This window comes from Blautia difficilis, from assembly GCF_014297245.1.
GTDB classification, from domain to species: domain Bacteria; phylum Bacillota; class Clostridia; order Lachnospirales; family Lachnospiraceae; genus Blautia_A; species Blautia_A difficilis.
Window position 1 is genome coordinate 1 of the sequence record NZ_JACOQG010000019.1, and the last position, 57671, is coordinate 57671.

At 41.8% G+C, this 57671-nt stretch carries 58 protein-coding genes, 4 tRNA genes and 1 rRNA gene (2 of these 63 only partly in view); 51 read left to right on the plus strand and 12 right to left on the minus strand.

From position 1 onward, the window contains the following. From H8Z82_RS17150 to H8Z82_RS11400, 4 genes are all read left to right on the plus strand, one after another. Nucleotides 1-93: ribosomal RNA gene (locus tag H8Z82_RS17150) — 23S ribosomal RNA — on the plus strand; the annotation flags it as partial. Between the two features lie 67 nt (nucleotides 94-160). Further along, nucleotides 161-233: transfer RNA gene (locus H8Z82_RS11390), tRNA-Asn, on the plus strand. 39 nt (nucleotides 234-272) lie between these two features. Next, a tRNA-Glu gene (locus H8Z82_RS11395) sits at nucleotides 273-344 on the plus strand. Between the two features lie 38 nt (nucleotides 345-382). Continuing rightward, nucleotides 383-453 (plus strand) — tRNA-Cys (locus H8Z82_RS11400). A 123-nt stretch (nucleotides 454-576) separates the two neighbouring features. On the opposite strand, the gene H8Z82_RS17590 is transcribed toward H8Z82_RS11400, so the two are convergent. The 3 genes from H8Z82_RS17590 to H8Z82_RS11415 form a co-directional block, all read right to left on the minus strand. Next, nucleotides 577-1179 carry a collagen-like domain-containing protein gene (locus H8Z82_RS17590; protein ID WP_019160860.1) on the minus strand — a complete coding sequence of 201 codons (603 nt, stop codon included), beginning with the start codon at nucleotides 1177-1179 and terminating at the stop codon, nucleotides 577-579. 118 nt (nucleotides 1180-1297) lie between these two features. Beyond that, the gene (locus tag H8Z82_RS11410) at nucleotides 1298-2377 is read right to left on the minus strand and encodes a tetratricopeptide repeat-containing glycosyltransferase (protein ID WP_279289724.1); all 1080 of its coding nucleotides are present in this window, start codon (nucleotides 2375-2377) and stop codon (nucleotides 1298-1300) included. 110 nt (nucleotides 2378-2487) lie between these two features. Beyond that, complete coding sequence (locus H8Z82_RS11415) at nucleotides 2488-2718, minus strand: hypothetical protein (protein ID WP_019160862.1); 231 nt, start codon at nucleotides 2716-2718, stop codon at nucleotides 2488-2490. 299 nt (nucleotides 2719-3017) lie between these two features. Here H8Z82_RS11415 and H8Z82_RS11420 point away from each other — a divergent pair, with 299 nt between their 5' ends. Further along, nucleotides 3018-3731: a LytR/AlgR family response regulator transcription factor gene (locus tag H8Z82_RS11420; protein ID WP_186995189.1), complete on the plus strand. Its 714-nt coding sequence runs from the start codon at nucleotides 3018-3020 to the stop codon at nucleotides 3729-3731. Nucleotides 3732-3981: 250 nt separating this feature from the next. On the opposite strand, the gene H8Z82_RS11425 is transcribed toward H8Z82_RS11420, so the two are convergent. From H8Z82_RS11425 to H8Z82_RS11440, 4 genes are read right to left on the minus strand one after another with little or no spacing between them, the layout of a single operon-like run. After that, nucleotides 3982-5133, minus strand: a complete 1152-nt coding sequence (locus H8Z82_RS11425; protein ID WP_186995190.1) for a DHHW family protein — start codon at nucleotides 5131-5133, stop codon at nucleotides 3982-3984. Between the two features lie 14 nt (nucleotides 5134-5147). Next, on the minus strand, nucleotides 5148-6536 hold the full coding sequence (locus H8Z82_RS11430) for an MBOAT family O-acyltransferase (protein WP_186995191.1): 1389 nt from the start codon (nucleotides 6534-6536) through the stop codon (nucleotides 5148-5150). A 22-nt stretch (nucleotides 6537-6558) separates the two neighbouring features. Continuing rightward, nucleotides 6559-7035, minus strand: coding sequence for a DUF4358 domain-containing protein (locus tag H8Z82_RS11435; RefSeq protein WP_186995192.1), 477 nt, complete (start codon nucleotides 7033-7035; stop codon nucleotides 6559-6561). Then, entirely contained in the window at nucleotides 7032-7820 is a 789-nt protein-coding gene (locus H8Z82_RS11440) for a GDSL-type esterase/lipase family protein (RefSeq protein ID WP_186995193.1), read from the minus strand. The genes H8Z82_RS11435 and H8Z82_RS11440 overlap by 4 nt, the downstream gene beginning before the upstream one ends. 259 nt (nucleotides 7821-8079) lie before the next feature. Between H8Z82_RS11440 and H8Z82_RS11445 the strand changes: the two genes are divergently transcribed. From H8Z82_RS11445 to H8Z82_RS11470, 6 genes are all read left to right on the plus strand, one after another. After that, entirely contained in the window at nucleotides 8080-8943 is an 864-nt protein-coding gene (locus H8Z82_RS11445; protein WP_186995194.1) for an HdeD family acid-resistance protein, read from the plus strand. Between the two features lie 39 nt (nucleotides 8944-8982). Further along, nucleotides 8983-9747, plus strand: a complete 765-nt coding sequence (locus H8Z82_RS11450) for an arginase family protein (RefSeq protein WP_019160867.1) — start codon at nucleotides 8983-8985, stop codon at nucleotides 9745-9747. A gap of 75 nt (nucleotides 9748-9822) precedes the next feature. After that, nucleotides 9823-10575: a prolipoprotein diacylglyceryl transferase gene (locus tag H8Z82_RS11455; protein WP_019160868.1), complete on the plus strand. Its 753-nt coding sequence runs from the start codon at nucleotides 9823-9825 to the stop codon at nucleotides 10573-10575. 112 nt (nucleotides 10576-10687) lie between these two features. Next, complete coding sequence (locus H8Z82_RS11460; protein ID WP_243176458.1) at nucleotides 10688-12391, plus strand: S8 family peptidase; 1704 nt, start codon at nucleotides 10688-10690, stop codon at nucleotides 12389-12391. Between the two features lie 78 nt (nucleotides 12392-12469). Beyond that, nucleotides 12470-12952: a CinA family protein gene (locus H8Z82_RS11465; protein WP_186995196.1), complete on the plus strand. Its 483-nt coding sequence runs from the start codon at nucleotides 12470-12472 to the stop codon at nucleotides 12950-12952. A gap of 51 nt (nucleotides 12953-13003) precedes the next feature. After that, the gene (locus tag H8Z82_RS11470) at nucleotides 13004-13504 is read left to right on the plus strand and encodes an NUDIX hydrolase (protein ID WP_186995197.1); all 501 of its coding nucleotides are present in this window, start codon (nucleotides 13004-13006) and stop codon (nucleotides 13502-13504) included. A 44-nt stretch (nucleotides 13505-13548) separates the two neighbouring features. On the opposite strand, the gene H8Z82_RS11475 is transcribed toward H8Z82_RS11470, so the two are convergent. Then, on the minus strand, nucleotides 13549-14781 hold the full coding sequence (locus tag H8Z82_RS11475) for a 6-phosphofructokinase (protein WP_186995198.1): 1233 nt from the start codon (nucleotides 14779-14781) through the stop codon (nucleotides 13549-13551). 153 nt (nucleotides 14782-14934) lie between these two features. Here H8Z82_RS11475 and H8Z82_RS11480 point away from each other — a divergent pair, with 153 nt between their 5' ends. The 13 genes from H8Z82_RS11480 to H8Z82_RS11540 all read left to right on the plus strand — a co-directional run bounded on the left by H8Z82_RS11480 (nucleotide 14935) and on the right by H8Z82_RS11540 (nucleotide 25749). Then, nucleotides 14935-15243: a hypothetical protein gene (locus tag H8Z82_RS11480; protein WP_186995199.1), complete on the plus strand. Its 309-nt coding sequence runs from the start codon at nucleotides 14935-14937 to the stop codon at nucleotides 15241-15243. 43 nt (nucleotides 15244-15286) lie between these two features. Further along, a complete protein-coding gene (locus tag H8Z82_RS11485; protein WP_186995200.1) occupies nucleotides 15287-16507 on the plus strand; it encodes a vWA domain-containing protein in 1221 nt (406 codons plus the stop codon). Further along, nucleotides 16504-18030 carry an AAA family ATPase gene (locus tag H8Z82_RS11490; RefSeq protein ID WP_186995201.1) on the plus strand — a complete coding sequence of 509 codons (1527 nt, stop codon included), beginning with the start codon at nucleotides 16504-16506 and terminating at the stop codon, nucleotides 18028-18030. Before H8Z82_RS11485 ends, H8Z82_RS11490 begins: the two co-directional genes overlap by 4 nt. A gap of 34 nt (nucleotides 18031-18064) precedes the next feature. Next, entirely contained in the window at nucleotides 18065-18874 is an 810-nt protein-coding gene (gene srtB / locus H8Z82_RS11495; protein ID WP_186995202.1) for a class B sortase, read from the plus strand. 23 nt (nucleotides 18875-18897) lie between these two features. Next, nucleotides 18898-19620, plus strand: coding sequence for an NAD-dependent protein deacylase (locus H8Z82_RS11500; RefSeq protein ID WP_186995203.1), 723 nt, complete (start codon nucleotides 18898-18900; stop codon nucleotides 19618-19620). Nucleotides 19621-19674: 54 nt separating this feature from the next. Further along, nucleotides 19675-19866 carry a DUF951 domain-containing protein gene (locus H8Z82_RS11505; RefSeq protein WP_019160878.1) on the plus strand — a complete coding sequence of 64 codons (192 nt, stop codon included), beginning with the start codon at nucleotides 19675-19677 and terminating at the stop codon, nucleotides 19864-19866. A 110-nt stretch (nucleotides 19867-19976) separates the two neighbouring features. After that, complete coding sequence (rpsF, locus tag H8Z82_RS11510; RefSeq protein ID WP_019160879.1) at nucleotides 19977-20264, plus strand: 30S ribosomal protein S6; 288 nt, start codon at nucleotides 19977-19979, stop codon at nucleotides 20262-20264. Between the two features lie 72 nt (nucleotides 20265-20336). Then, nucleotides 20337-20792, plus strand: coding sequence for a single-stranded DNA-binding protein (locus tag H8Z82_RS11515; RefSeq protein WP_019160880.1), 456 nt, complete (start codon nucleotides 20337-20339; stop codon nucleotides 20790-20792). Nucleotides 20793-20827: 35 nt separating this feature from the next. Then, nucleotides 20828-21091, plus strand: coding sequence for a 30S ribosomal protein S18 (rpsR, locus tag H8Z82_RS11520; protein ID WP_019160881.1), 264 nt, complete (start codon nucleotides 20828-20830; stop codon nucleotides 21089-21091). Nucleotides 21092-21328: 237 nt separating this feature from the next. Continuing rightward, nucleotides 21329-23380, plus strand: a complete 2052-nt coding sequence (locus tag H8Z82_RS11525; protein ID WP_026076895.1) for a DHH family phosphoesterase — start codon at nucleotides 21329-21331, stop codon at nucleotides 23378-23380. Then, the gene (gene rplI / locus H8Z82_RS11530) at nucleotides 23377-23823 is read left to right on the plus strand and encodes a 50S ribosomal protein L9 (protein WP_019160884.1); all 447 of its coding nucleotides are present in this window, start codon (nucleotides 23377-23379) and stop codon (nucleotides 23821-23823) included. The genes H8Z82_RS11525 and rplI overlap by 4 nt, the downstream gene beginning before the upstream one ends. 21 nt (nucleotides 23824-23844) lie before the next feature. Next, complete coding sequence (gene dnaB / locus H8Z82_RS11535) at nucleotides 23845-25173, plus strand: replicative DNA helicase (protein ID WP_019160885.1); 1329 nt, start codon at nucleotides 23845-23847, stop codon at nucleotides 25171-25173. Nucleotides 25174-25281: 108 nt separating this feature from the next. Then, nucleotides 25282-25749, plus strand: a complete 468-nt coding sequence (locus H8Z82_RS11540) for a helix-turn-helix domain-containing protein (protein WP_019160886.1) — start codon at nucleotides 25282-25284, stop codon at nucleotides 25747-25749. A gap of 83 nt (nucleotides 25750-25832) precedes the next feature. Here H8Z82_RS11540 and H8Z82_RS11545 read toward each other — a convergent pair whose 3' ends face one another. Further along, the gene (locus H8Z82_RS11545; RefSeq protein ID WP_008707918.1) at nucleotides 25833-26006 is read right to left on the minus strand and encodes a DUF362 domain-containing protein; all 174 of its coding nucleotides are present in this window, start codon (nucleotides 26004-26006) and stop codon (nucleotides 25833-25835) included. Between the two features lie 245 nt (nucleotides 26007-26251). Between H8Z82_RS11545 and H8Z82_RS11550 the strand changes: the two genes are divergently transcribed. Continuing rightward, complete coding sequence (locus H8Z82_RS11550; RefSeq protein WP_019160887.1) at nucleotides 26252-26452, plus strand: DUF1858 domain-containing protein; 201 nt, start codon at nucleotides 26252-26254, stop codon at nucleotides 26450-26452. Nucleotides 26453-26557: 105 nt separating this feature from the next. On the opposite strand, the gene H8Z82_RS11555 is transcribed toward H8Z82_RS11550, so the two are convergent. Continuing rightward, complete coding sequence (locus H8Z82_RS11555; RefSeq protein WP_186995204.1) at nucleotides 26558-27307, minus strand: adaptor protein MecA; 750 nt, start codon at nucleotides 27305-27307, stop codon at nucleotides 26558-26560. A 235-nt stretch (nucleotides 27308-27542) separates the two neighbouring features. After that, nucleotides 27543-27737 carry a hypothetical protein gene (locus tag H8Z82_RS17155; protein ID WP_019160889.1) on the minus strand — a complete coding sequence of 65 codons (195 nt, stop codon included), beginning with the start codon at nucleotides 27735-27737 and terminating at the stop codon, nucleotides 27543-27545. A gap of 654 nt (nucleotides 27738-28391) precedes the next feature. Between H8Z82_RS17155 and H8Z82_RS11560 the strand changes: the two genes are divergently transcribed. From H8Z82_RS11560 to H8Z82_RS11655, 20 genes are all read left to right on the plus strand, one after another. Next, nucleotides 28392-30038, plus strand: a complete 1647-nt coding sequence (locus tag H8Z82_RS11560; RefSeq protein WP_186995205.1) for a glycosyl hydrolase family 18 protein — start codon at nucleotides 28392-28394, stop codon at nucleotides 30036-30038. An 85-nt stretch (nucleotides 30039-30123) separates the two neighbouring features. Further along, a complete protein-coding gene (locus H8Z82_RS11565) occupies nucleotides 30124-30813 on the plus strand; it encodes an N-acetylmuramoyl-L-alanine amidase (protein WP_186995206.1) in 690 nt (229 codons plus the stop codon). Nucleotides 30814-30957: 144 nt separating this feature from the next. Then, on the plus strand, nucleotides 30958-32946 hold the full coding sequence (locus H8Z82_RS11570) for a hypothetical protein (RefSeq protein WP_186995207.1): 1989 nt from the start codon (nucleotides 30958-30960) through the stop codon (nucleotides 32944-32946). 32 nt (nucleotides 32947-32978) lie between these two features. Beyond that, nucleotides 32979-35219: a DUF2298 domain-containing protein gene (locus H8Z82_RS11575; protein ID WP_186995208.1), complete on the plus strand. Its 2241-nt coding sequence runs from the start codon at nucleotides 32979-32981 to the stop codon at nucleotides 35217-35219. Between the two features lie 98 nt (nucleotides 35220-35317). After that, the gene (locus tag H8Z82_RS11580; RefSeq protein ID WP_186995209.1) at nucleotides 35318-36373 is read left to right on the plus strand and encodes an L-threonylcarbamoyladenylate synthase; all 1056 of its coding nucleotides are present in this window, start codon (nucleotides 35318-35320) and stop codon (nucleotides 36371-36373) included. Nucleotides 36374-36403: 30 nt separating this feature from the next. Beyond that, nucleotides 36404-36835, plus strand: coding sequence for a ribose 5-phosphate isomerase B (gene rpiB, locus H8Z82_RS11585; RefSeq protein ID WP_173743803.1), 432 nt, complete (start codon nucleotides 36404-36406; stop codon nucleotides 36833-36835). A gap of 41 nt (nucleotides 36836-36876) precedes the next feature. Beyond that, nucleotides 36877-37368 carry a deoxycytidylate deaminase gene (locus tag H8Z82_RS11590; protein WP_186995210.1) on the plus strand — a complete coding sequence of 164 codons (492 nt, stop codon included), beginning with the start codon at nucleotides 36877-36879 and terminating at the stop codon, nucleotides 37366-37368. 415 nt (nucleotides 37369-37783) lie between these two features. After that, a complete protein-coding gene (gene proS / locus H8Z82_RS11595) occupies nucleotides 37784-39223 on the plus strand; it encodes a proline--tRNA ligase (protein ID WP_186995211.1) in 1440 nt (479 codons plus the stop codon). A 160-nt stretch (nucleotides 39224-39383) separates the two neighbouring features. After that, nucleotides 39384-40727 (plus strand): CCA tRNA nucleotidyltransferase, encoded by a 1344-nt coding sequence (locus H8Z82_RS11600; protein WP_186995212.1) that lies wholly within the window; start codon nucleotides 39384-39386, stop codon nucleotides 40725-40727. Between the two features lie 49 nt (nucleotides 40728-40776). Next, nucleotides 40777-41805, plus strand: a complete 1029-nt coding sequence (locus H8Z82_RS11605; RefSeq protein ID WP_243176459.1) for a protein kinase family protein — start codon at nucleotides 40777-40779, stop codon at nucleotides 41803-41805. A 97-nt stretch (nucleotides 41806-41902) separates the two neighbouring features. Then, nucleotides 41903-42181 (plus strand): HU family DNA-binding protein, encoded by a 279-nt coding sequence (locus tag H8Z82_RS11610; RefSeq protein WP_019160901.1) that lies wholly within the window; start codon nucleotides 41903-41905, stop codon nucleotides 42179-42181. 66 nt (nucleotides 42182-42247) lie between these two features. Continuing rightward, on the plus strand, nucleotides 42248-42487 hold the full coding sequence (locus H8Z82_RS11615) for an RNA-binding S4 domain-containing protein (protein WP_019160902.1): 240 nt from the start codon (nucleotides 42248-42250) through the stop codon (nucleotides 42485-42487). Nucleotides 42488-42565: 78 nt separating this feature from the next. Then, nucleotides 42566-42847: a sporulation protein YabP gene (gene yabP, locus H8Z82_RS11620; RefSeq protein WP_019160903.1), complete on the plus strand. Its 282-nt coding sequence runs from the start codon at nucleotides 42566-42568 to the stop codon at nucleotides 42845-42847. Nucleotides 42848-42856: 9 nt separating this feature from the next. Beyond that, on the plus strand, nucleotides 42857-43309 hold the full coding sequence (yabQ, locus tag H8Z82_RS18050) for a spore cortex biosynthesis protein YabQ (RefSeq protein ID WP_243176464.1): 453 nt from the start codon (nucleotides 42857-42859) through the stop codon (nucleotides 43307-43309). Further along, nucleotides 43261-43584 (plus strand): FtsB family cell division protein, encoded by a 324-nt coding sequence (locus H8Z82_RS11630; RefSeq protein WP_243176460.1) that lies wholly within the window; start codon nucleotides 43261-43263, stop codon nucleotides 43582-43584. The genes yabQ and H8Z82_RS11630 overlap by 49 nt, the downstream gene beginning before the upstream one ends. 145 nt (nucleotides 43585-43729) lie before the next feature. Next, nucleotides 43730-45223, plus strand: a complete 1494-nt coding sequence (locus H8Z82_RS11635) for a SpoIIE family protein phosphatase (RefSeq protein ID WP_186995213.1) — start codon at nucleotides 43730-43732, stop codon at nucleotides 45221-45223. 23 nt (nucleotides 45224-45246) lie between these two features. Then, nucleotides 45247-46647, plus strand: a complete 1401-nt coding sequence (gene tilS / locus H8Z82_RS11640) for a tRNA lysidine(34) synthetase TilS (protein WP_186995214.1) — start codon at nucleotides 45247-45249, stop codon at nucleotides 46645-46647. Beyond that, on the plus strand, nucleotides 46640-47170 hold the full coding sequence (gene hpt, locus H8Z82_RS11645; RefSeq protein WP_019160908.1) for a hypoxanthine phosphoribosyltransferase: 531 nt from the start codon (nucleotides 46640-46642) through the stop codon (nucleotides 47168-47170). Before tilS ends, hpt begins: the two co-directional genes overlap by 8 nt. Nucleotides 47171-47186: 16 nt before the next feature. Continuing rightward, nucleotides 47187-49034, plus strand: a complete 1848-nt coding sequence (gene ftsH, locus H8Z82_RS11650) for an ATP-dependent zinc metalloprotease FtsH (protein ID WP_019160909.1) — start codon at nucleotides 47187-47189, stop codon at nucleotides 49032-49034. Between the two features lie 414 nt (nucleotides 49035-49448). After that, complete coding sequence (locus tag H8Z82_RS11655) at nucleotides 49449-51563, plus strand: glycoside hydrolase family 13 protein (RefSeq protein ID WP_186995223.1); 2115 nt, start codon at nucleotides 49449-49451, stop codon at nucleotides 51561-51563. A gap of 37 nt (nucleotides 51564-51600) precedes the next feature. On the opposite strand, the gene H8Z82_RS11660 is transcribed toward H8Z82_RS11655, so the two are convergent. After that, nucleotides 51601-51682 (minus strand) — tRNA-Tyr (locus H8Z82_RS11660). Between the two features lie 261 nt (nucleotides 51683-51943). Between H8Z82_RS11660 and fba the strand changes: the two genes are divergently transcribed. Continuing rightward, nucleotides 51944-52807: a class II fructose-1,6-bisphosphate aldolase gene (gene fba, locus H8Z82_RS11665; RefSeq protein ID WP_186995215.1), complete on the plus strand. Its 864-nt coding sequence runs from the start codon at nucleotides 51944-51946 to the stop codon at nucleotides 52805-52807. A gap of 226 nt (nucleotides 52808-53033) precedes the next feature. Beyond that, nucleotides 53034-54308, plus strand: coding sequence for an ABC transporter substrate-binding protein (locus tag H8Z82_RS11670; RefSeq protein ID WP_186995216.1), 1275 nt, complete (start codon nucleotides 53034-53036; stop codon nucleotides 54306-54308). A gap of 84 nt (nucleotides 54309-54392) precedes the next feature. After that, on the plus strand, nucleotides 54393-55247 hold the full coding sequence (locus H8Z82_RS11675) for a carbohydrate ABC transporter permease (protein ID WP_019160913.1): 855 nt from the start codon (nucleotides 54393-54395) through the stop codon (nucleotides 55245-55247). Next, nucleotides 55247-56086, plus strand: coding sequence for a carbohydrate ABC transporter permease (locus H8Z82_RS11680; protein WP_118511254.1), 840 nt, complete (start codon nucleotides 55247-55249; stop codon nucleotides 56084-56086). The genes H8Z82_RS11675 and H8Z82_RS11680 overlap by 1 nt, the downstream gene beginning before the upstream one ends. A 117-nt stretch (nucleotides 56087-56203) precedes the next feature. Further along, on the plus strand, nucleotides 56204-57671 hold the 5' portion of the coding sequence (locus H8Z82_RS11685) for a response regulator transcription factor (RefSeq protein WP_186995217.1). 71 nt of this gene lie beyond the right edge of the window; the window shows 1468 of its 1539 coding nt (coding positions 1-1468); its start codon is at nucleotides 56204-56206; the stop codon falls past the right edge of the window. Further along, nucleotides 57639-57671, plus strand: partial view of a cache domain-containing sensor histidine kinase gene (locus H8Z82_RS11690; RefSeq protein WP_243176461.1) — the 5' end (the start) only. Its footprint extends 1740 nt past the window's final position; the window shows 33 of its 1773 coding nt (coding positions 1-33); it begins with the start codon at nucleotides 57639-57641; the stop codon falls past the right edge of the window. Before H8Z82_RS11685 ends, H8Z82_RS11690 begins: the two co-directional genes overlap by 104 nt.

The following is a 57671-nucleotide window of genomic DNA, read 5'->3' on the forward strand; positions in this document are numbered from 1 at the left end:
ACCCCCTTGAAGACGACGAGGTAGATAGGGCAGAGGTGGAAGTGTGGCAACACATGGAGCTGACTGTTACTAATCGGGTGAGGGCTTGACCAAAACGCAGGAAGTTAATTCTCAAGGAATGTCAACATGTATGTAGTTTTGAAGGTGCAAAAACCTTTATTCCTCCTTAGCTCAGTCGGTAGAGCATGCGGCTGTTAACCGCAGTGTCGTTGGTTCGAGTCCAACAGGGGGAGCTTTCGGAACATGAAGTCCGATATGTAAAAGTGATACCAGGCTCCATGGTCAAGCGGTTAAGACACCGCCCTTTCACGGCGGTAACAGGGGTTCAAATCCCCTTGGAGTCATTATACAAAGTTTTTGTATAATTTGTAAAATATAATATGGTGCCATAGCCAAGTGGTAAGGCAAAGGTCTGCAACACCTCTATCCCCGGTTCAAATCCGGGTGGCACCTCTGGAACTTCAGATAAATTATATCTGAAGTTTTTTATTTGATTTAAATTTGAGATAGAATAAAAACGCCGGTATATTGTGTAAAAAGCACAGTATACCGGTGTTTTATGCTTAAAAAGAAAGATCAGCTGTTTAGAATTCCGGCAGCTCTGAGACTAGAGAGAAGCTGATTAAACTGGGTTACAACATCTGTCTGACCTGTAGCATCTGCTACTGCTGCGGCAGATGTTACAGGACCAGCCGGACCTGTGGCACCGGTAGGTCCAGTTGGTCCAGTAGCTCCGGCAGGTCCGACAGGTCCGATAGGTCCAGTTGGTCCAATAGCTCCGGCAGGTCCTGTAGCTCCGCTAGCGCCTGTGGCACCAGTAGCTCCTGTGACTCCGGCAGGCCCCTGAGGTCCTATTGCACCAGTAGCACCGGTAGCTCCTGTGACTCCGGCAGGCCCCTGAGGTCCTATTGCACCAGTAGCACCGGTAGCTCCTGTGACTCCGGTTGGCCCTGGATATCCCTGTATACCAGGTTCTCCCTGAGGTCCCTGGGGACCGATAGGACCAGCCGGTCCGGGACAACCTCTGGGCCCAGTAGGTCCGGTACAGCCTCGTGGTCCGGGAGGACCCTGACAGTCACAGCAGCAGCGATTGCTATTGTTACAGCAGGAAGTGCCGGAAACATCGCTGGTCAGTGATTCAAGTGACTGCTCTTTGAGAGGATGACGATGAAACAACATGCATTTTACCTCTGATATTAAGAAGTTTCACTATTATTATATGGAGAATGCCAGATACTGTTCACAGATTACAAATTCTTTGCTACTTGTCTGAAGCCAATAATTGTTTCGCCCTTTGTCAGGAAAAACCATGCTTATGTGAAAAATATTGTTGATTTTGGATAATACAGGGCTCATCAGGATGAATTTTAGCCGCTGTTTGAAGGCAGTCAAAGGAGGTTTTGTATTGCCCAAGTTTGTCATAACAGACGCAGAGCTGTACCAAAGGAAGAAAATCATGGCAGTCAGGGATAAAAAATCCCCCATTTTGTTCACAGTAAGGTGCATTTAATGCTTGCTGATACCAGTAAACAGCAGAGATAAAAGCTGATTTTTCCAGAAAAAGATTTCCAAGTTCATAGCATATTTCAGCACGGGGAACATCAAACTGAAAGCTTTTAAAAAGAATATTCATTGCTTTATCATTTTCACCAAGGGCACGGTAACAGTAACAGAGTTGCAGACAGGCATCCAGTTGGTTTTCCTGCCATGCTTCGGGATTTTCCAGAAAGTGAAGAAATACAGCCGCAGATTCTCGATAAAGCTTATGATAGAAAAGTTCTTTTCCATAATAAAATTCCTGACGGGAGTCTAAAACTTCAGCATTTTCGAGCATGTGCTGATAAATCCGAAGATTGCGGTCTGGATCAGAAATCTTAATTTTGCGATGTTCAATTTGAATAGGAGAGTAAAGAAGCTTACCGGAAAGAATGATTGCTTCATGTACCTTTCCACACCATCTGAAATTACAGGAGGTTTTTAAAATACGCTCCCGGTAATAAGAAAATGCAGGAGACTGATCTGTATGGAAAGCTGTAATATATTTCATCATTACGATATCAGTGTCAGAAGGAAGAGAAGTTTTTAGGGAAGAAAGGAGAGTCAGATTAGCAGGAGTGATCAGATCATCCGCATCCAGCCACATCCAGTAGTCTGTGTGGACTTTTTCTAAAAGAAAATTTCTGGCAGCAGAAAAATCCTCGCACCAAGGAAAGTCAAATACCTGAGCTCCATATTTACAGGCAATTTCTTTCGTCTGGTCGACGGAACCGGTATCTGCAATGAGAATATGATCTGCAATATCAGTCATTAGTGAAAGAATTCGGGGAAGAACATCTGCTTCGTTTTTGACGATCATGCATAAACTTAGAGAAATCATACAATAGATAATACTCCAGGACACTATTGCAACAAGATATGTGAGATTAGCGTGAAATATGATAAAAACCGTAACTGTAAAAAGTTACACAGCTACGGTTTTGGCATATATTATTCATCAAATTCTGCAGTGACGATAAATCCTCGGGGAGTATGCTCAATATTCTTGATAATACCTTTTCGGGATTTGATCCGTCTGGCATTGGGATAGCATCCTGACATGGCTACGGCTGGTTCAATAATGTAACTGTAATTCATGAAGGATTGGTATTCGGTGATTTCTACTTCATCACCGATTTCAATCAGTCCCTGACGCTCCATTTTAAATTTTTCCTGACGCATGGAATAACCCTTCTTTCGTTAATATTATTTTATTGATAGTATAAATATCTGATCGTTGTGAACCTTACCTTTATATTAACACATATGAGTAAATGAAGAAAGTCCTGTATTACTGTTCACTGGCAATATCCCGCGAAGCGTGTTGCTGGGAACGGAGTGAGCAGTAACAGTCCTGTAAAAAGGGTACTTGCTTTTGTAGAATGAATTGTATATAATATTATAGAAGTTTTCTATCAAAACAATAAGAAAACAGACTCGAAATTATGAATAGAAATTATCGGCTGAAAGGGTAACAAGTAATGCGTAAGATTATAGTCTGTGATGATGTGGAATTGGAAAGACAGCTTTTAAAGGATATATTACATGAATATTTTGAAGAAATTCATGAGGAGATTTTGGTCGAGGAATATTCTTCCGGTGAGGTACTTGTAGCTGACGCTGAGGAGGGATACCTGGAGGGAGAATTGCTTTTTCTGGATATCTATATGGACCAGTTGAATGGTATGGAAACAGCCAGAAAACTTCGTGCGCTTTCCTGCAATATACCGATTATATTTCTGACAGCATCTCCGGATTTTGCTGTTGAGAGTTATGAGGTACAGGCATCAGGATATTTGTTGAAATCCTTTTCCGAGGAGAAAATAAAGAAGCTTTTGAATCGTATTCTGAAGACGGATATGCAACGCAGGGTTGCAATTAAAAGTAAACGTCAGTATCGATATCCATATACGGATGATATTGTATATGTTGAAAGCGATAAGCATACTATTACACTTCATTTGTCCGATCAATCAGAAATTGTAGCCCAGGATAAGCTTATAGAGATTGAAAATAGAATAAATGAGAAGAGATTTTTGCATTGTCACCAGAGTTATCTGGTAAATATGGATTATATAAAAGATGTAAAAGATGATTTTGAATTACAGGATGGGACAATAATTCCTATTCGTGTTCGAGGAAGGAAAGAAGTGTTGGATAGGTATAATGAGTATTTTTCCAGTCATTTTGAATAAAGTATTTCACTATCATTGAGGAATATGCCTGAAAAAATGAGGAAAATGCATAAATAGGAAATTTATAAAAAAGTTTGATATAATACATCATGAAGGAAGAAAAGCCTGATTCAAAACGCGGAAAATGAATGATCTTTTTGCGATGCTGTGAGGCAGACAAAAAATGAAAATTGGAAAAGTGTGTATGAAAATCCCCTCAGTACAGGATGTGTCCGCGTCATCTGAACCTGAGGGGATTTTTTTGAAAAAATTACAGTGCCAGCTCCAATGAGGTATCAGCAAAGAAAGTATTGGCATTGTATAGATATAGTACTTCCTGAACATTCTCAACCTGAAGCAGTTGTTCCAGATCTCCATAGTAATAACGGGGATCGATCATAATGATTTTACGGTAATGCTGTGCAAGAAATGGCACGAAACTGTTGGCATAAGAATCCTTCAGAACCAGAAGGGTATTATTACTTTCCGTGGGGGTGCTGATTTTTATTTGTGCATGATTACCGCCGAAGAACAGGGCATATTTATCTCTGGTATTAAGCTTTGAAGTGTCATAGAAGCTTGCTGATTTTTTCTGTTCATCTACATAATTAACAACTGAGGAAAGAGTATTATCTCCATTAGGAAGGAAAACATCAAGTTCATCGGTTTCACCGGAACGGAAACCGCTTTTGGCAGAGAGTGTTCCTTTGAACGTCTGGGATACAGGAGCTTTATCATAAGAGTCAGAGGAGATATCGATTCCCATAACAGCAGCTGCCTGGAGATAAGCGTAGTAGGCACCCAGAGTGGTCCAGTGATGATCCGTGTGATAATAAAGATCTTCTGCTTTGTGATCAGTAAAGGTATCACGAATATCAATAAAAGTAACTCCTGCAGAAGTGAGAGAATCCTTCAGCTTGTCTATCCAGGGATTCTGATCGTCAGCAGGTGCAAAAGCAGGGAGGTTTGATTTCAGGATGTTTACTGAATTGGGAGCTATCAGTGCATATTGTTTCAGATCTGGATGCTTCTGCGCGAATGAGGTCATAGCATTGACTGTAGCATCATATTGAGTCTGAGAAGGAGCGTTAAAGGCTTCCATCAGATATCCATTTTTGCCAAGATACACACCATTTTCCTCCACTTTACCCATCAGCCTGTCTGTAGTGGCTTTTAAAGTAATCCACATATCACGAAGGGGGAATTGATCGTTCTCATAGGTTTCAAATTGTTTTTCATATCCTCCGGAGATTATTTGATCCAGTTTCAGGGCAGGCCTGGATGCCAGTATCCGGTTTTCCTTTTCGGAGAATCCGGTGTCAGGCAGGATAATACTGCTTACCAGTACAATTACAGGAAGCAGAAAAAAAAGAAGTCCTAATCTGTGAAAGAATAGTCGGTAATTTCTCAGTGATTTTTTCATAGGTACCGTCCCTTCTAAAATTTCGCGTATAAAAATGGTGTATAGGAATTATAAACCATATAGGCTACAGATAATGCCAGCAGTATAAGATTTATAAGCAGTGCTGCTGCTGGTTTCTGCTGAATCAGTCGCCTGAAACGTCGGTACAGTCCGGGTCTGCATGCCAGGATACTAATGATAAAAAGTATCAGGCCTGTTTTCAGATAATAAAGTGCAGTTGTGTCTGCAAAGCAGCTGGCTCCTATACCAAACAGTGCACCCAGATAATGGCCAAGTGCAGAAAAGTTTGTCTGACTGAAAAATACCCATCCAATCATGACTGCAACCATAGTATAGGCTGTGCGCAGCCAGGAAGGGAGTCTATCTAATAAGTTATTTAGTACAAATTTTTCAAGTAAGAGGAGAAGGCCGTAGTATAGTCCCCATAACACAAAGTTCCAGCTTGCACCATGCCATAGTCCGGTCAGAGCCCAGACAACCAGAATATTTCGGATATGTTTTATGACTGAGACACGGTTTCCTCCAAGAGGAATGTAGATATAATCCCGAAACCAGCTTCCAAGGGAAATATGCCAACGTCTCCAGAATTCGGAAACACTTGTGGAGATATATGGATAATCAAAGTTTTTGTTAAAATCAAATCCCAACATTTTTCCCAGCCCAATGGCCATGTCAGAATAGCCGCTGAAATCAAAATATATTTGCATAGTGAAAGCCAGAATTCCAATCCATGCGGTAAGCACGGACATTTGAGTATTACTGCAGATTCCTGCATATAGAGCAGATAGATTATCAGCCAGGAGTACTTTTTTTGCAAGACCCTTAATAAAAAGTTCTGTTCCTGCACCAAAGCGGGAAATATTGACAGAACGTCTCTCAAGTTGTTCCTGGATATCTGCATAGCGGATAATAGGACCTGCAGCAGTATAAGGAAACATGGTGCTGTAGGTTGCAAAGGTAAGAAAGTTCTGTTGTGCTGTAATCTTACTTATATATATATCAAAGAGATAGGACAGGTTCCTGAAGGTATAAAAGGAAAGCCCGATTGGCAGAGAAAGTTCCGGATGGGAAATATGAATGCCTGTAATTCCGCCAAAGGTATCCAACAGGAAACCATAATATTTAAAAAATACAAGAATGCCAAGATTGATAATGATAGCAAAAACAAGATTCAGTTTTTGCTTTTTATCATCATAATAAAGCCGCTCCAGTTCAGTCCCCATATAATAGTTAAATACGCTGGAGAAAAGCATAAGAATCACATAAACAGGTTCTCCCCATGCGTAAAATATAAGACTGCCTAAAAAGAGCAGCAGATTGCGAAGCTTTCCCGGAACCAGATAATAGATCAGCATAAAAACCGGAAGAAAGCAGAAAATAAAAAAGATACTGTTAAATACCATAACGAATGTTCTCCAATCTGCCTTATATCAAGGATAGAAATGCATGCTGCCAGCTATGGGCATTGGCTCCACACATGTAATATACATAGTTTCCTTTTTTTCCTACAGCTGCATTATTTAAGAGAGCCATCTGGTCTGTACCATATCCTTCGAATACATTTTTCTGACTAGACAGGTGTGTCTGGGCGTTTTCCAGCAATATCTGTGCCTGGGCACGGTCTTTGGCTTTCATAATGCAGATTTCTTCAACAGCCATAGGAGAGGAGGCCTTGTAAAAGAAAAAACCGTCAATATCCCGCTCTTCTGTTTGATAATAGCGTTTCAGATCAGCGCGGGTTTCTTGATTCAGTGCAGTGATGGCCTGATCTTTTTCCATAGACTGGGCAATCTGATCCATGGAAATGTTCCGGGCATTATCGGAGGAGTAAAGTGCTGTAAGATATATTACAAGCAGAATCACCAACCCGGTCTTTATAAGTATATGCTTATTTATTTTCATGTCTGTAACCCCGCTGCCTGTGCCATATGTGTGAGCCATTTAGGGTAATAATCCTGGATCACATGCTCACCGTCCGGTTCGTACAGGTCCTCTGAGCTTCCCTCCACAATGGCGGAATTGTCAATAAAGGTACATCCCATTTCCTGACAGAGACTGATAAGTCCTTCGTTATACTGCGGATAATAGGCAAGATCAGGAGTCGCTTCAATAGCAGCATCCGTGATCGGAAGAATACAGTTTATGTAAATTGGGATATCCGGCAGTGCTTCCTGGATCTTGACAATTTGTTTTTTATAATCTGCTACAAATCCAGAAGAATCAGCTCCGTAAATTTCCAGGTCATTGGAACCGAAAGCCATGAAAACATGACTGGGATTCAGGCTGATCGCAGTAGCAATCTGTTCATCAGCTCCGGACACACTTAATCCAAGCTTGGCTACTACCACATCAGTATCCAGATATCCATATTCCACAATAGAATTTGTGATGGAATCTCCAAGAATGACGCTGCCGGCAAAGGCCTGGCGGATCTGCACATCATCGAGAACAGTGCTGCTGTCCATATTGCGCAGAGAATCATCTTCTTCCGATTTTTTCAGATTCTGAAGCTGCTGCTCAGTCTGAGCAATATCTGCGTTTTCCAGTTCCTGAAGTTTGGCTACGTTCTCCTGGCAGATCCTATCATCGCTGGAGCCTGGTCGACTGTATAAAAAGACAATGCTTCCCACAAGGATAAGCCCTGCGGGAATAAGGAGTAAAAGCTTATTAAAATCTTTGTTTTTCAAAATAAATCCTTCCTGAAGTTCAATTGCGAAATGTATCGAATTTATTATAATACGTGAAAAAAAAACTTCAAGGAAAAATTCACAGCTTTTTCATATTTTTATAAAAAGTGATGGAGTTGTGTGTGGACGTTTGGAAAAATTAGAGGTATACTTTTATTATCTGAGCGGATATGTCATCTGTCGGGTTACTTGTCTTTGATAAAGAAAATAACCGGAAGAGAGACAGAACTGTAAAAATAATTGTCAGGAGGATTCATCTGTGGAGAAAAAAACTTCAAAGTTTCTTAGAGGGGAAATTCTTTCCTCAATCTGTTACATTGCTTTGGGATTGTGTCTGGTCCTGATCCCGGATCAAACAGTAAACATTATCTGCAAGGTAGTATTTGGGCTGGTTATGATCGCGGCGGGAATTTACCATATTATAATTTATGCTGCTGAAAAAGAGAAGGCAACGGTACTGGATCTGTTTACCGGAGTGATTGCTGCTGTTCTGGGAGTATTTCTTTTTTTTACGCCACAGATTGTGATTAAAATTCTGCCATACCTGCTGGGTGCTTTTGTAGTAGTTGACAGCATCTGGAAATTTAAGGGCAGCAGCAAATTGAAAAAGGTAAATCAGGGACAGTGGAAGGTGCTTTTGATCGGCAGTCTGATTTTTCTGGTACTGGGAGTCGGAGTGATGGCCTATCCTTTTAAAAAAGTTTCCAGAATGATTTTGGTTAGTGGAATACTTTTGATAGTAAATGGTGCTGCAGATTTTGTATTTTTGATTTTGATGAAGGTATGTCTGAAAAAGGGACAGAAGCGTATGCTGGAGAAAGAGCAGCAGAATAATGTTTCAGATGAAGCAGCAGATCAGACAGAGGATTCTGAGAATGTGGCAGAAACCAGTATGCCTGAAACTCAGGAAGAAAATAAGGCAGTTGTGGAAGTTCCGGAGGAACCGGCAGTGGAAACAGCAGTACCTATAGAATTGGAAACAGCTGAGACTGCAGATGCAGCAGAGGCAGAGGCTGTGTTTTCTATGGAAGAGAATCCCGATAAAGCAGAAGAAAGCCCCAACAAAGAAATTCAGTCTATGCTGAAAAATCATGATGAACCGCTGGAAGAGTGGAAAGACTAAAGAAAGTGAAAAGCGGTTTCAAAAGGGAACAGGAAAATTATGAAAAAAAGAACGCCAGTTATTATGAATATGTCCGGAATATATAGAGAAGAAAAATTCTGGAAGGGACAGGAAACTGTCTGGGTAGAAGCAGAAGATATTACCGGTACGAACTGTTATTGTGATGAAGACGCAAGAACTGAGATCAGTTGTCGCATAGATAAATTTTCACCGGAAGGAGTCCATTTTATTGACTCCGGAAACTATCATTATCTTACGCGTTTGTGGATTGGGAAAATCCAACAACCTTTCAGGCTTCTGGTGTTTGATAATCATACAGATATGCAGCCTCCTGCTTTTGGGGGGCTGTTGTCTTGCGGAGGATGGATCGCAGCTGCATTGGAGGAACTTACAAATCTGCGACAGGTGATCCTGATCGGTCCGGATGAAAATGCATATAGCCAGGTAGATGAGAGGCTTCGGAAAAAAGTGGTATTTCTTTCCAGAGAGACCCTTTTGACAATGGAGGAGGAAGAAATCTGCGGTTTCCTGAAAAAGGTTATGATGGACAGTGAATTACCTGTTTATCTTTCGGTTGATAAGGATGTGCTCGGTTCAAAAGAGGTCTCAACTGCCTGGAGTCAGGGAGATATGAAACTTACCACTTTACTTGCAGGTGTAAAAACCATGCTGGAGTGTGGAAAAAGCAATGAAGATCGGTTTCTGGGAGTGGATATCTGCGGAGAAGCTGATGTAAACGGTATTCATGATAACGATGGCAATGACAGGGCAAATTTACAATTGCTGAAGTTGCTGTGTATATAATAGGAAAATAGAATCAGAAAAAATATTGTTTTTTATATTTTGAAATAAAAAGCAGATGAGGAGAAATGACAGTTTATGAAAAACGAGCTTTTAAGAATCGGTCCGCTGACTCTTTATGGTTATGGTTTTATGATTGCTATAGGAGTGCTGGCAGCCTGGCTGGTGGTGGAACAGAGGGCAAGAAAGCTGCATCTGGCCTGTGAGCATATTTTCTATTTAGTGCTCTGGTGTGTTCTGGGTGGATTTGCATCTGCAAAAATTCTGTTCTGGATTACAGAATGGAAAGAAGTGATCCGGAATCCGTTGGAGATGCTTAGTTCTGATGGATTTGTGGTCTATGGAGGAATTATAGGAGGAATCCTTGCAGGCTGGATTTACTGTAAGGTAAAGAAATTAAATTTTTTAACGTATTTTGACCTGATGATGCCTTCCATTGCACTGGCACAGGGATTTGGAAGAATCGGATGCTTTCTGGCAGGATGCTGCTATGGAAAGGAAGCTTATGGAAGACTGTCAGTGATTTTTACAAATTCGGATTATGCACCTAATAATATTCCGCTGATTCCCACACAAATTTATTCCAGTATTCTGGACTTTTTGCATTTTTTCCTTTTACTTTATATTGCCAGACATAAAAAGGCAGAGGGAGAAGTAGCAGCCTGTTATTTGATCTTTTACAGTGTGGGACGTTTTGTATTGGAATTTTTCAGGGGAGATCTGGAAAGGGGAAGTATAGGAGTTTTATCTACCTCTCAGTTTATCAGTATTTTTACAGGAATCGTCGGAATGGTAATGCTTGGAGTAATAAAGAAAAGGACAAAGAAGTAAATATTCAAGGATAAATACTATTTTTATGTTTTATGGCATAGCCTGTAATAAATCCTGCATGTGAGGATTCAGTATGTTCGGGTCAGCAGATGTTGAAAAGAATTTTATAAATATGCAGCAGGGAATCTCCGGTTCTTCTTCTGGGCAGAATATAGCACCTGCCCAGAACCAGGAATACGGAGATTTTATTCTGAGAAACTGGGAAATGATTCCGGAGGCTGACATGAAACGGATGAATGCTGTTTTTCAGAAAGTAAATGAAATGTCCGGCATTCTTTATATTCCTTTGGAGCAGGCCGGAGTTTTGGAAATCAATTCCTATACCTATTCGTCTATTCCCAAGTGCTATAGTCCTATGGATATAAATGCTATGGATGCCGGGGGAATCAGTCAGAGCTATAATCAGCCGTATCTGAAGCTACAGGGTGAAGGAGTAGCGATAGCTGTGATTGATTCGGGAATTGACTATACACATCCGGTTTTTCGTGAAGGAGACAGGAGCAGGATCGCTTATTTGTGGGATCAGACAATAATGGGAAGTGGAAATGAAGCAGTTCCTTATGGGAAAGTCTTTGTGCGGGAAGAAATTGAGCAGGCGATCAAATCAGAAAATCCCTATGAGACAGTACCGTCCCAGGATGAAAATGGACATGGAACAGCATTGGCTGGTCTGGCAGCTGGAAATGTGGTCCCTTCTGAAAATTTTTCCGGAGCAGCACCTGGAGCAACTCTGATCATTGTGAAACTGAAGAAGGCTAAGACATACTTAAAAGAATTTTATCAGATCCCGCCTTTGGCAGAAGTTTATCAGGAAGATGATATTATGCTTGGAGTGTCTTATGCAGTTCGAATGGCAAAGAAAATGGGAATGCCTGTATCAGTCTGTTTGGGACTTGGAAGCAGTCAGGGAGCCCATATTGGAGACAGTGAACTGAGCCGGTATTTGGATTATATTAATGAAGATGCAAATATTTCTGTATCTGTGGCTGCGGGAAATGAAGGCATTGCGCAGCACCATTTTACAGCTGAATTATCAGAAGAGCAGGAAACAGTGGAGTTGAAAATCGGAGAGCAGGAAGGGGGATTTTATACAGAATTCTGGGGAAATCCACCGGATGACTATAGGATTTCGGTTCAGTCACCGGCAGGTGAGATTCTGGATATCAGTACTTCTATTGGGTCTGTGACTCAAAAGTTATCATTTATTTTTACTGCGACACAGGTTTTGGTGAATTATGTAAAAATGGAACGATCTACCGGAAAGCAGCTGATTTATTTCCGGTTTCTTCATCCGGCCTCTGGAATCTGGAAAATTCATGTACAAAAGGAGAAAGGACCGGGAAACAGATTTCATATGTGGCTACCTGTACAGGGATTGATTTCACAGGATACTTATTTTCTGCAATCGAATCCCTATTCTACAGTGACTGCTCCGGGAGATTCTGTGCGAAGTATTACTGCTACAGCTTATCAGTATAGGGATGCCAGTCTTTTTTTCCAGGCTGGTCGGGGCTTTACTCCGGATGGACAGGTAACACCGGATCTGGCTGCACCGGGAGTGGAACTGACAGTGCCTCTGAATAGAATGCAGAATTTTGGGAAAGCAACAGGAAGCAGTTTGTCTGCAGCGATTACCTGTGGAGCAGCAGCTTTGTTGCTGGAATGGGCAATTGTCAGAGGAAACCTTCCTTATGCAACAGGAAGTGCTGTGAAATTTGCCTTGCAGAAAGGAGCTGTGCGGGAGGAGAGGATGAATTATCCTAATCCTGAGTGGGGATTTGGAAGATTGTCTGTAATAGACAGCATACCGGAATAAGAAATACTTCTATAAAAAAGTAAGATTTTTTGGTATACTTGTAAGGTAAGAAATCAGAAAAACAGTAGGAGGAAAAGGATGGATCAGGCAGAAAAGGATAAAATAATCCATAAATTAATTGATGCACACAGAACGATTTCCACAATGGAGAGCTGTACCTCCGGCTTGATCGCATCGACGATCACAGACACAGAAGGGGCATCTGCAATTTTTCCTGGAGGGTATGTTACTTATTTGAATGAGACCAAGATATTCATTGGTGTGGATAAAAATGTGATTTCCCAGTATGGTGTATATTCAAAAGAATGTGCAGAAGAAATGGCAAAAACAGTACAGAAAAAAATGAAAACGGACATTGCCATAGGAATAACCGGAACTACCGGGAACATTGATCCAAACAATGCAGACAGTGTTCAGGGAGTGGCTTTTTTCTGCATCCTTGTGCATGAGAAACCTTATGTTTTTGAGGTGCATGCAGAAGTTTCCGGCATGAGCCGCCATGAGATAAAACTTTTATACACAGACAGGGTATTCCAGGAACTAAAAAAACTTGTAAAATAAGGGGATTTTTCTGAAATTACTGTAACAGAAAATAAAAGAGGAAAAGGATAAATGAGAGATAAAGAAAAAAGTGTGATGACCACTCATTGTTATCTGGAAAAGGATGGAAAATATTTGATGCTTCACAGAATTTCCAAAAAAAATGATGTGAATAAGAATAAGTGGATTGGTATAGGAGGACATTTTGAAGAGGGAGAAAGTCCGGAAGAATGTCTGTGCAGAGAGGTTTACGAAGAAACAGGGTATCGATTGCGTTCCTGGAAATTCAGAGGAATTGTAACCTTTACCCAGGAAGGGTATGGGACAGAGTATATGTGTCTGTATACTTCAGAGGAATTTGAGGGAATTCTCAGGGAGTGTGATGAAGGAAAATTGGAATGGATTCCCAAAGAAAAGCTTACTGAGCTGAATATGTGGCCGGGAGACAGAATCTTTAACAAGCTGATCAGAGAGAACGCACCCTTTTTTTCACTGAAGCTCAGTTATAAGGGAGATGAGCTGGTGGAAGCTGTACTTAATGGGAAAGCACTGACAGCTTCTGAAGGTGAGTGAACTGCTCACTGCCTGAGACTGCCAGTGCTTCTTAATATTACATCCTATTTGCGGTATACAAAATCCGGCAGTCCGTCTGCACCAAGGGGAATTTCTACCGTTCCCTGGATTAACGGAGCCGCGTAGTCAAGAAAATCCTGGGTTACATCTGAACCATCAGCAGTGATCCAGTCTGTAGGAACTGTTTTTTCTTCATTACAGATGGCATTGACATCTTCCAGGTTGCATTTCATGGAATATCTTCCATCAGTGCATCTCTCGCGAAGGAAAGAAACCATTTTTCCGGTTTCGCCATTCAGTGCTGCCTGTACACCAAAATTACCGGCAGTAACAGCCTCCATCTGGTCAGTGGCGGACATCATGGAGACGGAACAGCGCTGGCTGACATTAAGTTCCACAGAACGTGCTTTTACACCCAGACGGCTGCGTACCAGATTTTCCAGATATTTTCCACAACCTGCCAGCATTTTATGTCCAAAGGTATCTGTGCCTACAGAGCTGTCATATTCGCAGATGAAAGTGCCCTCTGCATCGTGGATTCCTTCAGAGACACAGACGATTACATTGCAGTTCTTTTCAAAGGATTTCTCAACAGCTTTGAGGAAAGCTTCCTGATCAAAGGTTGTTTCAGGGAGATAGATCAGGAGTGGATTGTCACCTTTGTATTTTCGGGCAAGGGCAGAGGCTGCAGTGAGCCAGCCCGCGTGACGGCCCATGATTTCTACAATAGTAACGGATTTTTTCTCATAGACATTTGCATCTATGGAAATTTCACGGACTGTAGAGGCTACATATCTGGCTGCACTTCCAAAGCCGGGAGTGTGGTCTGTATGAACCAGGTCGTTATCAATGGTTTTGGGCTCTCCGATAATGCGGATATCGCTGCCTGTCTGGGCTGCATACCGGGAAAGCTTGCTTACAGTATCCATGGAATCATTTCCGCCAATATAGAAAAACCAGCCAATGTTCATTTCTCTGAATTTTTGAAAAAGTCTGGGGTAAACCGGATCTTCCAGAGATTCAGGAAGCTTATAGCGGCAGGAGCCGAGGTAGGCACCTGGAGTAGTTTTAAGTTTTTCAAGGCTGCTTCCGGGAAGTGCTGTGGCAAAATCTAAAACAGTTCCTGCCAGAAAGCCTTCGATTCCATTTACCATACCGTAAATATGTTGAATTTGTTCGGGATGTCGTAATCCTTCGGACACAACACCGTAGAGACTGCTGTTAATGACTGCAGTAGGGCCGCCGGACTGACCGACGATCAGATTTTTTTTGGACATGAGTTACCTCCTGGATTTTTTTGTAAAAGATATGGAAATCTTTTACTTGTAAAGCTAAAACTAAAATGATTATATCATAGAGCTACTTTAAATGAAAATCTTTTTGTGATATTATGAAAATCAGATATTAGTACATGAAAATGGGGTAAGGGTATGGGAAATCTTAATCTGTATCAGGCACTGGAAATCTGGTTTGGCGGGCAACAGGAAAACCAGGATGCTAAGTATCAGGAAGCTGAGAAATATCTCAGGCTTCGGATACGTCCGGCAATGGAAATTCTTTTGGAAGAAGAGGATACAGAGAGGATGCAGTGTCTGGAGGAACAGGGCTGGTTCGGGAGGAAGGAACTGGATGGTTTTATCCATAGTGCCAGTGAGAAAGAAAAGCTTCGGTCTCTGATATGGCTGTTGCATCTGAAAAATGAAAAGTATGGATATACGGGGAAAGATTTTTCTTTGTAAAACCGGGTAAAAGATCACAGCAGGAGAAAAAGAAACAAAGAATATGAGTAATGCTGAAAAACAGGAGATTTTGGGAAAGAGTATTCTGCAGAATTGCAGAAATGAGCTGTATCTGGATTTTCCTTATCTGGACGGGGCATTTGCAGGTCTGGAATACAAGGCAGACAGTAATATTTCTACGATTGGGACAGATGGGGAGAAAATCTATTTTAATCCCAAATTTCTTATGGAGAAATATGTGGAGGATCCTGCTGCTTTAAGGAGAGGATATCTGCATATTCTGTTACATTGCCTGTATCTGCATGTTTTTCTGATACCGCAGAGTTCGGAAGCATCAGCAGAAGCTGTTAAAAGAAATGAATGGGACAGGGAATGTGATCGTTTTGTTGAAAATCTGATTGAAAAAGCAGTCCGGGAGAAAAAGATACAAAGTCTGGATAGGCGTGTCTCTGATTTTTCTGAAAAAGACGATCATTTTGACGATCATTCTATCTGGAGGATACATCAGGGATTTTCATCTGACGGCAAAAGGAGCAGGGAGAAGTGGGAACATATTTTAGCATATACTTCTCAGAATAAGACCGGAAGTCAGGGAAAGGTCGGGAGCAGGTCTGATAACCGGCAGGAAGAACTGGATAAGATTTATCGAGGCAGGTACGATTACCGGAAATTTCTGAAACAGTTTTCCAGGCCACGGGAAGAAGTGGAATTGGACACAGAGAGCTTTGATTATATATTTTATCATTATGGCATGGAGCATTATAAAAATCTTCCATTGATAGAACCATTAGAATACAAAGAAGTAAATCGTCTGGAGGAACTGGTGATCGCAATCGATACTTCCGCTTCCTGTTCCAGAGAAACAGTGCAGCATTTTCTGGGAGAAACTTATGCCATTCTCAGTGAAAGGGAGAATTTTTTTCATAAAATGAAGGTGTATATTCTTCAATGTGACTGCTTTTTACAAAAAGTGGATGTAATTCATTCTGAGGAAGAATGGAAGGAATATGCTGATCAGGTGGTGATCCAGGGCAGAGGCGGTACGGATTTTCGTCCAGTGTTTCAGTTTGTCAGGGAGAAACAGAGGAAAAAGGAATTGGAGAATCTCCGGGCATTGATTTATTTTACAGATGGTGATGGCATTTATCCCAGGCAGAAACCAGATTATGAAACTGCTTTTGTATTCCTGGAACGTTCAGAGAAAATGAAATTGGTTCCAGACTGGGCACTTTGCCTGATTACAGGGCAGAAGGAGAAAAAATGAACATACAGGAAGCGAAAAAAGAAATCTGTCATACTTTAAAAGCATATCTGATGAAGGATGAACATGGGGCATATAGTTATCCTGTTTTGCGGCAGAGACCGATTCTTCTTATGGGACCGCCCGGTATTGGGAAAACTGCTGTTGTAGAACAGGCAGCCAGGGAATGTGGGCTGGGCTGCATATCTTATACAATTACCCATCATACCAGACAGAGTGCCATTGGACTTCCGGAAATCAGTCACAGGGTTTATAATGACAGAAAAGTGACAGTGACGGATTATACCATGAGTGAGATTGTGGCATCGGTATATGATTACATGGAAGCAACCGGGAAGAAAGAGGGAATTCTTTTTATTGATGAGATTAACTGTGTGTCGGAAACATTGGCACCGGCTATGCTTGCACTGTTGCAGAATAAGACCTTTGGCAGTCATAAGATCCCGGAAGGGTGGATTCTTGTTGCAGCCGGAAATCCTCCACAATATAATAAATCTGTCAGGGAATTTGATATCGTAACGCTGGACAGGGTACGAAAAATTGAGATTGAACCGGATTGCAGAGCATGGCTTTCCTATGCTAGGGCAAACCATGTGCATAGGGCAGTGACTTCTTATCTGGAAATGAAAAAGCAGAATTTTTATTTGGTGGAAAATTCAGCAGACGGAAAATTTTTTGTTACAGCCAGAGGCTGGGAAGATTTGTCCAGACTTCTGGACAGCTATGAAAAACTGGGATTTGAAATCAGAAATGAAATAATCGAGGAATTTTTGCAGAAAGAGGAAATCGCGAGAGATTTTACTGCATATTATGGGCTGTACAGAAAATATGGACAGGATTATGATTTTTCAGGTATTTTGAATGGGACATGTACAGAAGAGGAACAGAGAAAAAAGGAGATGGCTGTTTCCCAGGGGAGCTTTGAAGAAAAATTTGCAGTGGTAAATCTTTTAAATGGGGCTCTGGACAGTGCTGCAGCGGAATATGAGAAACTGGAACAGTTTACTGAGACCTTATATTCCCAGCTGCTTTATCTGAAATCAGATCTTAAAAAGGAAAGTGAACAGGACTTCAGAAACAGACTGGATGATTTTATTCAGAAGCAGCGGCAGAGTCTGATGGTAAAAGTGGATATGGAGTTGATTTCAGTGGGGGAACACCGGCTCCAGGAGAAAACACTGAAAACTCTGGAGATATATGTGAACCGTGTAAAAGGGGAACATATCCGGGAATCTCAGGATGGTTTTGATAAAATCAGGGAGTATTTCAGGGAAGAGGTGGAAATCCGGGATAAAGAGACAACAGAAATGGAAACAAAACTTCAGCGGGCCTTTGCATTTATAAAAAATAGTTTTGGCGATGGCCAGGAGATGCTTTTATTTATTACAGAGATAACCGGAAGTCCTGTACTTGTAGATTTTATTGCACAAAATGGCTGTCCGGCTTATTTTAAATATAGCAGGACATTGCTGGGGAAAAAGAGAGAAAGAGAATTACAGAAGATGTGCCGGGAAGTATTACAATAAATGAAATATATTAAGTTATTTTGGAGGTGACTGCATGTCAGAGAAGAAACCGAAAAAAAAGAAAACAGCAGGAGATGTGATTCTCACAGTGATTCTGATCGCAGCAATTTGTGTTTTTTGCTATGCCGGCTATAATTTGTTTCATATTTATACAGAGTACAAAAAGGGAACAGATGAGTACAATCATATAGCACAGATGGCAGTGACGGAGCGTGACCCGGAGGAAGCGACGGAACCCACTGCAGAAGGGGGACTGGAGGCTCCTATGAACATTGACTTTAAATCTCTGAAAAGTGTTAATGATGATGTGGTGGGATGGATTTATGTGGAAGCTGTGCCGGATATTAATTATCCGGTTGTCCATGGAAAGGATAATGAGACTTACCTGCATCATACTTATGAAAAAAACTATAATTTTGCAGGTACCATATTCGTGGATTATGAGAATAAAGGGGATTTTAATGACTGTAATACCATTGTCTATGGACATAATATGAAAAATGGGTCCATGTTTGCTCAGCTGAAGAAATTTTCAAGTAATAGTGATACATATGAAAAGAGTAAATATTTCTGGATTTTTACACCGGAGAAAAATTACAGATATGAAATTATTTCTGCTTATACCACAGGTGCAAAAAGTGACACTTATACCTTGTTCAAAGGACCAGGAGAGGAATTTCAGGAATATCTGAAAAAGATCCGCGGTTATTCGGAAATACAGACAGATGCCGGTGATCTTACAGTAAAAGACAAGATTGTAACATTATCTACCTGTACCGGAAATCAGGCTACAAGATATGTTGTACAGGGCAGACGTGTGGATTCATTAGATGTGGCACAGTAAAAAAATACAGGAGGAACTGGAATATGTCAGGTGAGATTGAAAAATTGCAGGAGCTTGTTGATCAGTATGATAACATTGTATTTTTTGGAGGAGCAGGCGTTTCTACTGAGAGCGGAATTCCGGATTTCAGAAGTCAGGACGGACTGTATCATCAGAAGTATGACTATCCTCCGGAAACCATCTTAAGCCATACTTTTTTTATGAAGCGTCCGGAGGAGTTTTATAAATTTTACAGGGATAAGATGCTCTGCGATACAGCAAAACCAAATGCTGCCCATCAGAAGCTTGCAGAGCTGGAACAGGCGGGAAAGCTGAAGGCTGTGATCACACAGAATATTGACAATCTCCATCAGATGGCTGGCAGTAAGAAGGTTCTGGAGCTGCATGGAAGTGTGTATCGCAATTATTGTATGAAATGTGGCAGGTTTTATGATTTTGCGCATATGAAAGCTTCCACGGGAGTTCCCAGATGTGAATGTGGCGGAATCATCAAACCGGATGTAGTTCTCTATGAGGAAGGACTGGATAATCAGACAATCAATGAGGCAGTGAAAGCAATTTCAGAAGCACAGATACTCATCATCGGCGGCACTTCACTGGCTGTTTATCCTGCTGCCGGGTTGATCGACTATTTCAGAGGAGAGCATTTGGTTGTGATCAATAAATCTCCCACACCAAGAGACCGGTATGCGGATCTGTTGATTCAGGAGCCCATCGGACAGGTATTTGCACAGATTCAATGCTGATGTACCAGTGTACTGGAGTGTGTTTGAAAAAGTAGAAAGCAGAGGAGTAAAAAAATGGGACTTTCTTATGAAGTGGGCGATATCGTTACATTGAAAAAAGTCCATCCCTGTGGAAGCAGGGACTGGGAAATTTTGCGGGTAGGTGCGGATTTTCGCCTGAAATGTACAGGCTGTGGGCATCAGATTATGGTTCCGCGCAAAATGGTAGAAAAAAACACGAAAAATCTTATGAAAAAAGAAAAATAAGACTTTACAGGCCGGGAAAATTATGTTAGAATCAACACTCGTGATATATTTTATATCCTTGCTCTTTGACAGGCAAAGGGCCAACAGACCATAAGGAGGTAAAGCAAGACATGAACAAGTACGAGTTAGCATTAGTTGTTAGTGCAAAAGTTGAAGACGAAGTACGTGATGCAGTTGTTGAGAAAGCAAAAGGATACATCACCCGTTACAACGGCACTATCACAGAAGTAGAAGAATGGGGTAAGAAGAAATTAGCTTACGAAATTCAGAAAATGCATGAAGGCTTCTACTATTTCATTCAGTTTGAAGCAGACGCACAGTGTCCGGCAGAGATCGAGAGACACGTTCGTATCATGGACAATGTATTAAGATACTTAGTCGTAAGAAAAGACGCATAATCTTATACAGAAATGATTTTAGAAGGCACCATTAAGAAACCCGTTCAGGAACAGAAATGATGAGGTAATGATATGAACAAAGTAGTTTTAATGGGACGCTTGACCAGAGATCCTGAGGTGAGATATTCCGCAGGTGAGAATGCATTGGCAATTGCCAGATATACATTGGCTGTAGATCGCAGATTCCGCCGTGATGGTGAGGCTACTGCAGATTTTATCAACTGTGTTTCCTTTGGACGCACCGCTGAATTTGCAGAGAAGTATTTCCGTCAGGGATTGAGAATTGTGGTTTCCGGACGTATTCAGACCGGAAGCTACACCAACCGTGAAGGACAGAAGGTTTACACTACAGAAGTAGTTGTAGAGGAGCAGGAGTTTGCGGAGAGCAAGTCTGCAAGTGATAACTATGCAGCTTCCCATCCGAGAGCAGAAGCGCCGGCACCATCTATGCCCAACCCTGGAGCAGCAAGTACAGACGGATTTATGAATATTCCGGATGGAATTGATGTGGAATTGCCATTTAACTAAAGCAAACTGATAGAATAAGATAGGAGGAAGCAACCATGGCTTTTAATAGAGGCGAAAGACCAGACTCTCCAATGAAGAGAAGAGGCGGCCGCAGAAGAAAAAAAGTTTGTGTATTCTGTGGTAAAGAAAATAACGAAATCGACTACAAGGATGTAGCAAAATTAAGAAAATATGTTTCTGAAAGAGGAAAAATCCTCCCAAGAAGAATCACAGGAAACTGTGCAAAACATCAGAGAGCACTGACAGTTGCTATTAAGAGAGCACGTCATATGTCTATGATGCCATACATCCAGGATTAATCCAATGATGAATATTGAGGCTGCTTGCAAAAGCGTTTCCTGCGGGAAGACTTTTGCAGCAGTCTCATTCTTTTTTTACTCTGCTATGGTAAATTATGTGGAACTCTGTTATAATATCTCTTGTACTGGCAGAAATAAAGATGTTTTGTCCGCTGCCGGAACGATAAGTAAAGCAGGAGCACAAAAACAAGACAGATTTACTGCAGAGAGAACCGCAGTGATCAGAAAGAAAAAGATATGAATAATAAATTAAAACTAAGAGGACACATGAAGGCTTTTATGAGCTGGCCGTTGATTCTTACAGGTCTGCTGGTTGTGACGAATATACTGGTTTATTTTACAAGTATAAAGGCCGGTATTATTTTGTCAGTTGCTTTGATTATTTATGTTGGAATGGCTTTGCTTGTATTGCGGTGCCACAGACCATTTATTATCAATGATCTGATAGCCTTTGCCAACAGGTACGATGTACTTGAGAAAAGAATTCTTGAGGAGTTGGCCTTGCCCTATGCCATTATGGATACAAATGGCAGAATGATCTGGTCCAATAAAGTATTTTCGGAACTGACAGGGAAGGACCAGTTTTATAAAAAGAATATCAGCTCTATATTTCCGGATATTACGGCAGATAAGCTTCCGGCTTTGGATCAAAAGGATCCCAGCGAAATGAATACACAGGTTGGAGAGCGGATTTACCGTATTTCCATGCAGAGAGTATCGCTGGGCGAGGTAGTCTCCAACAGTGAAATCTTTGAGACTGTGACCAGGGATATAGATCTGATTGCGCTGTATATGTATGATGACACTCAGCTGAAAGAGTATATTCAGAAAAATGAGGACAACAAACTGGTAGTTGCACTGGCATATCTGGACAATTATGAGGAAGCGCTGGAGAGTGTGGAGGATGTACGCCGGTCTCTGCTGATTGCTTTGATTGATCGAAAGATAACAAAATATTTTTCTAATTTTGATGGCCTGGTGAAAAAACTGGAGAAGGATAAATATTTCCTGATCATGCGCCAGAGTTCTCTGGAAGCGTTAAAAGAACAGAGGTTTCATATTCTGGATGAGGTCAAGACTGTTAATATTGGAAATGAAATGGCGATTACCCTCAGTATCGGCATTGGATTGAACGCGGCTAATTATATTCAGGATTATGAGTATTCCAGAATTGCCATTGAGATGGCTTTAGGACGCGGCGGAGATCAGGTAGTAATCAAAAATGGAAACAATATTACTTATTACGGAGGTAAGACCCAGCAGATGGAGAAAACCACCAGAGTAAAGGCACGGGTAAAAGCACAGGCACTGAAGGAATTTATGAGTACTAAGGATCGTGTGGTTGTTATGGGACACAAGATCACAGATGTGGATGCCCTGGGTGCTGCTATTGGTATTTATCGTGCAGGTAAGACTCTTGGAAAGACCGTAAATATTGTTGTAAATGATCCGACCACATCCATAAGGCCACTTATGATGGGGTATATGAATAATTCAGAATATGAGCCATCTATGTTTATAACCAGTGATCAGGCCAGGGATTTGGTAGATAATAATACAGTTGTAGTAGTGGTGGATACCAATAAACCAAGCTATACAGAATGTCAGGATCTGCTGTATATGACAAAAACGGTAGTTGTACTGGATCATCACAGACGGGGCAGCGAGGTGATTGAAAATGCTGTGCTTTCTTATGTAGAGCCTTATGCATCTTCTGCCTGTGAGATGGTGGCTGAGATTCTGCAGTATTTTTCAGATGATCTGCGTATCCGCAGTATGGAGGCAGATTGTCTGTACGCAGGTATTATGATCGATACCAATAATTTTACCACCCGTGCAGGAGTGCGAACCTTTGAGGCAGCAGCCTTTTTGCGCAGAAGCGGTGCTGATGTAACCAGAGTGCGTAAGATGCTGAGAGATAATCTGGAATCCTATCAGGCCCGTGCAGAAGCGGTGCGTACAGCGCATATATACAAAGACTGTTTTGCGATTGCCAGATGCCCAAGTGAGGGTGTGGACAGTCCAACGGTTGTGGGGGCTCAGGCAGCCAATGAACTTCTGAATATTGCAGGGGTGAAGGCTTCTTTTGTACTGACACAGTATAATAATGAAGTGTATATCAGCGCCCGTGCTATTGATGAAGTAAATGTACAGGTGATGATGGAAAAGATGGGCGGCGGCGGTCACATGAACATTGCCGGGGCTCAGGTAAAAGCATCTCCGGATGAAGTGGAGAAAATGCTCAAAGACATTATAGATAAGGAATATCAGGAGGAGAGCGTAAAATGAAAGTGATTTTACTTGAAGATGTAAAGGCTCTTGGAAAAAAGGGCCAGATTGTAAATGTAAGTGATGGATATGCCAGAAATATGATCCTTCCCAAAAAACTGGGACTGGAGGCAACTCCGAAGAATTTAAATGATTTAAAGCTTCAGAAAGCAAATGAAGAAAAGGTTGCCAAAGAGATCTATGAGGCAGCTCAGGCTTTTGCAAAGGATCTGGAGACAAAGGAAATTATTCTGACACTTAAGACTGGAGAAGGTGGAAGGACCTTTGGTTCTGTTTCTTCAAAAGAGATTTCGGAAGCTGCAAAAAAACAGCTGAATCTGGATATTGATAAAAAGAAACTTCAGCTTTCAGAACCGATCCGCTGCCTTGGCGTAACACAGGTACCGGTTCGTCTTCATCCGAAGGTAACAGGAACCCTTAAAGTCTGGGTAAAAGAAGCTTAAGCTTTCCGGAGGTAAAGGCGAATGGAAGAAGCGCTGATTAAGAGAATCCTTCCCCATAGTGTGGAGGCAGAACGTTCGGTGATCGCATCTATGCTTTTGGACAGAGACGCGATCCTGAAGGCGTCCGAGATGCTTACCAGCGATGATTTTTATCAGAAGCAGTATGGTATTATTTTTGATGCCATGGTGGAGCTTTGCAATGAGGGGAAAACAGTAGACCCTGTTATTCTTCAGAATCGTCTGAAAGAAAAAGAACTGCCGCCTGATATTACCAGTATGGAGTATATGAAGGATCTGTTTACCGAAGAGGTAACCTCAGTACTGGTAAAGGATTATGCAGAGATCGTAAGCCAGAAAGCGGTCCTTCGACGCCTGATCAAAGCGAACGAAGAGATTGCCAATACCTGTTATCTTGAGAAAGAGAGTACAGAGGTGATCCTGGAAGAGGCGGAAAAGAAACTGTTCCATATTCTGCAGCAGAGAAATAGTGAGGAATATGTGCCGATTCAGCAGGTTGTGCTTAATGCTATCAATAACATTGAGAAAGCTTCCAAGCTTAAGGGATCTGTTACCGGAATTCCTACAGGCTTTGTGGATCTGGACTACAAAACCTCAGGTATGCATGCTTCGGATCTGGTGCTTATTGCAGCTCGTCCTTCTATGGGAAAGACGGCTTTTGTTCTGAATATTGCTCAGTATATGGCCTTCCGTAAGGATGTGACAGTGGCAATCTTCAGTCTGGAAATGTCCAAGGAACAGCTGGTGAACCGACTTCTTGCTATGGAATCCCATGTGGATTCCCAGAATATGCGTACCGGTAATCTGAAAGACGAAGACTGGACAAAGCTGGTGGAAGGTGCAGATATTATAGGTAAATCCAATCTGATCATTGATGATACACCGGGTATTTCCATTGCAGAGATGCGATCCAAGTGTCGTAAATATAAACTGGAACATAATCTTGGAATTATTATGATTGATTACCTTCAGCTGATGAGTGGCAGTGGAAAGAGTGATTCGAGACAGCAGGAAATTTCAGATATTTCCCGTTCTCTCAAAGCGTTGGCAAGGGAACTGGATGTGCCGGTGATCGCACTGTCTCAGCTAAGCCGTGCAGTGGAACAGCGTCCTGATCACAGACCAATGCTTTCTGATCTCCGAGAATCCGGAGCCATTGAGCAGGATGCCGATGTGGTAATGTTTATTTACCGAGATGACTATTATCACAAGGATACTGAAAAGAAGGATATTGCGGAGATTATTATTGCAAAACAGAGAAACGGTCCCATTGGAACTGTGGAGCTGGTATGGCTGCCAAGATATACTCAGTTTGTAAATATGAAAAAGTAGAAGACCAGGTGAACAGTAATATTTTGAAAAATCCTGTCAATGAAATTTCCTTGCAATCTGTTCGGGATATTTTTATAATAAAATATGCATCGGACAGGAGGGATAGCATTGGAACAGAAATATACTGTGACTCAGGCAGCGGAAATCCTGGGAGTGAGAACTTCTGTTCTCAGATACTGGGAGGAGGAACTGCAGCTGCGTATCAGCAGAAATGCACAGGGACATCGTTACTACACAGGATATGATATTACTCTTCTGGCTAATATAAAAGAACTGAAGAAAAGAGGGCTGGCACTTCGGGCAATCAGAGAACTGCTTCCGAAAATTGCCTGTACTGAGCCGGGAGACGGAAACAGTAAGGTAAAGCTTCTGGAAACTTCACAGGAAAGGGACAACAGGATTCTTGAATTTCAGAAAATCATGGAGAGGTTGATCGATCAGGAACTCCGGATGAAGAGAGAGGGAGAAATACAGTGTCGCAATCTGGATGAGGCCATACGAAACAGACAGCTTGCAAGAAAAGAAGCGGCAGCAGCCCAGGAGAAAAAGTCCAGAAAAAAACACAGAACAGCATAATAAAAAATTGCCGTCCTCAGTCAGATGACTGAAGACGGCAATTTTTGTTTTGGTCAAATTACTGCAGTACAGTAATACTGATATTATTCTGCTGGATGAATAGCTTCTGTTGGGCAAGCGTCTGCGCATGTACCACAGTCTAAGCATGCATCAGCATCGATTACATAATGCTCATCTCCCTGAGAGATAGCTTCTGCTGGACATTCGCTTTCGCATGTTCCGCAGCTTACACATTCGTCTGAAATTACATATGCCATAGTTATGATCCTCCTTAATTGTAAATATGTAACAGTGTTTTAGTACCCTTCTGGGTTCTAGTCCTATTTTAATATATAAGTCCATGGATTACAAGTATAAAATTTGATACATGGTTATAAATATATTTGTTGATTCCTGATAAAATTAGTATTATAATGTTACTGGGCATAAATAAACAGTAAGATTGCAATACTACCGTGTGGAAATGCCCGTATTTCTGATACAGACAAGGAGGAAACATATAATGGCTAAAGTTACTAAAAATACGCTGATCGGACAGCTTCTGCAGATAGATCCTAATATCGCAGCAATCCTTATGAGAGCAGGAATGCATTGCATCGGATGCCCGTCATCCCAGATGGAATCTCTGGAAGAGGCAGCCATGGTTCATGGTATGGATGTAGATGTTTTGGTTCAGCAGATCAACGATTTTCTTGGAGAATAATTTTCAGAAAACAATAGGAAAACAAATAAAAGAGGAGAACTCATATATTTCCAGTGAGTTCTCCTCTTTTGTGATTTTGATTTATGAGTGGGTTGGTAAGTCATATTATAATTGTGACAATTGTAGAAGTGCAGAGGAAGAAATAATCTCTCCGTGTTCTGCAAGGTAAGCTTCGCCTGATGAGGTGAAAGCCCGGCCGCTGCCATATTCCGTAAGAATATTGCAGATTTTGTTGAATTCCTCAGGGGAGCAGGACGACTGATGGATGACCAGTTTGTAAATATCATCAGAAGGATCCTTGTATAAGGTATTGCTTCCTGTGAAATAACCGTTCAGTCCACGGGCTGCAGCAATCACATCATCCAGATCATCGAATTCATAAAGGCGGATCAGATTAACAGCTACATTCTCCGGGAGATCTTCTTTGCTTTTTACAGGCTCTGCAGCATCGGCTGTGCTGGATTTTTTTGAAGAATTTCTGAGTTTGGATTCACAAAGCTTTTGAAATATATCGATAATATTGTCAGCACCGTCCAACTGGACAGTATCAGCAGATTCCCGTCCCTTAAAGGGAGAAAATTTGGAAAAACGTGTATCCAGTTCCTCGGGATCCTCCACTTTGGTAATGATCAGGATAATACTTTCTGTACTTACTGGAATAGCCTCGATCATCAGAGGAATGTTATCTGCCTCAAATCCGAATTGAATCTGTGCCTGCTGCATCATGTCCCGAAAAAGCTTTTTAGCTTTGTCTGTTCCATAAGCAAGTTCGCTGATACGGATCTGATGACTTTCCAGATCTTCTCTGGTTAAAGTACAGCGTATCTGATTATCATTAATTTTTTCTATTTTCATGTCATATCACATCCTATTCTGTTTTTATATGGTATGATGGCTACTGTTCACAGTAACATATAATGACCTACAATGCCCTGGTAAGCAGCTCAGATATAGCTGCTGTTCACTATCTGTACAGTTTACACTGTTGAATAGCTACTTATATACAGTATATTATATAACATGAAACTGTAAAATGTAAAGGCAAGTCATTTGCCTAATTATAAAAAATTTGGGAACAAAATCGAAAAAATTAAACAAATTGATGAAAAGCATTGCGCATAACTGTAAATGCTGTATAATGAAAAACAGGAGAAAACAATCTGTCTGTAATCCATAAATATGCAGCCTGAGAGTAACCTATATCAATATTATAATATTTATTAAGCTTCACTGCCTTTTTATCCTGCAGCGTTCTTGCTGTGGCAGTGTTCAGATGAATTCCCATGAAAATAAATTGGAGTTTGCAGAGTATTTTGTTTTTTCCGGAAACCAGTAGTGGTGCTTTCTATTATCTGACCTTATCAGCCCAGAGAGGGTGTGGTGGGTCATGGCAGGCAGCAGCCTTCGACTCTTAACTGCCTGACTAATACAAGAAAGGAGGACAGAATACGGAAAATATATCACGGGCCAGGAAACAAAACCTGCGTAAGCCTCTGGAACAGGAGTTAAAAAGGTACCAGTCTCAGGGAATATCTTTATATCTTGATGGATATCCAAGTACTCCTAAAAACATTGCAAAAGCCTGTCAGATTGCAGAAAACGGTGGTTACATGCGGGATTACATTTCAGATGAAAAGGGACAGATTGCTCGTGTCAACTTCGATTTTGTCGAAGAAAAATAACAGAAGATAAAACTGGTGAGCCATAAGCCTCTGCGCCAGGTAAAAAACAGGCTGTTCGAAATATACAGAATATTCCTCGATGTTCATAATGCCTCTGGGCAGCCTGTTTATTTGAAATATCCCATGATAGTATGGCCCAAATGGAAAATTCAGGTAAATCTTAAAAAATTATGAAAAGTTGATTTTTGTAATGCATTTGTAATAAAATATGATATAATGCTATAGTAATCAGTAATTATACCGAAAGGAAAAAAGTCATGAATAAGAAAATAAAACCCGCAATTGCAGTGATTGTTCTGATTTTTCTGGTAGCAATGATCGGGCTTTTGAGTCATGTGATCATGAAACGCATTCCCACAAAAGAGAAAATGAATCTGAATGAATATTACGGAGAACTGGGGGATGGAGAAGCGGCATTGGTTCTGGGGACAGAGCTCCTGGATGCGAAGGCACTGGTAGCAGGGGAGAGAGTTTATCTTCCTCTTGATGTAGTGAATACATATTTGAATCAGAGATATTACTGGGATGCTGCCAACAAGCAGATCCTGTATGCAACACCATCAGAAGTAATTTCCGCAGCAGCTGCATCAGAGGCAGGTGACCAGGTATGGCTAAGGGATGACAGGGTGTATCTGAATCTGTCATATGTACAGCAGTATACAGATATTGATGCATATATATATAAAGATCCTTACCGGGTTGCGATCCAGTATCAGTTTGATAAGATCAAAACTGTAAAAGCAGAGAAAAATATAGCTGTTCGTTATCGGGGCGGAATTAAATCCAGTATTCTTACAGAAGTGAAAAAAGGAACAAAGCTCCGCCTGCTGGAGGAACTTGAGGATTGGGATCAGGTTGCTACAGATGACGGATATATTGGATATGTGGAGAAAAAGAAAGTAGGAAAAGTGGAAGAAACTACTTTTGAACGCAATTTCCAGGGTGAAGAATATACTTATATTACCATGGATGATCCTGTGAATATGGTATGGCATCAGGTTACTTCCACAGATGCCAATGCATATCTGGAAGATGCCATTGCAAATATGACAGGGGTGAATGTGATCTCACCAACCTGGTTTTGTCTGACAGATACAGCAGGAAATATTTCCAATATTGCAAGTGCAGATTATGTTGCCAAAGCACATGAAAAAGGTCTGAAGGTATGGGGACTGATCGATAACTTTACTCAGGATGTAAGTACCATGGAAACCCTGTCAAATACAGCATCCAGACAGAATCTCATAACTCAGCTGATACAGGCAGCAGTTAATGTGGGGCTGGATGGCATTAATGTGGATTTTGAGTCACTCAGTGAGGATGTGGGAATTCATTTTCTGGAATTTCTGAGAGAACTATCTGTTGAATGCCATAAAAATAATCTGGTACTTTCCGTGGATAATCCTGTTCCAGAGGATTTCACCAGCCATTATGACCGGGCTGAGCAGGGAAGAGTTGTGGATTATGTAATTATTATGGGGTACGATGAACATTATTCAGGATCTGACGCAGGATCAGTTGCATCACTGCCATGGGTAGAACAGGGAATTCAGGATACACTGGAAGAAGTACCGGCAGACCGTGTGATCAACGCAGTTCCTTTCTATACAAGATTGTGGAAAACAACAGGTGGAGCTGTTACAAGTGAGGCAATTGGCATGGACCAGGCTCAGCAGGTGATTGCCGAGAAAAATGTGGAGACTTACTGGGATAAGAATACTTCTCAGAATTATGGAACCTATGAGGAGGATAATTCCACCTATCAGATATGGCTGGAGGATGCAGAGTCTATTGCTGCCAAGGTAAAACTGGCATCCAAGTATAAGCTGGCCGGTGTGGCTGCATGGAAGCTGGGATTTGAGAATAGCGGCATCTGGCAGGTGATCACAGATAATTTGCAGTAAATAAATAATACAAAGGAAAAACAGGAATGTGTAAAATACTCTCTGGCATATATTAAGGTGAATATGGCAGGGGGTATTTTATTTTTTGGAAAAGCGAGGGACAAAGCTTGTATTAATCTGTTTGTTTCTGATCGGTGTTTATATACTGGCTCGGGAGGCTGCTCTGGTGTCCGGAAAAAACCATAACCGGGATCCCGGAAAAATGATACTGGTAGATGCAGGGCATGGTGGAACTGATCCCGGGATGATAGGGGTTGGGGGATTAAAAGAAAAGGAAATCAATCTGGAAATCGCCAATAGGCTGAAAAAAGTTCTTGAGGAAAAGGACTATTATGTGATAATGACCAGGGAGGAAGATAAGGGGTTGTATGACAATGACTGTAAAAATCAGAAGGTCCAGGATCTTCAGAGGCGAATCGGGCTGATTGGAAAATATAAGCCTCTTTTATGTGTAAGTATTCATCAGAACAGCTATCAGGATCCTGAGGTATACGGTCCCCAGGTGTTCTATTATGAGGATTCCATACAGGGAAAGGCGCTGGCCGGTTATATTCAGGATGCGTTAAATACCTGTCTGGATGTGACAAGACCCAGGGCTCCAAAGGGAAACCGTACCTATTATCTTCTGAAACGAAGCGAAAGTGTTTTGAATATTGTAGAATGTGGCTTTTTGACCAATCCAGAGGAAGCAGAGCTGCTGCAGACATCTGAATATCAGCAGAAGGTTGCTTATGCAGTGGCACTGGGAATTGATAAATACCTTAAAAGCACTTAAATTGTTTCTTTTATGTGAAGTTACTTTTAAAGTGTATTTATTTTTGTTATACTGATAGAGCTAGTACAGCGAATATTAAGTAACTGCTATTATTTGAGCTTTTTGAGATTGGAAAAGAAACAGGAAAGGATAACAGAAGGCATTATGCTTGGAATAATATACCTGATTTTGGCGATGCTGCTGGGTTATGAGGCATCAGCCTTTCTTATTGAAAAAGAAGAACAAAAGATATCAGTAAACAGGATCTGGCTTAAGCTTCCGGCAGCTTTTGGCACAGGAATTTTACTGCTGACATGGAGTGTTTATATTGTAGCCTGGTTTTTCAGTGTAGTGGGCGGTGTTCAAAATCCACTGCTATATGGAAATGTGATCGTGCTTGTCAGTGGGACAGTAATACTGGCAGTGATTTTGATGATCAAAAAGAAAAAAAATCATCCCTTTCTGGAAGGGAAGTTATGGGAAGATAAGAGCCGTTTCAGAAAAGAATTGATTTTATATGGATTACTGCTGGTTTTTATTACATACATGATGTTTTATGTATTTTATATCAGGGACGGAGTACTGTACTCAGGGCTGACAGTTTATGGAGATTATGCACCACACACAGCTATGATGAGATCTTTTTCTCTGGGAAATAATTTTCCCACCCAGTATCCCCATTATGGAGGGGCAGATGTAAAATATCATTTTATGTTTCAGTTCCTGGCTGGAAATCTGGAGTATCTGGGGCTCAGACTGGATTTTGCCTATAATATTGTCAGCATTGGATCGCTTCTTGGTTTTCTTATGCTGCTGAGTCAGCTGGCTGTTCGGATTACAGGACGGTTTTGCTGTGGAGCGGTAACTGTCATTCTGTTTTTTTTCAGAAGCGGAGCTGCTTTTTTCAGATATGTGTGGGAACATCTTCAGACAGGGGATCTGCTGGCTGCTTTGCTGGAGAATACGTCATTTATCGGTTATACTGTAAACGAAAACTGGGGTTTATGGAATTTTAATGTGTATCTGAACCAGAGACACCTGGCATTTGGACTTTTGATCGTAACTCTGGTAATATATGTTTTTCTGGACTGGCTGGAAGCAGGAACCTCTCATAAGGAAAAAGGTTTTTCATGGTTTATACAGCGTATTTTGTCTTTACAGGCCTGGAAGAGCAGAAATCTGGAGAAGGCTTTAATTATGGGATTGCTGCTTGGGCTGAGTGCGTTCTGGAATGGAGCGGCGGTGATTGGCGGATTACTGATTTTACTGGGATTTGCCATTTTCTCCGATGGAAAGGTTGATTATGCGGTTACTGCAGGTACTGCAGTATTCTTTTCTTTTCTCCAGACAAAAATATTTATCCGGGGAAGTGCCATGGATACTAGACTTTATCTGGGCTTTCTGGCTGAGGAAAAAAACTTCTGGGGAGTGGTGAAGTATCTGTTCTGGATGGGAGGTATCTTTTTCCTGGGACTGATCCTGCTGGTATTCTTTATGAAAAGAAGAGAAAAAGCAATGCTTACAGGTTTTCTGTTTCCGGTAATCTTTGCTTTTGTTCTGCTGATGACACCGGATATCAATGTAAACCACAAATATATTGTGATCGCATATGGATTTCTGAGCGTTTTCTGGGCATGGGCAATCTGTAGTCTCTGGGGCAAAAAGTTGTGGAAAAAGCTTCTGGCAGTTCTTTTAGCTGTCTGCCTGACTGCTACAGGAATCTATGATTTTGTTATTATTCTAAGGGGAAACGGAACAGGACACAGGGTGACTGTGAATATGAACAGTGATCTGACCCGGTGGCTGGCAGATCATCTTGGAAAACAGGATCTTTTGCTTACTCCGGAATACAGTATGAATGAAGTGACTATGTCAGGAGTGATGCTTTACTGTGGCTGGCCTTATTATGCCTGGTCAGCGGGATACGATACCAATTACAGAGCTGACAGGGCAGTGGAAATTTATACAGCTACAGATGAGAGTGTGTTGAGATCTGTGGTGAAAGAGGAAAAAATTACGTATATTCTTTTTGAAGAAGGATCGGAATTCGAACAGAAAGAATGTCAGGAAGCTTTGATCTCCCAAACCTTCGAGAAGGTCTACGAGACAGAGGATAGAAGAATCCGGATCTATAAAACAATTGATGATGAATAAGTGTGACACTAAGAATGAGGAGGAAGACACAGATGAAACAAGTGGTACCCAGAGTGTTTCTGGCAGCAGCTCTGGCTGGACTGTCAGCCTATTTACTGAAGGGTGATGTGTGGACTTTCTGGACCTGGTGGATGATGGCTTTTCTCATGGGAATGCTGGTTATGCCTGTGACAGGAAGACTTTTTGCTGGATTTGAGGATAAGGGTTGGATTTTTTCAAAGGTTCTTGCTATTGCAGTTACCGGATTTCTTACCTGGCTGTTGGTAGCTGTGAAGCTGCTTCCGTTTACTACCGTTTCCTGTATTGGCGTATCTGTAGTGTGCGGGATTTTGTGCATTCTTCTGTATTTTTATCAGATGAAAAAAGGAGTAGATTGTTTGCCGGCTGGCAGAGGAACCTTGATTTTCAGAGAGGAAATTCTGTTTTTTATATTCTTTCTTTTGTGGACTTATGTAGCAGGATTCCGGCCGGAGGCTCACGGAACTGAGAAATTTATGGATTATGGCTTTATGGAGGCTATGATGCGCAGTTCTACTCTTCCGGCAAGAGATCTCTGGTATTCTGAGGGAACCATCAATTATTATTATGGAGGTCAGTATTTTGCTGTTTTTCTTACCAAGCTCACGGGAAGTAAGGTGGAATTGACTTATAATCTTATGCGGACCTTTGTGGCGGCTTTTGCATTTACCCTTCCGTTTTCGCTGGTATATCAGATGACTGTTGATGGATTAAAGGACAGGCTTACAGGGAAAAAACGATGTATCCCCACTTTGGCCGGAGTTCTGGCAGGATTATCTGTATCCATAGCCGGAAATATGCATTATGTGGTGTACTGTAAAATAATACCATGGATCCAGAAGCTTCAGGGAGAAACACCGGACAGCTACTGGTTTCCGGATGCTACCCGATATATCGGTTATAATCCGGTCAATGAACAGGACAAAACCATCCATGAATTTCCCTGCTATTCTTTTGTACTGGGGGATCTTCATGCTCATGTGGTGAATATTATGTTCGTGTTACTGCTGGTGGGAGTTTTGTATGCATGGATGAAACATGTCCGTAGCAGGAAAGCAGTCATAGAGAAAATCAGCCGAAAGCAATTTTGGATAAGGCAGCTTTTTATTCCTCATATTTTGCTGGTATGTGTACTGATCGGAATGTTCCATTTTACAAATTATTGGGATTTTATCATTTATTTTGTAGTTGCAGGGGGAGTAATCCTGTTTACCAATATTATTCAGTTTGAAGGAAAGGTGAAAAAAGTCCTGACTGTTACCATTGTACAGGCGGTTGAGATGATTGTGGTTTCTTATGTGGTGATCCTTCCCTTTACTATGAAATTCAAGACCATGTTCCAGGGGGTAGGAATTGCAACCCATCATTCCCTGATTCATCAGCTGCTGATATTATGGGGGCTTCCCATATTTCTTACAGTATTGCTGATCATATGTATTCTGTGGGAGAAGCTTCGTGACGGCAGGAACAGGGGAGTATATCGCCTGATGCGGGCAATGGCACTGCCGGATTTATTTGCGGTGATCATGGGGCTGTGCGCTATGGGATTGATTTTGATACCGGAACTGGTCTATGTAAGGGATATTTATGAAAATGGAAATGCCAGAGCCAATACTATGTTTAAACTTACTTACCAGGCTTACATTCTCTTTGCCATGACTATGGGATATGGGATTGTACGGATGCTGGTTCTGGCACAGAAAAAAGTGTTTAAGATTTTTTCTGTGATTGGACTGGTGCTTTTGTGCTGGACCTTTGGATATTTTGGAAAAAGTGTAACCTCCTGGTTTGGGAATGTGTGGGAGGTTTCAGGGTATAAAGGGCTGAATGCGGTTTCGTTTTTGGAAAACGGAGTACCGGAGGATGCTTCTGCGATCAGATGGCTGAAAAACAATGTGAAGGGAACGACGGTGGTTCTTGAGGCACCAGGGGACAGTTATAAAGACTATGATAACAGAGTTTCTGCAATGACAGGGCTTCCCACTGTACTGGGATGGTATGTTCATGAATGGCTGTGGCGGAATGATACAGATGATCTGAATACCAAGAGGACCGAGATTGAGACAATCTATACCTCTTCAGATAAGGAACTGGTGAAAGAGCTTCTGGATAAATATGATATTTCCTATATTTTTGTTGGTTCCTGTGAAAAAGAAAAATATGGAACAAATCTGAATGAAGAGATATTGGAAGGATTGGGGAAAAAGGTATTCCAGTCCGAAAATTCTGACACATATATCCTGAAAGTGAACTAGTACATCAGAATATCTTTTCATAGACGAAACCATAAAAATCGTGTACAATATTTGTGATATAACTATCAAATCTAATGAAAAAAGAAGGCAGAAGGACAATGAAAGCAGAAGTCGTATCCATGACAGCAGAGCATCTTGATCTGGATGCAATATGTCGTGCCGGAGAAATATTGAAAAAAGGCGGTCTGGTTGCATTTCCCACAGAAACGGTCTACGGACTTGGAGGAGATGCACTGAATCCAGACGCATCCATGAAAATATATGCTGCAAAAGGAAGACCTTCGGATAATCCGCTGATCGTGCACATTGCAGAGTTTGATAAGCTGGCACCCATCGTAGGGGAGATACCGGAGAAAGCCAGAATATTGGCTGAGAAATACTGGCCGGGACCTTTGACTATGATACTCTCAAAGTCAGATCTGGTGCCGAAGGAGACTACTGGCGGCCTGGACAGTGTGGCTGTCCGTTTTCCCAGTGACAGGATTGCCCAGGAAATGATCAAAGCAGCAGGAGGTTATGTGGCTGCCCCAAGTGCAAATACCTCGGGCAGGCCAAGCCCTACCACTGCACAGCATGTGATAGAGGATCTGGGTGAGGAAATTGATATGATTATTGACGGAGGCCAGGTTGGAATCGGACTTGAGTCAACAATCGTTGATTTTACAGAAGATGTGCCGGTTGTTTTACGCCCGGGGTATATTTCACTGGAGATGCTGCAGAAGACTCTTGGCGATGTCCGGATGGATAAAGGTCTGATCGCATCGGACAGTAAGGTTCGTCCAAAGGCACCTGGAATGAAGTATCGCCATTATGCACCGAAGGCAGATCTGGCTATTGTAGAAGGCAGTCAGGAGGCAGTGGTAAAAAAAATCAATGAACTGGCTGCAGAGGCCAAAGCTCATGGTGAGCTGGTGGGCATTATTGCAACGGATGAGACGAAGGACAGATACAAGGAAGGTCTGGTAGTAAGCATCGGAAGCAGAAGAGAAGAGGAAACAATTGCGCACCATTTGTATGAAGTGCTTCGGGAATTTGATCAGAGTGCGGTCAGATCCATATATTCAGAGGCCTTTTATACGCCAAGAATGGGACAGGCAATCATGAACCGTTTGCTGAAGGCTGCGGGACATAAGATTATCCAGGTGGATAAGTAAAAAATAATATGAATTTCAGGAGGAAAAGGTATGTTAGCTTTAGGATGTGATCACGGAGGATATGAATTAAAACTGGAGATTAAAAAATATCTGGATGAGAAGGGAATCGAGTATAAAGATTATGGCTGTGACAGCCTGGCTTCCGTAGACTATCCGGTATATGCAAAGAAGGTTGCTCATGCCATTCTTGATGGAGAGTGTGAGAAGGGAATACTGATCTGTGGAACAGGTATCGGAATTTCTATTACAGCAAATAAGATCAGGGGAATCAGGGCTGCTGTCTGTACAGACTGCTTTACTGCGGAAGCAACGAGACTTCACAATGATGCCAATATTCTTGCTCTTGGAGGAAGAGTTGTAGGTCCTGGACTGGCTGTGAAAATTGTTGAGACCTTCTTAAATACGCCATTCTCCAATGATGAAAGGCACATCAGAAGGATCAATCAGATAGAGACAGAATAAAGTGGACTGCGAATAGCTGCCAGACCAGGGAGGTTTGAGCAATGGATATAAATCATAAACGTACAGATTACTTATCATGGGATGAATACTTTATGGGAGTTGCCATGATGTCAGGAATGCGTTCTAAGGATCCTAATTCTCAGGTAGGGGCCTGTATTGTAAGTGAAGATAATAAAATTTTGTCTATGGGATATAACGGATTTCCCAAAGGGTGTTCGGATGATGAGTTTCCGTGGGCAAGAGAAGGGGATAGCCTTCATACAAAATATTTTTATGTGACCCACAGTGAGCTGAATGCAATCCTGAATTACAGGGGTGGAAGTCTGGAAGGGGCAAAGCTCTATGTATCTCTTTTTCCCTGTAATGAATGTGCCAAGGCTATTATACAGGCAGGGATTAAGACAATTGTTTATGACTGTGATAAATATGCCAATACTCCGGCAGTGATCGCATCCAAGAGAATGCTGGATGCTGCAGGAGTGCGTTATTATAAATATAACCGTACAGGCAGAAAAATTACAATAGAAGTATAACGTTAGAATTTTCACTCTTGACACATCCTGAGATTTCGCATAAAATAAAGCCAAATGCGAAATATTTACGGCGATGAAGAGAATAGTACATAAGGAGCAATCCCAGAGAGGAATCTGTATGGTGTGAAGATTCTGTGCGCAAATTATGGAACCGGCCTCGGAGCCCCGTGCAATTGAAGTACGGCGTTTTTCCTGCGTTATCGGAAGAAGAGCGAACAGTGTGCAGGCATTTGGGCACAGTGTTAATTAGGGTGGTACCGCCGAAGCCTTTCGGTCCCTTGTGAGGGATGTAAGGCTTCTTTTTTATCTGTGAATGGAAAAAAAGAAGTGGAGTACTTACATTCTGATGTCACAAAATACAGTTATTACTGACTGTGAGTTGAAACAAACAATCACAAAAAAAGGAGAAACAATCATGGCAAACAACAAGAAACTGGTAGAAGCCATCACATCCATGGAAGAGGATTTCGCCCAGTGGTATACCGACGTTGTAAAGAAAGCTGAACTCTGCGGTTATACCAGCGTTAAAGGCTGCATGGCGATCAAACCTGCAGGATATGCGATCTGGGAAAATATCCAGCATGAACTGGACAGAAGATTTAAAGAGACAGGTGTACAGAATGTATACATGCCGATCTTTATCCCGGAATCTCTTCTTCAGAAAGAGAAAGATCATGTAGAAGGATTTGCACCTGAGGTTGCATGGGTAACTCACGGTGGTCTGGATCCGCTTCAGGAGCGTCTGTGTGTACGTCCTACATCTGAGACATTATTCTGTGATTTCTATGCAAAAGAAATTCAGTCCCACAGAGATCTGCCGAAGGTATACAATCAGTGGTGTTCTGTAGTGCGCTGGGAAAAGACAACACGTCCGTTCCTTCGTTCCCGTGAATTCTTATGGCAGGAAGGCCATACAGCTCATGCAACAGCTGAGGAAGCAGAAGAGCGTACCATCCAGATGCTGAATCTGTATGCAGACTTCTGCGAGGAAGTTCTTGCAATCCCTGTTGTAAAGGGTCAGAAAACAGATAAGGAGAAATTCTCCGGTGCAGAAGCTACCTATACAATTGAATCTCTGATGCATGATGGAAAAGCTCTTCAGTCCGGTACAAGCCATAACTTTGGTGACGGATTTGCCAGAGCATTCGGCATCCAGTATACAGATAAAGAAAACAAACTTCAGTATGTACATCAGACATCCTGGGGAATGACAACACGTATGATCGGTGCCATTATCATGGTACATGGTGATAACAGTGGTCTGGTGCTGCCTCCGAGAATCGCTCCTACACAGGCAGTGATCATTCCGATCCAGCAGAGAAAAGAAGGCGTTCTGGAGAAGGCAGACGAGATGTTTGCAGCATTAAAGGCAGCAGGAGTCCGCGTAAAAGTAGATGATACAGATAAGAGTCCGGGATTCAAGTTCGCAGAGCAGGAAATGCGCGGTATTCCGATCCGTATTGAGTGTGGCCCTAAGGACATTGAGAATGGCCAGGCTGTCATCTGCCGTCGTGATACAAGAGAAAAATATACAGTTACATTTGATGAGCTTGTGGAGAAGGTTCAGGAAATCCTGGAAACGATCCAGAAGGATATGCTGGAACGTGCACGTGCCCACAGAGAGGCTCATACTTATGTTGCTACAGATTATGAGACATTTAAGGACACAATCGTTAATAAACCAGGCTTTGTAAAAGCTATGTGGTGCGGTGACCGTGCATGTGAAGATAAGATCAAAGAGGATGTTCAGGCTACATCCAGATGTATGCCATTTGAGCAGGAACATTTAAGTGATGTCTGCGTATGCTGTGGAAAACCGGCTAAGAAGATGGTTTACTGGGGTAGAGCATACTAATCAGTAAGGCAATAAAGAAAACCGGCAGCAGAAATAATATCTGGATGCCGGTTTTTGAACGCAGATCGCAAAGCGACTGCGTTCATGAGCAAGTAGCGAAGCGGATTGCGAATGTCCGCTTTACATTAATCATGAATAGAAAAAAGGTAAGGATGGTCATATGATTCTGGAAATACCAAAAAACGCGGAGACAATTTTACATATACTGGAAAATGCAGGATATGAGGCTTATGTAGTGGGCGGATGTGTCCGCGATTCTATCCTGGGACGAAAACCGGATGACTGGGATATTACTACATCTGCGAAGCCTGAGCAGGTTAAGGAACTGTTTCACAGAACAGTGGATACAGGTCTGCAGCACGGAACCGTGACTGTCCTTATGGAGAAAGAAGGCTATGAAGTCACAACTTATCGGGTGGATGGCGAATATGAAGATGGCAGACATCCGAAAGAAGTAACATTTACAGCAAGCCTTGAAGAGGACCTGAAACGCCGTGATTTTACCATCAATGCTATGGCGTATAATCCTTCCGGCGGATTGGTTGACCTTTTTGGAGGGCTGGAAGATATTGACAGAAAGATTATCCGCTGTGTGGGAGATCCGTTGGAACGTTTTACAGAAGATGCACTTCGCATTATGCGTGCTGTGCGGTTCAGTGCCCAGCTTGGATTCTCCATCGAAGAGGAAACACGCAAGGCGCTGAAGGTGCTGGCACCCAATCTGAAACATGTAAGTGCAGAGCGGATCCAGGTGGAATTAGTAAAGCTTCTGATGTCTCCTCATCCGGATTATCTCAGAACAGCTTATGAAGCCGGTATCACTGCAGAATTTCTTCCGGAATTTGATGCCTGCATGGAGACATCTCAGAATACTCCCCATCATTGTTATACAGTAGGGGAACATATTCTGCACAGCCTCTGCTATGTGCGGGCAGACAGGGTTCTTCGTATCACGATGCTTCTTCATGATATTGGGAAACCGGTAGTAAGAAAGACCGATGAGAATGGAAGAGATCATTTCAAAACCCATGGAAATGCAGGGGAAAAAATGGCAGGCCAGATTCTTCGCAGACTGAAGTTTGACAATGATACCATTCGTAAGGTAACCCGTCTGGTGAAATGGCATGATGACAGACCGGAGGGAACACTCAAATCTGTCCGTCGTGCTGTTAACAGGATCGGTGAGGATCTTTTTCCCCTGTATCTTGAAGTACAGCAGGCAGATATGCTTGCCCAGAGCCTGTATAGGAGAGGGGAAAAACAAGCACGTCTGGACAGTGTAAGGGATGCATACAGACAGATTATAGAGGAAAAACAGTGCGTATCATTGAAGACACTGGCAGTTACAGGCAGAGATTTAATAGAGAATGGTTACAGACCCGGCAGAGAGATTGGGGAAAAACTGGAAAAACTTTTAAATCTTGTTCTGGAAGATCCGGAGAAAAATCAGAAAGAAATTCTATTGGAAATTATCAGGAAAGATCAGGAAAAGAATCCGGCATAGCAGGATTCTTTTTTGCATATGTATAGAAAGTACAAAAAAAGAGGGGGATATGTCATTGTATGATTACGGACTAGGCACTCTTTCTCAGTATGGCCTGAATGCAGAACGTTCTGCAAGGACAAGGGGTGCCCTGCTTTGCTATACAGAACAGGGAATTTTGATATTGAGAGAGTTTCACGGTTCGGAAAAAAAACTGAAAAAACAGCAGGAGCTTTTGCTTCTCCTTCAGGAAAATGGCATAAATACAGATTATTTCCTGGAAAATACCCAGGGCAGTCTCATCAGTCAGAGTAAGGATGAGCAGATGTTTACACTTCAGCATTGGTATGAAGGGCAGGAATGCAGTACCAGATCAAGAGAGGACATTCTGAAAAGCGTAGGAACACTGGCAAAATTACATAATGTCATGAAAATGGAGCCTGCAGAAGAATACAGGGCAAGATCACTGAGGGAGGAATATATACGGCATAACCGGGAAATCCGAAAGATACGCAAGTTTATCCGTCAGAAAGGTGCGTCCGGAGTTTTTGAAAAAAAATTTCTTTCCAGTGTAGAGGGATTTTTACAGAGGGGTGAGCTGGCATTAGAAATGCTGGAAGAAACGGATTATGACAGTCTCAGGGAAAAAGCCTGGAGGGAGGGAGATGTCTGTCACGGGGCCTATAATCAGCATAACATACTGATGCTGAGAAAAGGGGAGGCAGTGACAAATTTCGGAAACTGGTGTTTTGATATTCAGATGGCAGATCTGTATCATTTTATGAGAAAAATTCTGGAAAAATACAGCTGGGATCTGACATTGGGGAAGGAAATGCTAACAGAATATCACAGGATCCGACCTGTTTCTTATCAGGAATGGCAGAATCTGAAGGTGCGTTTTACTTATCCCGAAAAATACTGGAAACTGGCCAATTATTACTATTCACACAAAAAGGTATGGATTTCCGGGAAAAATGTGGAAAAGCTTGAAAACCTGATTAATCAGAAAGAAATATGGGAAAAATTCATACAAAATTGTTTTCAAAAATATTTTCTGAATGCTCATACAGAATTGGCTGAATGTGGTGAAAAACCTTGACAATATAAGGGAAATGGTATATAAACTAATGATAGAGCGCTGTCGCTTCTGGCGGGTGCTGACAAACAAGAAAGAGAGTATTAGAGGAGGAAACACCATGAATAAAACAGAATTAGTAGCAGCTATGGCGAAAGAGACAAATTTATCCAAGAAGGATGTAGAAGACGTACTGAAATCTTTCGTTGACGTGGTTTCTAAAGAACTGAAAAATGGCGGAAAGATCCAGTTAGTTGGATTTGGTACATTTGAAGTAAGTGAAAGAGCTGCTAGAGAGGGAAGAAATCCTCAGACTGGTGAGACAATGAAGATCGAAGCTTCTAAAGCACCTAAATTCAAAGCCGGAAAAGCTTTAAAGGATATGGTTAACGCGAAATAATTGATTGACGATAGCCAACAGGGGGGACGGAAGTTCCCTCTTTTTTACTACCTGTGAGGAGGAATTATGCGTTTAGATAAATATCTGAAGGTCTCACGACTGATCAAACGCCGTACTGTGGCAAATGAAGCCTGCGATGCAGGCCGAGTTCTGGTAAATGACAAACCTGCAAAGGCATCTGTACAGATCAAAACAGGAGATGTGATTGAAATCCAGTTTGGAAGCAAAAATGTACGGGTGGAAGTTCTGGAGGTCAGGGAGACTGTGAAGAAAGAAGATGTGGAGAGTATGTACAAATATCTTTGAGCTGAAATTACTTCTATTTAAAGCTTTCTGCACATAAACTACTGATAAGTAAGGGAAAAAGAAATCCGGAGGACAAAGTTGGAAGAAAGGGGAAATCTTTCTGACCATAGTCTGAAGCTGAAGGATCGCCGGATAGGTACGGTGACCGGTGTACAGGATATAAAATCCTTTGATGATAAAGAAATACTGCTTTTTACAAAAGCGGGAAAACTGTTGATAAAGGGAGAACAGCTTCATGTGAAGCGCCTGAATCTGGAAAAAGGAGAAATTGATCTGGAGGGAAGAGTTGATAATCTCTGTTATCTTTCTAAAAGTGCAGATAATAGAGAAAAACCACTTCTCAGAAGGTTATTTCATTAACAGATGAGTATGTTTATTCATCATGAACTATTTCTTGTAATTCAGGCGTTGAGAACGGGGGCTGTTCTCCTTTTATGCTATGATCTGCTGAGGGTATTTAGAAAGTATGCTGTTCATTCCCGTAAAATTTCAAACGCACAGGACATTCTGTACTGGATGGGAAGTGCACTGTACCTTTTTTTCAGGATTTGCCAGAATAATGATGGAAATCTCCGTTTTTATATGATTCTGAGCTTGGTGGCGGGAGCTGGTCTGTGTCATTTGACTGTCAGTCCTTTCTTTGTGAAGTTTTGTGGAATACTCTTTGATATTTGTATAATTATTGGGAAAAAAATAATAAAGTGGTTGCTATTTCCGGTCAGAAGAGGTAAAATTTTCTGGTATAAACATGTAGTAAAGGGAAGGCTGGCAAATTGGGTAATTCTAAGAAGAAACGAAAAACGAAAAGAAACAGAAAAATAGGATATAATTCTCTTGGAATGCTTGCTATTGCGCTGGTTGTTTTGGTACTTCTGGGAGGATTAATGCATGAGAGCCGGAATCTCAGGGAGCGTCTGGCAGTGTATGATGCCAAGGCTGCTACCATAGAGCAGGAGATAGAGAATGAACAGGCCCGTACAGAAGATATTGATAAACTGAAAGAATATATGCAGACAGATGAGTATGTGGAGGAAATCGCCCGGGAGAAGCTGGGACTTGCGAAGGATAATGAGACTGTTTTTAAAAAGGAACAGTAGCAGAGCTTACATGTCGAAAACTTTTCAGACTTGTTCGTCTGTATTTGACAGATATTTTAAAACCCAATCCTTATAATATTTCTTTGACGGAGAATGAAGGGGGTACTGTGAGAACAGGACAGTAACAGATAAGGGGAGGGAGAATATGCAGGAATGGATGCTTGCCATGCTCGTGATCAGTATAACACTGATCATACGGGACATGGCAAAAACTATTTTGGCGGGAAATGTACCGGATACACAGGAAATGATCGCTCTGTGTGACAGTCATCCCCAGAAGGAAAGGGTGGAGCAGTATGCAGCCTCTTTTCGGAGACTGGCAGACACTTTTTATGGTATGCCATATCCAAGGGATTACTTAAGCAGCGGACAGATACAACAGATTACAGAAGATACCAATGAACAGGTGTGTTCCAGATGCTATCGGAGAGAAATCTGCTGGGAAAGCAGGGGCAAAGAGATGTTTCAGGGGACAGAGATGCTGGTTCGGGCATTGGAAAGTGGAAAGGAAGAAGAAATCCAACAGATTCGGGGGGACTGGATGAGCTTCTGCGGGCGTTCCGTGCAGTATTACCATACAGTTTTTCAAAATTTTCAGCTGGAGAAAATGAACCAGATATGGGACAACCGTATGATTGAGAATCGGCTGGCAGTGGCGCAGCAGCTTGGGGAAGTCTCCAGGATTATGGAACATATGGCTGATGATCTGTATGATATGGAAAGATGTACTCCGGAATTTGAGGAGAAGCTTCGGAAAATACTTCGGAAGCGTCATGTGATCTTACGTCAGGTATGGATGATGGACAGGCGCAAAAGCAAAAAACAGATATTTCTCACTATGAGAGCCAGAAGCGGGCAATGTATTTCTATGACAGAAATTGCACAGCTTTTATCTGAACTTTGTGAAAAACCTATGGCACCTGCCAGTGGAAGCCGATGTATTGTAAACGGAGAGTATCATACAGTACATTTTGTTGAGGATGTCAGTTATCAGATGTTATATGGTACAGCAACTCTGACAAGAGAAGAAGAGAAGGTTTCTGGCGATAATTATCTGTGCAGGCAGGAGGAGGGAGGGCGTTTTATTATGTGCCTCTCAGACGGAATGGGGTCAGGTATGGATGCGTGCAGGGAAAGCGAGACTGTGGTAGAACTTTTGGAGCAGTTTCTGGAATCAGGTTTTTCACAGGAAACTGCTGCCAAAATGGTAAATTCCGCATTGGTGCTTAAAGGGCAGGAAGGAATGTTCTCTACAGTAGATATGTGTGCTGTGGATCTGTATACAGGAATCTGCAGCTTTCTGAAGGCTGGAGCTGCTTCTACTTTTATTAAAAGAGGACATGGGGTAGAAACGATCACTTCTGAAAGCCTGGCAGCCGGACTGGTTCAGCAGATTGATTTTGAAACTGCTTCCAGAAAGCTTTATCATGGAGATTATCTGATCATGATGACAGATGGGGTATTGGATGCTCTTCCGGTACAGAAGGAGGAGGAAACCATGAAGGAAATTATTCAGGATGTACATGAAGAGTCACCGAAGGAGCTGGGGCGGGAAATCCTGGAACGTGTGTTGGGATACAGTGATTACCGTGCCAGAGATGATATGACTGTGCTGGTGGCCGGTATCTGGAAGAAATAGAGAAAACAGGAGTCACAGAAGAAATGTATAGAAGAATTGCTGGTTACATGAAAGAAAATCATATGACAGAAGCCGGATATACAGTGCTGGCAGGTGTATCAGGGGGAAGTGATTCCATGCTGATGCTCACAATCCTGAGAGAACTGCAGAAGCCGCTGGATTTTAAACTTGCGGCTGTGCATGTACATCATGGGATCCGTGGACAGGAGGCAGACAGGGACAGGGCTTTTGTAGAGCAGATCTGTGAGGAATGGGGAATTCCCTGTCATGTGTTTCATTATGATGTTCCTGCTTTAAGCAGAAAGTGGAAGCTTGGGGAGGAAGAGACTGGCAGACTGGTACGCAGGGAGGCGTTTGAGAAAGCTGCCCATAGTTATGCAGATCAGAAGGTACGTATTGCATTGGCGCATAATCAGGAAGATCTTGCAGAAACCATGCTTCATAATCTGTGCAGGGGAACCGGTTTGAGAGGATTGTGCACTATGCGTCCGACTGCGGAAAAAATCATACGTCCTATTTTGTGCCTGAATCGAAGGGAGATTGCTGATTTCCTGAAAAAATATCAGATCCCACATATACAGGACAGTACAAACCTGTGCGATGAATATACACGAAACAGGATACGGCATCATATTTTACCGGCTTTGGAGCAGGGGATCAATTCAAAAGCAACTGCCCATATGGCAGAAACCGCGTTCAGGCTTTCGCAGGCAGAGGATTACCTGACTGCCCAGGGGACAGAACTGGCAGAGAAATTTTATAAAGAGGGCAGGTACTGTTTTCCAGAAGAATTTTTTTCAGCTCCGGAAATTCTGCAGATTTATGCACTTCAGCAGGCAATGGAGAGGCTGGCAGGAAAGAGAAAGGATATTACCTCTGTTCACTATCAGAAGCTTCGCAATTTGTGGAATATGCAGACTGGAAGAAAAATAAATCTTCCTTATGGGATGGAGGCAGAAAGAAGATATACAGAAGTAGACTTGCATGTAATATATTCAGAAGATATCTGTGAGAAAAAAACTTCTGATCAGCCTGCAGAGCAGAGGATTTTGGTGCCCGGGGATACAATGGGTCCCTTGGGAATGATCCATACAGAAGTATTTTTGTATGACGGGCAGAAGATTGAAGAAAAAAAGTATACGAAATGGCTGGATTATGATAGAATAATAAAGTATCCGTGCATCCGGACCAGGAAAACCGGTGATTATATTGTTATCAACAGCAAAGGAGACAGAAAAAAGATCAATCGCTGTATGATTGATGAAAAGATCCCGGCAGACAGGAGAGATCAGGTTCCTCTGATTGCAGTGGAGGATGAAATACTTTGGATCATAGGAAGCAGGATAAGTGAGCGATATAAAATAACCCCCTGTACCAGGATGGTTTTAGCATTAACATACCAAGGAGGAAATAAAAATGAGTGAGAAAATCAGAGTTTTACTCAGTGAAGAGGAAGTAGATTCCCGTATCAGAGAAATCGCAGCAAAGATCAGCAGAGATTATGCAGGAAAGGAAATACATTTGATCTGCGTCCTTAAAGGCGGTGTATTTTTTACCTGCGAGCTTGCAAAAAGAATTACAGTTCCGGTAACTCTTGACTTTATGTCTGTTTCCAGTTATGGAGATGATACCAAGTCCAGCGGAGTTGTGAAGATTGTTAAGGATCTGGATCAGCCATTAGAGGGTAAGAATGTACTTATAGTAGAGGATATTATCGATTCCGGAAGAACCCTGAGTTATCTGATTGATATTCTTGGAAAGAGAAATCCGGAAAGCATTCATTTGTGTACTCTGCTTGATAAACCGGAGCGAAGAGTAAGGGATGTTAAGGTGGATTACAGTTGCTTTAATATTCCGGATGAGTTTGTGGTAGGTTATGGTCTGGACTATGCGCAGAAATACAGAAATCTTCCGTTTATCGGAGTAGTGGAACTGGGGGAAAACTGAAAGGAGACAGAATCAAGTGAATAAACAGCCAAGCAGAATTGGTCTGTATCTGGTGCTGCTTGTTGCTCTTGTTGCCGGTTATTTCTATTTAAATAATCAGGTGGTATCTCAGAGCAGCTATACGCAGAAACAGCTGGAACAGGCTCTTGAAGACAACAGAGTGGTTGATGCAACGATTCAGCAGAATAGAGAGGTTCCTACCGGTGCAGTGATCGTAGATACGACAGATTCCGGTCAGAAAAAAGTATATGTGACAGATGTGAACCAGGCAATTGAATTGCTGAATAAATATAATATTGATGTTACAACGCAGAATGTGCCGGGAGATAACATCTTTTTGACAACTTTGCTCCCTGTACTTCTTACAGGAGCACTGGTGATTTTCCTGATCATGATGATGAACCGGCAGATGTCAGGAGGCGGTGGAAGCAATGCCAAGATGATGAATTTTGGTAAAAGCCGTGCCAGGATGTCCTCTCCGGATGATAAAAAGGTAACCTTTAATAATGTGGCAGGCCTGGAGGAAGAAAAAGAAGATCTGGTAGAAGTAGTGGACTTTCTGAAATCTCCTCAGAAATATACAAAAGTAGGTGCCAGAATTCCGAAAGGTGTGATCCTTGTGGGACCTCCCGGAACAGGTAAGACACTTTTGGCTAAGGCAGTGGCAGGAGAGGCAGGAGTTCCGTTTTTCTCTATCTCCGGCTCTGATTTTGTGGAGATGTTTGTTGGTGTAGGTGCTTCCCGTGTACGTGACCTGTTCGAAGAAGGAAAGAAGCATGCCCCCTGTATTATCTTTATTGATGAGATTGATGCAGTTGCAAGACAGCGTGGTACAGGAATGGGAGGCGGACATGATGAGAGAGAGCAGACGCTGAACCAGCTTCTGGTAGAGATGGATGGTTTTGGTGTTAATGAAGGAATCATTGTGATGGCAGCTACCAACCGTGTGGATATTCTGGATCCTGCAATTCTGCGACCGGGTCGTTTCGACCGTAAGGTTGCAGTGGGACGTCCGGATGTAAAGGGCAGAGAGGAGATTTTACGTGTCCATGCCAAGGATAAACCTCTGGGTGAGGATGTGGATCTGAGACAGATTGCAAAGACAACGGCAGGATTTACAGGTGCAGATCTGGAAAACCTGCTGAATGAAGCTGCTATTGAGGCTGCCAGACAGGAAAGAGGCTTTATTCTTCAGGCTGATATTAAGAGTGCATTTATCAAAGTAGGTATTGGTGCGGAGAAAAAGAGTAAGGTAATATCTGACAAAGAGAAGAAGATTACAGCGTACCATGAGTCCGGTCATGCCATTCTTTTCCATGTACTGCCGGATATGGATCCTGTGTATACCATTTCTATTATTCCTACAGGAATGGGGGCAGCAGGTTATACTATGCCGCTGCCGGATAATGATGAGATTTTTAACACCAAAGGACAGATGCTGCAGGATATCATGACTTTGTTAGGAGGCCGTGTGGCAGAGGAGATTATTTTTGGTGATGTTACTACAGGGGCATCCAATGATATCAAGCGTGCTACTGCTACTGCCAGAAGTATGGTGATGAAATATGGAATGTCTGATAAAATTGGCCTGATCTCCTACGGAGACGATGACGATGAGGTGTTTATCGGCAGAGATCTGGCACACACCAGGAGCTACAGTGAAGAAGTATCCAGGTCTATTGATGAAGAAATTCATCGTATTATCACAGAATGCCATGATCGTGCGAAAGAGATCATTATGGAACATGAGGATGTGCTCCACAGTTGTGCAAAGCTTCTTCTTGAGAAGGAAAAAGTACACAGAGATGAATTCGAAGCACTTTTTACAAGAGAAAATTCTGTGGAAGAAAACCCAAGTATATAAAATAACCAAAAAAGTGTGCTGAATTTTGTGAAGTTTGTGCACACTTTTCTCTTGCTCCATGGTACTATATAAACCGTAAAAACCCCCCAATACATTATATAGTTTTTGCTACACCCCATAAGAAGAAATACCTTCTCCAAAAAAGACAGCTTTATCCCGCTGTCTTTTTTTCGTTGGTGAAAAACTTGAACCATGATCCTGGGTTTGGGCAGAATAACTGAATAAAAGTCATTTTTATAGCAATCCGATTATTGTCATTGGGGAGATTTTCATATAGAATATAGTAAGTGTCCGCAGTGTGGACATTTCTGCAGGATAAAAATGCAGATAATTCTTATGATAATATTAAAAAATATTATGTGCGATGGGAAGGAAACTGTCGGATGTAATGGTAAAAGAGAGGAGCAGGCAGACATGGAACATGAAAAGAAAGATATCAGGAGAAAAATGCAGTATATCTTAAACATGCGCCCTGTTTTTAATAAAGAGGCACTTTTTTCAGATGGAACAGAATATTACAGAAGTCCATCAGAACCAAAAGCAGGAGATACAGTAACCATTAAATTTCGGACCCAGAGAAACAATGTGGATTCTGTTTATCTGGTAAGCGGTAATCTGCGTAAACAGATGGAATATAGTGAGACTGAAGGTGGTTTTGATTATTATACAGTACAGATCACAGTAGGAGAGGATATTTTTCGCTATTATTTTGAGATCAGATATGGATCTGTAACCTGCTATTACAATAATCTGGGAGTTTCCATGGAACGTGAGGAGCGATTGGACTTTGAAATTTATCCTGGATTTGATACACCGAAATGGGCAAAAGGGGCGGTCATGTATCAGATTTATGTGGATCGTTTTCTCAATGGTGATCCAACGAACGATGTTGTGACCGGAGAATATGCCTATATTGGAGAACTTAGCTCACAGGTAGAGAGCTGGAGCAAGATTCCGGCTGTAATGGGGGTCAGGGAATTTTATGGCGGTGATCTTCAGGGAATTATGAATAAGCTGGATTATCTTCAGGATCTGGGAGTAGAAGTGATCTATCTGAATCCTATTTTTGTTTCGCCAAGTAATCATAAGTATGATTGTCAGGATTATGATTATGTGGATCCACATTATGGACGGATTGTGGAAGACTGTGAGGAAGGGGTTCTCTGTGGTGATGACAGAGATAATTCACATGCATGGAAATATATCAAACGTGTGACAAATAAAAAGAATCTGGAAGCAAGTAATGAACTTTTTGCAAAATTAACAGCGGAGATACACAGAAGAGGAATGAAGATTATTCTGGATGGTGTATTTAATCATTGTGGATCCTTTAACAAGTGGATGGACAGAGAGCGGATTTATGAAAAACAGGAGGGATATCCTAAGGGAGCTTATGTCAGCGCAGACAGCCCTTATCGGAACTTTTTCTCCTTTAACGATCCTGACAAGTGGCCGTATAATCCTACTTATGATGGATGGTGGGCACATGATACCCTGCCCAAATTAAATTATGAAGGCTCCAGGGAGCTTTATGACTATATTTTGCATGTAGGACAGAAATGGGTTTCTGCACCTTACAATGTAGATGGATGGAGACTGGATGTAGCAGCAGATCTGGGGCACAGCAATGAATTTAACCATCAGTTCTGGAAAGATTTCCGGAAAGCGGTAAAGGAAGCCAATCCCAATGCCATTATTCTGGCAGAACATTATGGAAATCCGGAGGGATGGCTTAAGGGAGATGAATGGGATACTGTTATGAACTATGATGCTTTTATGGAACCTTTGACCTGGTTCCTGACAGGCATGGAGAAGCATAGTGATGAGTACAGAGAGGATCTTTATGGAAATAGTGATGCGTTTATCGGTGCTATGAAAACACATATGCGCGCATTGCATATGTCGGCACTTCAGATCGCAATGAACGAATTATCCAATCATGATCATTCCAGATTCCTGACCAGGACCAATCACAGAGTAGGAAGGATTTCTTACGCAGGAGCTGAGGCGGCCTCCGAAGGAGTAAATACTGCTGTGATGCGTGAAGCAGTTGCTATACAGATGACCTGGCCGGGTGCTCCTACTGTCTATTATGGGGATGAAGCAGGGCTTTGCGGGTTTACAGATCCGGATAACAGACGTTCTTATCCATGGGGGCGTGAGGATTATCAGATGATTGACTTTCACAAAGCGATGATCCGGATCCACAGAAAGTATGAAATATTAAAGACAGGTTCCCTGGCATTTTTGTGGAATGATTATCAGGGGCTTGCCTATGCCAGATTTTCACGAGAGGAACAGATTATCGTGATCATCAATAACCGTCAGGAAGACAGAGAAGTGGAAATTCCATTGTGGCAGGCTGGAATCAGCCGGCTGGGGGATGTGAAGCTTCAGAGGATTATGGTTTCCGATAAAGATAATTTTACGGAACAGGAGGAGGAATTTGTGGCATCTGCAGGCATACTGCGAGTGTTAATGCCGGGCACAGGAGTTATGGTCCTCTGGCATAAAAATCAGAATTGTTAGAAAGAAAAAAGGTTCAGGCGCTTGCCTGAACCTTTTATGGATGGAGAAGGATTCGAACCTTCGAAAGCGTTGCTAACAGATTTACAGTCTGCCCCCTTTGGCCACTCGGGAATCCATCCTTAAACCGCTTGTTATTATAGCGGATATTCTGGAAAATTGCAAGTGCTTTTTTGTATAAATTTATAAGGGATTGGTTGGGGATTTTGGTTGTCATTTTTTTGGCAAAACGCTAGACGAATTTGTTGAAATCTGGTAATATACAGTTATCTGGATGTGGAAAATATAATTTATTGAGATAAATCAGGATATTTTTCATATGTAAGAGATGATTATCGTAGCTGTAGCATCAGAAGGCAGTTACAGATTAGGAGGAATTTATCATGTTAGTAAGTGCAACAGAAATGCTGAAAAAAGCAAAAGCTGGTCATTATGCAGTTGGACAGTTTAACATCAACAATCTTGAGTGGACAAAAGCAATCCTTTTAACAGCTCAGGAACTGAACTCTCCTGTAATTCTTGGTGTATCTGAGGGAGCAGGCAAATATATGACTGGTTATAAAACAGTTGTTGGTATGGTTAACGGAATGCTGGAAGAACTGAATATCACAGTTCCTGTAGCTCTTCATCTTGACCACGGCAGCTATGAAGGATGTTTAAAATGCGTAGAAGCAGGATTCTCATCCATCATGTTCGACGGATCTCATTATCCGATCGAAGAGAACGTTGCAAAAACTAAAGAACTGGTTAAGATCGTTGCTGAACACGGAATGTCTCTGGAAGCAGAAGTTGGATCCATCGGTGGTGAAGAAGACGGTGTTGTAGGAATGGGCGAGTGTGCAGATCCTGAGGAATGCAAGATGATCGCAGACCTTGGTATTGACTTCCTTGCAGCTGGTATCGGTAATATCCATGGAAAATATCCGGCTAACTGGAAAGGCTTAAGCTTTGAGACTCTGGATGCTATCCAGAAACTGACAGGAGATATGCCACTGGTACTTCACGGCGGTACAGGTATCCCGGCAGACATGATCAAGAAAGCAATCGACCTTGGTGTATCCAAGATCAATGTTAATACAGAATGCCAGCTTTCCTTCGCTGCAGCTACACGTAAATATATCGAAGAGGGCAAAGATCAGCAGGGCAAAGGATATGACCCACGTAAGCTTCTTGCTCCTGGTTTCGAGGCAATCAAAGCTACTGTTAAAGAAAAAATGGAATTATTCGGATCAGTAGACAAAGCCTGAGACATAAACGCATAAAAGAGAGAACAGACTCTGACAGGATTGACCTGCCGGGGTCTGTTTTTTTATTCCTTTTTTGATATAAAAAAATGTATATATAAAAAAATCAATATCTGAAAAATTTATCATGTTTCTTGATTTTTTATCATGGCGAAATCCTGCTGAAAAATTTACAATATACTCAAGTTAAGAAACAGAAAACATCATAGGAAAAGGAGAGAAAACGATTATGAAGATGAAGAAAGTAACAGCAATGGGAATGGCAGTACTTATGGCAGCAACTATGATCCCGGCAGTACCGGCAATGGCTGATGACGCCGGAAAGGTTTATTACTTAAACTTCAAACCAGAGCAGGATGAAGATTGGCAGAACCTGGCAAAAGAATACACAGAGGAAACTGGTACAGAGGTAACTGTTGTTACAGCAGCTTCCGGACAGTATGAGACAACACTTCAGTCAGAAATGGCAAAGAGTGATGCACCTACTTTATTCCAGGTAAACGGACCGGTTGGTTTGAAAAACTGGAAAGATTACTGCTATGATCTGAAAGATTCCGATATTTACTCACAGCTGACATCTGATTCCTACAGCTTAAAGGATGGAGATGCAGTGGACGGAATCGCATATGTAATCGAATCCTATGGTCTGATCGTAAATAAGACCTTACTTGAAAAAGCAGGATATACTCTGGACGATATTAAATCCTTTGATGATTTAAAGAAAGTTGCTGATGATATCCAGAGCAAAAAAGATGATCTGGGAATTAAGGGAGCATTTACTTCCGCAGGTATGGACGGATCCTCTGACTGGAGATTTAAAACACATCTTGCAAACCTTCCAATCTACTATGAGTATAAAGAAGACGGAATCGATGATACAGATGCAATCAAAGGTACATACCTTGATAACTACAAGAATGTATTTGATCTTTACATTACAGATTCTACCTGTGACGGTTCTGAGCTTTCTGCAAAAACAGCAGATGACTCCAGAAATGAATTTGTAAATGGTGAAGCAGTATTCTATCAGAATGGTTCTTGGGAATATGGTGAACTTTCTAAAACATTCAAAGATGATGAGCTGGCTATGATCCCGATCTACTTTGGTGTAGATGATGCAAACGAAGGTCTTGCAACCGGTACAGAGAATTACTGGTGTGTAAATAAGAATGCATCTGAAGCTGATGTAAAAGCAACACTTGATTTCATGAACTGGTGTGTAACCTCTGAAGCAGGAACAAAATCCATGGCTGAAGATATGGGATTCACAATTCCTTTCAAAACAGCAGAGGCACCAAGCAACGTATTTGTAAAACAGGATGCAGAGTATACAGAAGCTGGTCTGACACCTGTATCATGGAACTTCACAACAATGCCATCTGAAGAGTGGAAAAATACTCTTGGATCTGCTCTTACAGCATATGCAGCAGGATCTGGCTCCTGGGATGATGTTAAGAGCGCGTTTGTTGACAACTGGGCAACAGAGAAGGCACTTTCCGAATAATGAATTAAAAAAAGGGAGGCAGAGATTCCTGTCTCCCTTTTATAGATTCTAAGCAGAGAATGGGAAGAAGAGGAGAGATTTACCATGGTAGGAAAAACAATCAAAAAGTGGTGGCCGATTTTCGTTGTGCCTACACTGGCTGCATTTATAATCGGATTTTTATGGCCGTTTATCTGGGGAATTTACCTTTCATTTTGTAAATTTACCACAGTGCAGGATGTTACTTTCGTAGGATTTTCAAACTATCAGAAAATATTGCTTGACAATACTTTCAGCCATGCGTTCTGGCTGACTGTGGCATTTGCCTTTATATCCAGTATTCTGATCAATGTTCTGGCATTTGCCATTGCACTGGCGCTGACAAAAGGATTCAAGGGAACCAATGCATTCAGAACAGTATTCTTTATGCCAAACCTGATTGGTGGTATTGTTCTTGGATACATCTGGCAGACCTTATTAAATGGTCTGTTATCCAAATGGGGACAACCGCTGCTGGCTTTGTCTGCAAAGAACGGATTTATCGGTATGCTGATCCTTCTGTGCTGGCAGCAGATTGGATATATGATGATCATTTATGTGGCAGGTCTGAATAATGTTTCACCTGACCTTATCGAAGCGGCACAGATTGACGGAGCTACATCCAGACAGATTCTGTTCAAGATTAAATTACCGATGATCATGCCGTCTGTTACAATCTGTACTTTCCTTACACTGACAAATGGATTTAAAATGTTCGACCAGAACCTTTCTCTTACAGGTGGAGATCCTGCCAAGCAGTCTCAGCTCCTTGCCTTGAATATCTATGATACATTCTATGCACGAAGCGGACCACAGTGGAAGGGAATCGGTCAGGCAAAAGCAGTTGTATTCTTTATTCTGGTTGTAGCCATTGCCCTGATTCAGCTTAAAGCAACATCATCTAAGGAGGTGCAGCAGTAATGGAAAACAATAAAAAGAAAAGTATTATTCCTACAATTATATTAACCATACTGTCCCTTCTCTGGATTTATCCTATTATACTGATCCTTTTAAACTCTTTAAAAAAGGAATCAGCCATTACAACTACAGGAGTATTTGAACTTCCTCTGGGTGAAATATGGAATGGATTTACAAACTATGTAGCCAGCGTAACACAGATGGATTTCCTGAAATCTTTCTGGTACAGCCTTGTAATCTCAGTTATGTCAGTAGTACTGATCCTGCTGTGCTGCTCTATGTGTGCATGGTATATTGTCCGTGTAAATGGAGTGCTTTCCAAGATTTTATACTATCTGTTCATATTTAGTATGGTAGTTCCTTTCCAGATGGTTATGTTCACTCTGGCAAAGACAGCAGATACACTGAAACTGAACACTCCTTATAATATCTGTATTATTTATCTGGGATTTGGTGCAGGACTGGCAGTATTTATGTTCACCGGTTTTGTAAAGGGAATCCCGCTGGAAATTGAAGAGGCTGCCCTGATCGATGGATGTAATCCGTTACAGGTATTTTTCAAGATCCTGATCCCGATCCTGAAGCCTACTATTATCTCCACTGCAATCCTTCAGCTGATGTGGGTATGGAATGACTATCTTCTGCCGACCCTGGTACTGGATATTAAGAAATACCGTACCATTCCTATGGCAGTACAGTACTTCCGCGGAAGCTTCGGTCATGTACAGATGGGACCGATGATGGCAAGTATTATGATCGATATTATCCCGATCGTTATTGTTTACCTGGTATGCCAGAAATATATTATTGAAGGTGTTGTTGCAGGTGCAGTAAAAGGATGATAAAATAGTATCAGACGCAGGCTGATATGGATAATAAGTGACTGAAAATAAAGATAGTTCCATAATTGCAGGAACTATCTTTATTTGTATATATAAGGGGGTAGGAGGTTAGAAGCTATGTATCGTGTATTAGTGGTTGATGATGAAAAAATAGAGAGAGAGGGAATTAAATTTCTGCTTTCCAGGGAAGAGGGAGAGTTTGAGATTTCTGAGGCTTCCAATGGGCGCCAGGCACTGGAAATTCTGAGAAATGAGGAGATAGATCTACTACTGACAGATATTAAAATGCCTCATATGGATGGCCTGGAACTGGCAAAGAAGGCAAAAGAGGAAAAAGAGGAGCTGCAGATCGTAATCTTTAGTGGTTATAATGATTTTTCCTTTGCCCAGGAGGCGATCCGTTATGGGGTGAAAGAGTATGTTTTAAAACCGGTGGATCCTGATATTTTCAGTGAAACACTGGAAAAGGTCCGTAGCGAAATTGAGAAAAATAAAAATCGCAAGATCAGAGATCAGAAGGAACAGGATTTTCTCCAGCAGTATTTTCTCCAGAATTATATTTACACAGGAAAAAAAGAAATTCTGGAAAAAGCCGGAGAAATGATCAACCTGGATACCTGGAATCAGTGGCATTGTGCCATTCTGGTGGAATCCTCCCAGAATTTTTTTGATACTGCAGATGAGAATCTGGCAGAGGATATGCGCAAAGAACTGCGGAGAATATTTTTCTATCTGAATCTGAATGCCAGACAGTCCCTGTTTCTGTTTAACGATGTATACTGCGATTATCTGTTGGTAGCCAATCAGCTGTATACGGTGATGAAGCGCCAGTATCCGGGAAGCTTTCATTTGGCGGTAAGCAGGAAGTTTGAGGGTTGTGAAGCATTGCCTGAGATCATGACAGAGCTGGAACAGCAGATGGAGGAAAGATTCTATCATCCGGAGAACCATATATTCTCCAATGAGGAGGAAGAGTACAGTCATGTGGATAAGGCTGCCCAGGATTCCCAGCTGATGCAGAGAATTTCTGAGGACATCAGCAGAAAGGACATTCAGCAGCTGAAAGTCCATTTTCAGTGCCTTACAGACAAATACAAGAGCAGTACTCAGTTTTCGGCTATGTATATTAAATTTGTATTTTCCAATGTGATCCAGGCCTTGTTTGAGGAAACCCAGTTTTCAGAGGAACGTCGCCTGGATAAGGAGATTGACAGACTGTACAACTGTAGTGATATTTCGCAGATCCTTCAGGTTACTGAGGAGAATATCCGGGAATATGAAAATTTTCTGGAACGTTCCATGAGTGAATCCAGAAATGAGGTGGCTGCAGTGAAAAATTACATCTATCAGCACTATGAAGAGGATCTGAGCCTGGAGATGCTGGCAGAAAAGGTATATCTGTCCTCAGGATATCTGAGTTTTATTTTCAAAAAGGAAACAGGAATGAACCTGAACCGTTTTATCCGGGTATTCCGTATGGAGAAGGCAAAGGAGCTTCTGTGCAGCACAAATATGAAAGTGGCACAGGTAAGTGAAAAAGTAGGATTCTCCAATGTATCCTATTTTTGTCGAAGCTTCCGGGAAT

What these genes read in the sequence shown, in the direction of transcription:
- H8Z82_RS17590 (WP_019160860.1), bottom strand. Translation starts at nt 1,179, where the DNA reads ATGTTGTTTCATCGTCATCCTCTCAAAGAGCAGTCACTTGAATCACTG.
- H8Z82_RS11410 (WP_279289724.1), bottom strand. Translation starts at nt 2,377, where the DNA reads ATGATTTCTCTAAGTTTATGCATGATCGTCAAAAACGAAGCAGATGTT.
- H8Z82_RS11415 (WP_019160862.1), bottom strand. Translation starts at nt 2,718, where the DNA reads ATGCGTCAGGAAAAATTTAAAATGGAGCGTCAGGGACTGATTGAAATC.
- H8Z82_RS11420 (WP_186995189.1), top strand. Translation starts at nt 3,018, where the DNA reads ATGCGTAAGATTATAGTCTGTGATGATGTGGAATTGGAAAGACAGCTT.
- H8Z82_RS11425 (WP_186995190.1), bottom strand. Translation starts at nt 5,133, where the DNA reads ATGAAAAAATCACTGAGAAATTACCGACTATTCTTTCACAGATTAGGA.
- H8Z82_RS11430 (WP_186995191.1), bottom strand. Translation starts at nt 6,536, where the DNA reads ATGGTATTTAACAGTATCTTTTTTATTTTCTGCTTTCTTCCGGTTTTT.
- H8Z82_RS11435 (WP_186995192.1), bottom strand. Translation starts at nt 7,035, where the DNA reads ATGAAAATAAATAAGCATATACTTATAAAGACCGGGTTGGTGATTCTG.
- H8Z82_RS11450 (WP_019160867.1), top strand. Translation starts at nt 8,983, where the DNA reads ATGAAAAAAAGAACGCCAGTTATTATGAATATGTCCGGAATATATAGA.
- H8Z82_RS11455 (WP_019160868.1), top strand. Translation starts at nt 9,823, where the DNA reads ATGAAAAACGAGCTTTTAAGAATCGGTCCGCTGACTCTTTATGGTTAT.
- H8Z82_RS11460 (WP_243176458.1), top strand. Translation starts at nt 10,688, where the DNA reads ATGCAGCAGGGAATCTCCGGTTCTTCTTCTGGGCAGAATATAGCACCT.
- H8Z82_RS11465 (WP_186995196.1), top strand. Translation starts at nt 12,470, where the DNA reads ATGGATCAGGCAGAAAAGGATAAAATAATCCATAAATTAATTGATGCA.
- H8Z82_RS11470 (WP_186995197.1), top strand. Translation starts at nt 13,004, where the DNA reads ATGAGAGATAAAGAAAAAAGTGTGATGACCACTCATTGTTATCTGGAA.
- H8Z82_RS11475 (WP_186995198.1), bottom strand. Translation starts at nt 14,781, where the DNA reads ATGTCCAAAAAAAATCTGATCGTCGGTCAGTCCGGCGGCCCTACTGCA.
- H8Z82_RS11480 (WP_186995199.1), top strand. Translation starts at nt 14,935, where the DNA reads ATGGGAAATCTTAATCTGTATCAGGCACTGGAAATCTGGTTTGGCGGG.
- H8Z82_RS11485 (WP_186995200.1), top strand. Translation starts at nt 15,287, where the DNA reads ATGAGTAATGCTGAAAAACAGGAGATTTTGGGAAAGAGTATTCTGCAG.
- H8Z82_RS11490 (WP_186995201.1), top strand. Translation starts at nt 16,504, where the DNA reads ATGAACATACAGGAAGCGAAAAAAGAAATCTGTCATACTTTAAAAGCA.
- srtB (WP_186995202.1), top strand. Translation starts at nt 18,065, where the DNA reads ATGTCAGAGAAGAAACCGAAAAAAAAGAAAACAGCAGGAGATGTGATT.
- H8Z82_RS11500 (WP_186995203.1), top strand. Translation starts at nt 18,898, where the DNA reads ATGTCAGGTGAGATTGAAAAATTGCAGGAGCTTGTTGATCAGTATGAT.
- H8Z82_RS11505 (WP_019160878.1), top strand. Translation starts at nt 19,675, where the DNA reads ATGGGACTTTCTTATGAAGTGGGCGATATCGTTACATTGAAAAAAGTC.
- rpsF (WP_019160879.1), top strand. Translation starts at nt 19,977, where the DNA reads ATGAACAAGTACGAGTTAGCATTAGTTGTTAGTGCAAAAGTTGAAGAC.
- H8Z82_RS11515 (WP_019160880.1), top strand. Translation starts at nt 20,337, where the DNA reads ATGAACAAAGTAGTTTTAATGGGACGCTTGACCAGAGATCCTGAGGTG.
- rpsR (WP_019160881.1), top strand. Translation starts at nt 20,828, where the DNA reads ATGGCTTTTAATAGAGGCGAAAGACCAGACTCTCCAATGAAGAGAAGA.
- H8Z82_RS11525 (WP_026076895.1), top strand. Translation starts at nt 21,329, where the DNA reads ATGAATAATAAATTAAAACTAAGAGGACACATGAAGGCTTTTATGAGC.
- rplI (WP_019160884.1), top strand. Translation starts at nt 23,377, where the DNA reads ATGAAAGTGATTTTACTTGAAGATGTAAAGGCTCTTGGAAAAAAGGGC.
- dnaB (WP_019160885.1), top strand. Translation starts at nt 23,845, where the DNA reads ATGGAAGAAGCGCTGATTAAGAGAATCCTTCCCCATAGTGTGGAGGCA.
- H8Z82_RS11545 (WP_008707918.1), bottom strand. Translation starts at nt 26,006, where the DNA reads ATGGCATATGTAATTTCAGACGAATGTGTAAGCTGCGGAACATGCGAA.
- H8Z82_RS11550 (WP_019160887.1), top strand. Translation starts at nt 26,252, where the DNA reads ATGGCTAAAGTTACTAAAAATACGCTGATCGGACAGCTTCTGCAGATA.
- H8Z82_RS11555 (WP_186995204.1), bottom strand. Translation starts at nt 27,307, where the DNA reads ATGAAAATAGAAAAAATTAATGATAATCAGATACGCTGTACTTTAACC.
- H8Z82_RS17155 (WP_019160889.1), bottom strand. Translation starts at nt 27,737, where the DNA reads ATGGGAATTCATCTGAACACTGCCACAGCAAGAACGCTGCAGGATAAA.
- H8Z82_RS11560 (WP_186995205.1), top strand. Translation starts at nt 28,392, where the DNA reads ATGAATAAGAAAATAAAACCCGCAATTGCAGTGATTGTTCTGATTTTT.
- H8Z82_RS11570 (WP_186995207.1), top strand. Translation starts at nt 30,958, where the DNA reads ATGCTTGGAATAATATACCTGATTTTGGCGATGCTGCTGGGTTATGAG.
- H8Z82_RS11575 (WP_186995208.1), top strand. Translation starts at nt 32,979, where the DNA reads ATGAAACAAGTGGTACCCAGAGTGTTTCTGGCAGCAGCTCTGGCTGGA.
- H8Z82_RS11580 (WP_186995209.1), top strand. Translation starts at nt 35,318, where the DNA reads ATGAAAGCAGAAGTCGTATCCATGACAGCAGAGCATCTTGATCTGGAT.
- rpiB (WP_173743803.1), top strand. Translation starts at nt 36,404, where the DNA reads ATGTTAGCTTTAGGATGTGATCACGGAGGATATGAATTAAAACTGGAG.
- H8Z82_RS11590 (WP_186995210.1), top strand. Translation starts at nt 36,877, where the DNA reads ATGGATATAAATCATAAACGTACAGATTACTTATCATGGGATGAATAC.
- proS (WP_186995211.1), top strand. Translation starts at nt 37,784, where the DNA reads ATGGCAAACAACAAGAAACTGGTAGAAGCCATCACATCCATGGAAGAG.
- H8Z82_RS11600 (WP_186995212.1), top strand. Translation starts at nt 39,384, where the DNA reads ATGATTCTGGAAATACCAAAAAACGCGGAGACAATTTTACATATACTG.
- H8Z82_RS11605 (WP_243176459.1), top strand. Translation starts at nt 40,777, where the DNA reads ATGTCATTGTATGATTACGGACTAGGCACTCTTTCTCAGTATGGCCTG.
- H8Z82_RS11610 (WP_019160901.1), top strand. Translation starts at nt 41,903, where the DNA reads ATGAATAAAACAGAATTAGTAGCAGCTATGGCGAAAGAGACAAATTTA.
- H8Z82_RS11615 (WP_019160902.1), top strand. Translation starts at nt 42,248, where the DNA reads ATGCGTTTAGATAAATATCTGAAGGTCTCACGACTGATCAAACGCCGT.
- yabQ (WP_243176464.1), top strand. Translation starts at nt 42,857, where the DNA reads ATGTTTATTCATCATGAACTATTTCTTGTAATTCAGGCGTTGAGAACG.
- H8Z82_RS11635 (WP_186995213.1), top strand. Translation starts at nt 43,730, where the DNA reads ATGCAGGAATGGATGCTTGCCATGCTCGTGATCAGTATAACACTGATC.
- tilS (WP_186995214.1), top strand. Translation starts at nt 45,247, where the DNA reads ATGTATAGAAGAATTGCTGGTTACATGAAAGAAAATCATATGACAGAA.
- hpt (WP_019160908.1), top strand. Translation starts at nt 46,640, where the DNA reads ATGAGTGAGAAAATCAGAGTTTTACTCAGTGAAGAGGAAGTAGATTCC.
- H8Z82_RS11655 (WP_186995223.1), top strand. Translation starts at nt 49,449, where the DNA reads ATGGAACATGAAAAGAAAGATATCAGGAGAAAAATGCAGTATATCTTA.
- fba (WP_186995215.1), top strand. Translation starts at nt 51,944, where the DNA reads ATGTTAGTAAGTGCAACAGAAATGCTGAAAAAAGCAAAAGCTGGTCAT.
- H8Z82_RS11670 (WP_186995216.1), top strand. Translation starts at nt 53,034, where the DNA reads ATGAAGATGAAGAAAGTAACAGCAATGGGAATGGCAGTACTTATGGCA.
- H8Z82_RS11675 (WP_019160913.1), top strand. Translation starts at nt 54,393, where the DNA reads ATGGTAGGAAAAACAATCAAAAAGTGGTGGCCGATTTTCGTTGTGCCT.
- H8Z82_RS11680 (WP_118511254.1), top strand. Translation starts at nt 55,247, where the DNA reads ATGGAAAACAATAAAAAGAAAAGTATTATTCCTACAATTATATTAACC.